Source organism: Streptomyces sp. NPDC016851 (assembly GCF_055562795.1).
Genome location: NZ_JBVHEP010000038.1, coordinates 1 through 56642 on the forward strand (window position 1 = coordinate 1; position 56642 = coordinate 56642).

53 protein-coding genes and 1 tRNA gene (1 of these 54 running past the window's edge) are annotated in these 56642 nt (G+C 70.9%); 13 read left to right on the plus strand and 41 right to left on the minus strand.

Annotated features, from left to right (window positions below; genetic code table 11):
• Window positions 1-199: 199 nt before the first annotated feature.
• From nusB to ACZ3I3_RS38860, 17 genes are all read right to left on the minus strand, one after another.
• Complete coding sequence (nusB, locus tag ACZ3I3_RS38780; RefSeq protein WP_399412008.1) at window positions 200-634, minus strand: transcription antitermination factor NusB; 435 nt, start codon at window positions 632-634, stop codon at window positions 200-202.
• A gap of 2 nt (window positions 635-636) precedes the next feature.
• Window positions 637-1203 carry an elongation factor P gene (gene efp / locus ACZ3I3_RS38785; RefSeq protein WP_467372486.1) on the minus strand — a complete coding sequence of 189 codons (567 nt, stop codon included), beginning with the start codon at window positions 1201-1203 and terminating at the stop codon, window positions 637-639.
• 49 nt (window positions 1204-1252) lie between these two features.
• The gene (locus ACZ3I3_RS38790) at window positions 1253-2362 is read right to left on the minus strand and encodes an aminopeptidase P family protein (protein ID WP_467372487.1); all 1110 of its coding nucleotides are present in this window, start codon (window positions 2360-2362) and stop codon (window positions 1253-1255) included.
• Window positions 2363-2652: 290 nt separating this feature from the next.
• On the minus strand, window positions 2653-3516 hold the full coding sequence (locus tag ACZ3I3_RS38795; RefSeq protein ID WP_467372488.1) for a Pro-rich N-terminal domain-containing protein: 864 nt from the start codon (window positions 3514-3516) through the stop codon (window positions 2653-2655).
• A 165-nt stretch (window positions 3517-3681) separates the two neighbouring features.
• Entirely contained in the window at window positions 3682-4773 is a 1092-nt protein-coding gene (aroB, locus tag ACZ3I3_RS38800) for a 3-dehydroquinate synthase (protein ID WP_467372489.1), read from the minus strand.
• Window positions 4770-5282: a shikimate kinase gene (locus tag ACZ3I3_RS38805; protein ID WP_086854794.1), complete on the minus strand. Its 513-nt coding sequence runs from the start codon at window positions 5280-5282 to the stop codon at window positions 4770-4772. The genes aroB and ACZ3I3_RS38805 overlap by 4 nt, the downstream gene beginning before the upstream one ends.
• The gene (gene aroC, locus ACZ3I3_RS38810) at window positions 5279-6463 is read right to left on the minus strand and encodes a chorismate synthase (protein WP_467372490.1); all 1185 of its coding nucleotides are present in this window, start codon (window positions 6461-6463) and stop codon (window positions 5279-5281) included. The genes ACZ3I3_RS38805 and aroC overlap by 4 nt, the downstream gene beginning before the upstream one ends.
• Window positions 6464-6606: 143 nt before the next feature.
• Complete coding sequence (locus tag ACZ3I3_RS38815) at window positions 6607-7002, minus strand: hypothetical protein (RefSeq protein WP_467372491.1); 396 nt, start codon at window positions 7000-7002, stop codon at window positions 6607-6609.
• A gap of 51 nt (window positions 7003-7053) precedes the next feature.
• A complete protein-coding gene (locus ACZ3I3_RS38820; protein WP_467372492.1) occupies window positions 7054-7893 on the minus strand; it encodes a shikimate dehydrogenase in 840 nt (279 codons plus the stop codon).
• The gene (gene mltG / locus ACZ3I3_RS38825; RefSeq protein ID WP_467372493.1) at window positions 7874-9604 is read right to left on the minus strand and encodes an endolytic transglycosylase MltG; all 1731 of its coding nucleotides are present in this window, start codon (window positions 9602-9604) and stop codon (window positions 7874-7876) included. The genes ACZ3I3_RS38820 and mltG overlap by 20 nt, the downstream gene beginning before the upstream one ends.
• A 121-nt stretch (window positions 9605-9725) precedes the next feature.
• Entirely contained in the window at window positions 9726-10190 is a 465-nt protein-coding gene (ruvX, locus tag ACZ3I3_RS38830) for a Holliday junction resolvase RuvX (protein WP_307174079.1), read from the minus strand.
• Window positions 10191-10206: 16 nt separating this feature from the next.
• Complete coding sequence (gene alaS, locus ACZ3I3_RS38835; RefSeq protein ID WP_467372494.1) at window positions 10207-12879, minus strand: alanine--tRNA ligase; 2673 nt, start codon at window positions 12877-12879, stop codon at window positions 10207-10209.
• Window positions 12879-13250 carry a hypothetical protein gene (locus tag ACZ3I3_RS38840; RefSeq protein WP_467372495.1) on the minus strand — a complete coding sequence of 124 codons (372 nt, stop codon included), beginning with the start codon at window positions 13248-13250 and terminating at the stop codon, window positions 12879-12881. Before ACZ3I3_RS38840 ends, alaS begins: the two co-directional genes overlap by 1 nt.
• A 9-nt stretch (window positions 13251-13259) precedes the next feature.
• A complete protein-coding gene (locus tag ACZ3I3_RS38845; protein ID WP_467372496.1) occupies window positions 13260-13700 on the minus strand; it encodes a DUF948 domain-containing protein in 441 nt (146 codons plus the stop codon).
• Window positions 13701-13880: 180 nt separating this feature from the next.
• Window positions 13881-14495 (minus strand): 30S ribosomal protein S4, encoded by a 615-nt coding sequence (gene rpsD / locus ACZ3I3_RS38850; RefSeq protein ID WP_062925769.1) that lies wholly within the window; start codon window positions 14493-14495, stop codon window positions 13881-13883.
• Window positions 14496-14797: 302 nt separating this feature from the next.
• Complete coding sequence (locus ACZ3I3_RS38855; protein ID WP_467372497.1) at window positions 14798-16150, minus strand: replication-associated recombination protein A; 1353 nt, start codon at window positions 16148-16150, stop codon at window positions 14798-14800.
• A 56-nt stretch (window positions 16151-16206) separates the two neighbouring features.
• Window positions 16207-16863, minus strand: a complete 657-nt coding sequence (locus ACZ3I3_RS38860; RefSeq protein WP_467372498.1) for a vitamin K epoxide reductase family protein — start codon at window positions 16861-16863, stop codon at window positions 16207-16209.
• 142 nt (window positions 16864-17005) lie between these two features.
• Here ACZ3I3_RS38860 and ACZ3I3_RS38865 point away from each other — a divergent pair, with 142 nt between their 5' ends.
• The 4 genes from ACZ3I3_RS38865 to ACZ3I3_RS38880 are packed head-to-tail and all read left to right on the plus strand — an operon-like array spanning window position 17006 to window position 20524.
• Window positions 17006-17878, plus strand: a complete 873-nt coding sequence (locus ACZ3I3_RS38865; protein WP_467372499.1) for an ABC transporter ATP-binding protein — start codon at window positions 17006-17008, stop codon at window positions 17876-17878.
• Window positions 17875-18720: an ABC transporter permease gene (locus ACZ3I3_RS38870; protein ID WP_467372500.1), complete on the plus strand. Its 846-nt coding sequence runs from the start codon at window positions 17875-17877 to the stop codon at window positions 18718-18720. Before ACZ3I3_RS38865 ends, ACZ3I3_RS38870 begins: the two co-directional genes overlap by 4 nt.
• Window positions 18717-19904 carry a sensor histidine kinase gene (locus ACZ3I3_RS38875; RefSeq protein ID WP_467372501.1) on the plus strand — a complete coding sequence of 396 codons (1188 nt, stop codon included), beginning with the start codon at window positions 18717-18719 and terminating at the stop codon, window positions 19902-19904. Before ACZ3I3_RS38870 ends, ACZ3I3_RS38875 begins: the two co-directional genes overlap by 4 nt.
• Complete coding sequence (locus ACZ3I3_RS38880; RefSeq protein WP_467372502.1) at window positions 19901-20524, plus strand: response regulator; 624 nt, start codon at window positions 19901-19903, stop codon at window positions 20522-20524. The genes ACZ3I3_RS38875 and ACZ3I3_RS38880 overlap by 4 nt, the downstream gene beginning before the upstream one ends.
• 261 nt (window positions 20525-20785) lie before the next feature.
• Here the strand turns inward: ACZ3I3_RS38880 and hisS are convergent, their stop codons facing one another.
• Window positions 20786-22048: a histidine--tRNA ligase gene (gene hisS / locus ACZ3I3_RS38885; protein WP_467372503.1), complete on the minus strand. Its 1263-nt coding sequence runs from the start codon at window positions 22046-22048 to the stop codon at window positions 20786-20788.
• Between the two features lie 11 nt (window positions 22049-22059).
• Window positions 22060-22767 carry an MBL fold metallo-hydrolase gene (locus ACZ3I3_RS38890; protein WP_467372504.1) on the minus strand — a complete coding sequence of 236 codons (708 nt, stop codon included), beginning with the start codon at window positions 22765-22767 and terminating at the stop codon, window positions 22060-22062.
• A 167-nt stretch (window positions 22768-22934) separates the two neighbouring features.
• Here ACZ3I3_RS38890 and ACZ3I3_RS38895 point away from each other — a divergent pair, with 167 nt between their 5' ends.
• Window positions 22935-23780, plus strand: coding sequence for a peptidylprolyl isomerase (locus ACZ3I3_RS38895; protein WP_467372505.1), 846 nt, complete (start codon window positions 22935-22937; stop codon window positions 23778-23780).
• A gap of 135 nt (window positions 23781-23915) precedes the next feature.
• A complete protein-coding gene (locus ACZ3I3_RS38900; protein ID WP_467372506.1) occupies window positions 23916-25145 on the plus strand; it encodes a DUF349 domain-containing protein in 1230 nt (409 codons plus the stop codon).
• A gap of 60 nt (window positions 25146-25205) precedes the next feature.
• Here the strand turns inward: ACZ3I3_RS38900 and relA are convergent, their stop codons facing one another.
• The 15 genes from relA to pgsA all read right to left on the minus strand — a co-directional run bounded on the left by relA (window position 25206) and on the right by pgsA (window position 40403).
• The gene (gene relA, locus ACZ3I3_RS38905) at window positions 25206-27719 is read right to left on the minus strand and encodes a GTP pyrophosphokinase (protein ID WP_467372507.1); all 2514 of its coding nucleotides are present in this window, start codon (window positions 27717-27719) and stop codon (window positions 25206-25208) included.
• Window positions 27720-27924: 205 nt separating this feature from the next.
• Entirely contained in the window at window positions 27925-28464 is a 540-nt protein-coding gene (locus ACZ3I3_RS38910) for an adenine phosphoribosyltransferase (protein ID WP_467372508.1), read from the minus strand.
• Window positions 28461-29576 (minus strand): protein translocase subunit SecF, encoded by a 1116-nt coding sequence (gene secF, locus ACZ3I3_RS38915; protein ID WP_467372509.1) that lies wholly within the window; start codon window positions 29574-29576, stop codon window positions 28461-28463. Before secF ends, ACZ3I3_RS38910 begins: the two co-directional genes overlap by 4 nt.
• A gap of 1 nt (window position 29577) precedes the next feature.
• Window positions 29578-31335, minus strand: coding sequence for a protein translocase subunit SecD (gene secD, locus ACZ3I3_RS38920; RefSeq protein ID WP_467372510.1), 1758 nt, complete (start codon window positions 31333-31335; stop codon window positions 29578-29580).
• A 132-nt stretch (window positions 31336-31467) separates the two neighbouring features.
• The gene (gene yajC, locus ACZ3I3_RS38925; RefSeq protein WP_467372511.1) at window positions 31468-31965 is read right to left on the minus strand and encodes a preprotein translocase subunit YajC; all 498 of its coding nucleotides are present in this window, start codon (window positions 31963-31965) and stop codon (window positions 31468-31470) included.
• 185 nt (window positions 31966-32150) lie between these two features.
• A complete protein-coding gene (gene ruvB / locus ACZ3I3_RS38930; protein ID WP_467372512.1) occupies window positions 32151-33221 on the minus strand; it encodes a Holliday junction branch migration DNA helicase RuvB in 1071 nt (356 codons plus the stop codon).
• A gap of 28 nt (window positions 33222-33249) precedes the next feature.
• Window positions 33250-33855: a Holliday junction branch migration protein RuvA gene (gene ruvA / locus ACZ3I3_RS38935; protein WP_467372513.1), complete on the minus strand. Its 606-nt coding sequence runs from the start codon at window positions 33853-33855 to the stop codon at window positions 33250-33252.
• Window positions 33852-34382, minus strand: coding sequence for a crossover junction endodeoxyribonuclease RuvC (gene ruvC, locus ACZ3I3_RS38940; protein WP_467372514.1), 531 nt, complete (start codon window positions 34380-34382; stop codon window positions 33852-33854). Before ruvC ends, ruvA begins: the two co-directional genes overlap by 4 nt.
• Before the next feature lie 115 nt (window positions 34383-34497).
• Window positions 34498-35250 carry a YebC/PmpR family DNA-binding transcriptional regulator gene (locus ACZ3I3_RS38945; RefSeq protein ID WP_467372515.1) on the minus strand — a complete coding sequence of 251 codons (753 nt, stop codon included), beginning with the start codon at window positions 35248-35250 and terminating at the stop codon, window positions 34498-34500.
• A 48-nt stretch (window positions 35251-35298) separates the two neighbouring features.
• On the minus strand, window positions 35299-35904 hold the full coding sequence (gene pdxT, locus ACZ3I3_RS38950) for a pyridoxal 5'-phosphate synthase glutaminase subunit PdxT (protein ID WP_436727972.1): 606 nt from the start codon (window positions 35902-35904) through the stop codon (window positions 35299-35301).
• 5 nt (window positions 35905-35909) lie between these two features.
• The gene (gene pdxS / locus ACZ3I3_RS38955) at window positions 35910-36821 is read right to left on the minus strand and encodes a pyridoxal 5'-phosphate synthase lyase subunit PdxS (RefSeq protein WP_356929827.1); all 912 of its coding nucleotides are present in this window, start codon (window positions 36819-36821) and stop codon (window positions 35910-35912) included.
• Between the two features lie 134 nt (window positions 36822-36955).
• A complete protein-coding gene (locus tag ACZ3I3_RS38960) occupies window positions 36956-37498 on the minus strand; it encodes a LemA family protein (RefSeq protein ID WP_306968626.1) in 543 nt (180 codons plus the stop codon).
• Window positions 37499-37573: 75 nt separating this feature from the next.
• Window positions 37574-38737 (minus strand): glycosyltransferase family 4 protein, encoded by a 1164-nt coding sequence (locus ACZ3I3_RS38965; protein ID WP_467372516.1) that lies wholly within the window; start codon window positions 38735-38737, stop codon window positions 37574-37576.
• Entirely contained in the window at window positions 38734-39642 is a 909-nt protein-coding gene (locus ACZ3I3_RS38970) for a phosphatidylinositol mannoside acyltransferase (protein ID WP_467372517.1), read from the minus strand. Before ACZ3I3_RS38970 ends, ACZ3I3_RS38965 begins: the two co-directional genes overlap by 4 nt.
• The gene (pgsA, locus tag ACZ3I3_RS38975) at window positions 39639-40403 is read right to left on the minus strand and encodes a phosphatidylinositol phosphate synthase (RefSeq protein ID WP_467372533.1); all 765 of its coding nucleotides are present in this window, start codon (window positions 40401-40403) and stop codon (window positions 39639-39641) included. Before pgsA ends, ACZ3I3_RS38970 begins: the two co-directional genes overlap by 4 nt.
• 215 nt (window positions 40404-40618) lie before the next feature.
• Here pgsA and ACZ3I3_RS38980 point away from each other — a divergent pair, with 215 nt between their 5' ends.
• Window positions 40619-42817, plus strand: a complete 2199-nt coding sequence (locus tag ACZ3I3_RS38980; protein ID WP_467372518.1) for an elongation factor G-like protein EF-G2 — start codon at window positions 40619-40621, stop codon at window positions 42815-42817.
• A gap of 172 nt (window positions 42818-42989) precedes the next feature.
• Window positions 42990-44657 carry a hypothetical protein gene (locus tag ACZ3I3_RS38985; protein ID WP_467372519.1) on the plus strand — a complete coding sequence of 556 codons (1668 nt, stop codon included), beginning with the start codon at window positions 42990-42992 and terminating at the stop codon, window positions 44655-44657.
• On the opposite strand, the gene ACZ3I3_RS38990 is transcribed toward ACZ3I3_RS38985, so the two are convergent.
• Window positions 44654-45595 carry a helix-turn-helix transcriptional regulator gene (locus ACZ3I3_RS38990; protein ID WP_467372520.1) on the minus strand — a complete coding sequence of 314 codons (942 nt, stop codon included), beginning with the start codon at window positions 45593-45595 and terminating at the stop codon, window positions 44654-44656. The two genes, ACZ3I3_RS38985 and ACZ3I3_RS38990, sit on opposite strands and share 4 nt — an antisense overlap.
• Before the next feature lie 245 nt (window positions 45596-45840).
• Here ACZ3I3_RS38990 and ACZ3I3_RS38995 point away from each other — a divergent pair, with 245 nt between their 5' ends.
• The 3 genes from ACZ3I3_RS38995 to ACZ3I3_RS39005 are packed head-to-tail and all read left to right on the plus strand — an operon-like array spanning window position 45841 to window position 48207.
• Window positions 45841-46686 carry an SDR family oxidoreductase gene (locus ACZ3I3_RS38995; protein ID WP_467372521.1) on the plus strand — a complete coding sequence of 282 codons (846 nt, stop codon included), beginning with the start codon at window positions 45841-45843 and terminating at the stop codon, window positions 46684-46686.
• 10 nt (window positions 46687-46696) lie between these two features.
• On the plus strand, window positions 46697-47179 hold the full coding sequence (locus ACZ3I3_RS39000) for a nitroreductase family deazaflavin-dependent oxidoreductase (protein ID WP_467372522.1): 483 nt from the start codon (window positions 46697-46699) through the stop codon (window positions 47177-47179).
• A gap of 47 nt (window positions 47180-47226) precedes the next feature.
• Window positions 47227-48207 carry an aldo/keto reductase gene (locus ACZ3I3_RS39005; RefSeq protein WP_467372523.1) on the plus strand — a complete coding sequence of 327 codons (981 nt, stop codon included), beginning with the start codon at window positions 47227-47229 and terminating at the stop codon, window positions 48205-48207.
• 150 nt (window positions 48208-48357) lie between these two features.
• On the opposite strand, the gene ACZ3I3_RS39010 is transcribed toward ACZ3I3_RS39005, so the two are convergent.
• The 4 genes from ACZ3I3_RS39010 to ACZ3I3_RS39025 all read right to left on the minus strand — a co-directional run bounded on the left by ACZ3I3_RS39010 (window position 48358) and on the right by ACZ3I3_RS39025 (window position 52873).
• Entirely contained in the window at window positions 48358-48915 is a 558-nt protein-coding gene (locus ACZ3I3_RS39010; RefSeq protein WP_086841012.1) for an HIT family protein, read from the minus strand.
• Between the two features lie 89 nt (window positions 48916-49004).
• Window positions 49005-50981 (minus strand): threonine--tRNA ligase, encoded by a 1977-nt coding sequence (gene thrS, locus ACZ3I3_RS39015; protein WP_467372524.1) that lies wholly within the window; start codon window positions 50979-50981, stop codon window positions 49005-49007.
• Window positions 50982-51074: 93 nt separating this feature from the next.
• Window positions 51075-52310 carry a hypothetical protein gene (locus ACZ3I3_RS39020; RefSeq protein ID WP_467372525.1) on the minus strand — a complete coding sequence of 412 codons (1236 nt, stop codon included), beginning with the start codon at window positions 52308-52310 and terminating at the stop codon, window positions 51075-51077.
• Window positions 52307-52873: a DUF4365 domain-containing protein gene (locus ACZ3I3_RS39025; protein ID WP_086561752.1), complete on the minus strand. Its 567-nt coding sequence runs from the start codon at window positions 52871-52873 to the stop codon at window positions 52307-52309. Before ACZ3I3_RS39025 ends, ACZ3I3_RS39020 begins: the two co-directional genes overlap by 4 nt.
• A gap of 169 nt (window positions 52874-53042) precedes the next feature.
• Here ACZ3I3_RS39025 and ACZ3I3_RS39030 point away from each other — a divergent pair, with 169 nt between their 5' ends.
• Window positions 53043-53771 carry an exonuclease domain-containing protein gene (locus ACZ3I3_RS39030; RefSeq protein ID WP_467372534.1) on the plus strand — a complete coding sequence of 243 codons (729 nt, stop codon included), beginning with the start codon at window positions 53043-53045 and terminating at the stop codon, window positions 53769-53771.
• 70 nt (window positions 53772-53841) lie between these two features.
• Here the strand turns inward: ACZ3I3_RS39030 and ACZ3I3_RS39035 are convergent.
• Together ACZ3I3_RS39035 and ACZ3I3_RS39040 are read right to left on the minus strand one after the other, a co-directional pair.
• Window positions 53842-53913: transfer RNA gene (locus ACZ3I3_RS39035), tRNA-Val, on the minus strand.
• A gap of 39 nt (window positions 53914-53952) precedes the next feature.
• Window positions 53953-54399, minus strand: coding sequence for an SRPBCC family protein (locus ACZ3I3_RS39040; protein ID WP_467372526.1), 447 nt, complete (start codon window positions 54397-54399; stop codon window positions 53953-53955).
• Window positions 54400-54497: 98 nt separating this feature from the next.
• On the opposite strand from ACZ3I3_RS39040, the gene ACZ3I3_RS39045 reads away from it, so the two are divergent.
• A protein-coding gene (locus ACZ3I3_RS39045; protein ID WP_467372527.1) for an SCO7613 C-terminal domain-containing membrane protein crosses the window boundary here: on the plus strand, window positions 54498-56642 show its 5' portion. Its footprint extends 258 nt past the window's final position; 2145 of the gene's 2403 nt are visible here — the first part of the coding sequence; it begins with the start codon at window positions 54498-54500; the stop codon falls past the right edge of the window.

The window sequence follows — 56642 nt, forward strand, 5'->3', positions numbered from 1 at the left end:
GGCCCCCCAGCCGGGGGTCCGCGGTTTTGGGGGGGGGCGGTTGTCTCAAAATCCCGGGGCGGGGGGGGCGCCCAAACCTTTTTTTTTCCCCCCCCCCCCGGCGCCGTTGTGAGGGCCTGGCAGCCCTCTATGGCAGGGGAACGCCGGAGGGCCCGCGGCAGTCACGCTGCTGCGGGCCCTCCGGCGTTCTGTCTGGCTTTCAGACCTCGTCGCGGCGGAGCGAGGGCTTGAGCTCCTTCAGCCGTCCGAGCAGGCCGTTCACGAACGAGGGCGACTCGTCCGTGGAGAACTCCTTCGCCAGCTGCACCATCTCGTCGAGGACGACGGCGTCCGGGGTCGCGTCGACCCAGATCAGCTCGTAGGCGCCGAGCCGCAGGATGTTGCGGTCGACGACCGGCATCCGGTCGAGCGTCCAGCCGACCGAGTACTGGGCGAGCAGCTCGTCGATGCGCTTCGCGTGCTGCGCGTAGCCCTCGACCAGCTCCATCGTGTACTCGCTCACCGGCGGCTGCCGGGTGTCGGCCCGGGAGTGCCGGACCCAGTCGGCGAGGACCGTGAGGACCTCGGCGCCGCGCTGGTCGCCCTCGAAGAGGATCTGGAAGGCGCGCTTGCGGGCCGTGTTGCGGGCAGCCACGGTTAGCTGTTCACCCGGCCGAGGTAGTCGCTCGTGCGGGTGTCGACCTTGATCTTCTCACCGGTGGTGATGAAGAGCGGGACCTGGATCTGGTGGCCGGTCTCCAGCGTGGCGGGCTTGGTGCCGCCCGTGGAGCGGTCGCCCTGGATGCCCGGCTCGGTCTCCTGGACGACCAGCTCGACGGCGGCCGGCAGCTCGACGAAGAGCACCTCGCCCTCGTGCTGCGCCACGGTGGCCGTGAAGCCCTCGATCAGGAAGTTGGCGGCGTCGCCGACGGCCTTGCGGTCGACCATGAGCTGGTCGTAGGTCTCCATGTCCATGAAGACGAAGTACTCGCCGTCCATGTAGGAGAACTGCATGTCGCGCTTGTCGACGGTGGCCGTTTCGACCTTGACGCCGGCGTTGAAGGTCTTGTCGACGACCTTGCCGGAGAGCACGTTCTTGAGCTTGGTGCGCACGAAGGCCGGGCCCTTGCCGGGCTTGACGTGCTGGAACTCGACGACGGACCAGAGCTGGCCGCCTTCGAGCTTGAGCACCATGCCGTTCTTGAGGTCGTTCGTGGAAGCCACGGTTGCGGAATCTCCTGGACTGACGTACGACCCCGGGGCACGCACCTGCCTACAGGGCGAGCAGCTCCTTGGTCGTGATGGTGAGTAGCTCGGGTCCGCCATCCGCCTCTGGGCGGACGACGAGCGTGTCATCGATCCGGACGCCGCCCCGGCCCGGGAGGTGGACCCCGGGTTCGACGGTGACCGGCACGCAAGCGTCCAGTTTACCCATGGCCGCGGGACTCAATTGAGGGTCCTCGTCGATTTCGAGCCCGACCCCGTGTCCGGTGAGCGCCGTGAGGCCCTCCGTGTACCCCGCGGAGTCCAGGACCTGGCGGGCGGCACGGTCGACGTCCCGGCAGGCGGCGCCGGGTACCAGGCTCTCACGTCCGGCACGCTGCGCTGCGAAGACCAGGTCGTACAGCTCGATCTGCCAGTCCGCGGGGGCGGTGCCGATGACGAAGGTACGGCCGATCTCGCAGCGGTAGCCGCGGTACGTCGCCCCGAGGCAGACGGAGAGGAAGTCGCCCTCCTCGACGCGCCGGTCGGTGGGCCGGTGCCCGGGCCGTCCGGCGTTCGGCCCCGTGCCGACGGAGGTGGAGAAGGCCGGGCCGTCGGCCCCGTGATCCACGAGGCGTCGTTCGAGCTCCAGGGCGAGATGGCGCTCGGTCCGCCCGACGAGGATGGACTCCAGGAGTTCACCGAGGGCCTGGTCGGCGATCTCGGCGCCGATGCGGAGGCAGGAGATCTCCTCCTCGTCCTTGACGACCCTGAGCTGCTCCACGGCACCGCCGAGGTTGGCCAGGCGCAGCCGGGGGGCGACCGAGCCGAGGGCGCGGTGCCGGGCCACGGTGAGGTGGTGCTCCTCCACGGCGAGGGAGTCGGCGCCCTGGCGCGCGGCGAGGCCGGCGGCCGCGACGGCAGGGTCGCCTCCCCCGGCGCCGGGCAGGGCCTGTACGCGCAGGGCCTCGTCGGGGCGCTCCTGCGTGGGGCGGTCGGCCGTCGGGCCGGCACACACCAGGAGGTCCTCGGTCTTGCCCAGCAGGAGAACGGCGCCGTGCGGGGCGGCGCCCGCGAGATAGCGCACATTGGCGGGGCGGGAGACCAGCGCCGCCGCGCTGCCGCCCGCGTTGCAGTATTCCCTCAGACGCGTCCGGCGGGCCGCGTACACCTCTGACATGACCCGAGCGTAAGAGCTCCGCCGGGTTGGCGCCGGTTGAGGGCGTCTGAGTGGGCGGTGCCTGATGTGTCCGGGTGGGCGGGGTGCCGTTCGGGAGAGGGAGCATCACACGAGGGCTGTGCGCCGTCTGCGGGTGCGTGGGGGCTTGTCGCGCCCACGCGGCGGAGCCGCACATCGATACGGCCCCGCGCCCCTAGGGCATGTCCGCAAAGTCCCGTCGTCCGCCCGGAGGGCGTGCCGGGCGTCGCGGGGCAGGCGGGACTTTGCGGACACGCCCTAGAGGACGGGGACTACCACTGGGGCGGGCTGGCGATGGAGCGGGACAGGACGTCGTTCAGGACCTGGGCCGTCTGCGGGACGTCGAGCTGTGAGTTGTCGATGATCGGCAGTCCCGAGCCGTACCAGCCGGCCATGCGGCCGTGGATGCGGGCGACCTCCTCGTCGGTGAGGCGGCGGTTGCCGGAGCGCTCGGCGTTGCGCTCCAGGACGATCTCCAGTCCGGGAAGGAGGACGACCGGCAGCAGGCCCGGCCCGACGTGCCGCTTCCAGCCGCCGAGGCCGACGACGGGCCGGTCGGGGAAGACGGCGTCGTCGAGGATGCAGGAGATGCCGTTGGCCAGGAAGTTCCGCGCGGCGAAACCGCACGTGCGGCGGGCGAGGCGGTACTGCGCCTCGGAGTTGTCGTTCCACCCGGACTGGGGGTCGGCGAAGCCCGAGCGGACCCATTCGCGTACGTCGTCGAGGCTGATGTGCGCCGTGGGGACCCGGCGATGGTCCGCCCAGTACTTGGCGACACTCGTCTTCCCGGCACCGGCGGGCCCGATGAGCAGCACGGCGAGCGTCGTACCGGCCGGGTCGGGGACCGCCGTGGCGGGCGGCGCGCTGGGCATGGCGACCGGGCCGCCGGGCGGCAGCGGCACATGCCCGGTGGTGTCCGGCGGCGGAGGAACGGATGCCTGCGGCGGGGGCGCGCCCGGCCCGGGCGGGGGCACGGGATAGCCGGGCGCCGGGGGCGGCGGGGGCACGGGCACGGGGCCCTGGTGCGCGCCCGGGTGCTGCGGGCCCGGGTGGTGTGCGGCCGGCGACCAGCCGACGGCCGGTCCGTGCCCCGGCTGATGGGGCGGCGGCAGCGGAGAACCCACTGCGTGCTGCATCCGGTGCCACTCCGTCTCGTACAGGCGATGGGCGCTGAACAGCGGGGGCGGAACCCGCTGCTACCGAACGGTACCGCCCCCGGCCGGTGTTGTGTGAACGGCCGGGGGCGGTCCGAAGTGCCCGGTCCCGTAAGGCTGTTTCGGGCGGAAGGCGCGCCTGGGTACTTACTGTCCGACTTCGCCGTACGCGGCGAGCAGCACGGCCGGGTCGGGTCCTTCCAGAACGGTGGGCTTGGCCAGACCGTCGAGGACGATGAAGCGCAGCAGGTCGCCGCGGGACTTCTTGTCGACCTTCATGGTCTCCAGCAGCTTGGGCCACTGGTCGTGCCGGTAGTGCAGCGGCAGCCCGACGGCTTCCAGGACGGTGCGGTGGCGGTCGGCCGTGGCGTCGTCCAGCCGCCCGGCGAGGCGGCCCAGTTCGGCGGCGAAGTGCATGCCCACGGAGACCGCGGCGCCGTGCCGCCACTTGTAGCGCTCGTTCTTCTCGATGGCGTGGCCGAGCGTGTGGCCGTAGTTGAGGATCTCGCGCAGGCCCGACTCCTTCAGGTCGGACGACACCACGTCGGCCTTGACCCGGATGGAGCGCTCGATGAGCTCGGCGGTGTGCGGACCGGCCGGGGTGCGGGCCGCCTCGGGGTCGGACTCGATCAGGTCGAGGATCACCGGGTCGGCGATGAAGCCGGCCTTGATGACCTCCGCGAGTCCGGAGACGTAGTCGTTGACCGGGAGGGAGTCCAGCGCGGCGAGGTCGCAGAGCACACCGGCAGGCGGGTGGAAGGCACCGACCAGGTTCTTGCCCTCGGCGGTGTTGATGCCGGTCTTGCCGCCGACGGCCGCGTCGACCATGGCGAGCACGGTGGTAGGGATCGCGATCCAGCGCACCCCGCGCAGCCAGGTGGCGGCCACGAACCCGGCCAGGTCCGTCGTCGCGCCGCCGCCGACGCCCACGATGACGTCCGTCCGGGTGAACCCGGACTGCCCCAGCGCCCTCCAGCAGTAGGCGGCGACCTCGGCGGTCTTGGCCTCCTCGGCGTTGGGCACCTGGATGGCGACCGCCTCGTAGCCCTGCCCGGCCAGGTCGGCGCGCAGGGCGTCACCGGTCTCGGCCAGTGCCTCGGGGTGGACGATCGCGACCCGCTTGGCCCTGCCGCCGATCAACCCGGGCAGTTCGCCGAGGAGTTGCCGGCCCACCAGGACCTCGTAGGGCTCGGTGCCCGCCGTGCCGCCGACCTGGATCCGCGTCACTGCCTCAGTCATGCTTCCTTCAACTCCAGTGCGTCCAGGGCGGCTCGGGTGACCTCTTCGGGAGTGCGGCCGTCGGTGGCGACCACGGCCGTGGCGACCTCCTCGTAGAGGTGCCGGCGGGCCTCCATCAGCTCGCGCCACTGCTTGCGCGGGTTGATGGCGAGCAGCGGCCGGGCCGCGTTGAGGCCGGTGCGCTTGACCGCCTCTTCGACGTCCATCGACAGGTACACCACGCGCTGCCCGGCGAGCAGCGCGCGGGTGTCCGGGTCGAGGACGGCGCCGCCGCCCAGTGCCAGCACACCGTCGTGCCCGGCCAGTGCCTCGCGCACGGCCTGCTTCTCGATCGCGCGGAAGGCGGACTCGCCCTCCTCGACGAAGATCTCGGCGATGGTCCGGCCCTGCGCGGCGACGATGTCGTCGTCGGTGTCCCGGTAGCCGGTCCCGAGGCGCTCGGCCAGCAGCTGCCCGACGGTGGACTTGCCCACGCCCATCGGGCCGACCAGCACGATCAGCGGGCTCATCGGATGGCCAGGTTGTCGAGGTAGGACCGCACGTTGCGGCGGGTCTCGGCCACGTTGTCGCCGCCGAACTTCTCCGCGACCGCGTCCGCGAGGACGAGGGCGACCATCGCCTCGGCGACGATGCCGGCGGCCGGCACCGCGCACACGTCGGAACGCTGGTGGTGGGCGGCCGTGGCCTCGCCGGTGACGACGTCCACCGTCTTCAGCGCCCGCGGCACGGTCGCGATCGGCTTCATCGCCGCCCGGACGCGCAGCAGCTCACCGGTGGACAGCCCGCCCTCGGTGCCGCCGGAGCGGCCGGTGGTCCGCTTGATGCCCTCGTCGGTCGCGACGATCTCGTCGTGCGCCTTGGAGCCGGGGACGCGGGCCAGGTCGAAGCCGTCGCCGACCTCGACTCCCTTGATCGCCTGGATGCCCATCAGGGCGGCGGCCAGGCGGGCGTCCAGCCGGCGGTCCCAGTGCACGTGCGAACCGAGGCCGACCGGCACCTCGTACGCCAGCACCTCGACCACGCCGCCGAGGGTGTCGCCGTCCTTGTGGGCCTGGTCGATCTCGGCGACCATCGCCTTCGACGCGTCGGCGTCCAGGCAGCGCACCGGGTCGGCGTCCAGCTTCTCCACGTCCGCGGGCGTGGGGTACACGCCGTACGGCGCCTTCGCGGCCGCCAGCTCCACGACGTGGGAGACGATCTCGATGCCGGCCGTCTCCTTCAGGTACGACCGGGCCACCGCGCCCAGCGCCACTCGGGCCGCCGTCTCCCGCGCGGAGGCGCGCTCCAGGATCGGCCGGGCCTCGTCGAAGCCGTACTTCTGCATCCCCGCGAGGTCGGCGTGGCCGGGGCGCGGACGGGTCAGCGGGGCGTTGCGGGCGAGGCCGTCGAGGATCTCCGCGTCGACCGGGTCGGCCGCCATGACCTGTTCCCACTTCGGCCACTCGGTGTTGCCCACCATGATCGCGACCGGGGAGCCGAGGCTGAGGCCGTGCCGGACGCCGCCGAGGAAGGTGATCTCGTCCTGCTCGAACTTCATCCGGGCACCGCGCCCATAACCCAGGCGCCGCCTCGCGAGATGGTCCGCCACCATGTCCGTGGTGATCGGCACGCCGGCGGGAAGGCCCTCCAGCGTCGCGACGAGTGCGGGACCGTGGGATTCCCCCGCGGTCAGCCAGCGCAACCTGCTCAACGGTGCTCCTCAGTATTCGCGGCGTGCTTACTGCCCAGCGTACGCACCTCATCGCGTACGGCGACGGCCCGACCGGGTGCGCGGCCCCGGTCCGCCACCCACGATCCTGCCACGTCCGGAGCGTGGACCCGGCCGCCGGTCCATCAGGCGGACGAGGCCGGGCCGCCGGTCTGCCGCTCCGGCGCGTACGCGCCCAGGAAGTCCGCGCCGCTCGGCTGCTGCGCGGTCTGCGTCTGCTGCAGTGCGTAAGTGCCCAGATGGTCGGCTCCGCTGCCTTGCTGCTGCGCCTGCTGCGGTGCGTACTCCCCCAGGTAGTCCGCTCCGCGTCCCTGCCCGTACTGGGCCGCCGCGTGGACGGGCCCGCCGCTCCGCACGGCCCGCCGGTGGGCGATCTTGCGCTTGATCTTGACCGCCCAGGACGCGAGGACCGCGAGCACGATCAGGGCGAGCACCGTGATCTGCACCCAGTCGGGCAGGAATCCCAGCAGGGACTCGAATATCTGGGACTTCACGGACGCCTGAGGCATGCCGGTGGACATGGCTGGTTCTCCCCTCCCCTGTTCCGCCCCCTGCGGAACCGAGAGCGGATCTTATCGGGCCGCCAGTGCGCGCTCGCCCGCTTTTCGCATGGCGTCCAGCGGGGCCGGGGCCCGCCCCGTCATCTGCTCGACCTGCAGCACGGCTTGGTGGACCAGCAGATCGAGGCCGCTGACGACCGCGCCGCCGTACGCCGACCAGCGGGCGGCGAGGGCGGTCGGCCAGGGGTCGTAGAGCACGTCGAACAGGGCCGTCGGGCGCTCCGGGACGGATCGGGCGAGGGCGTCGGTGGCACCCGCCGGCGTGGTGCTGATCACCAGCGGGGCGTGCAGGGCCTGCTCGGCGTCCGCCCAGTCGGCGATGCGCACCGAGACCTCCAGCCGCTCGGCCCACTGCCGCATCTCGGCGGCCCGGGCCTCGCTGCGCACGTACACGGCGATCTCGCCCGGACAGACCCGGGACAGTGCGGCGAGCGCGGACGAGGCGGTGGCACCGGCGCCGAGGATGGCGACGGAGTCGACCTGCTCGATGCCGCGTTCGAGCAGCGCGGCGACGATGCCGGGGATATCGGTGTTGTCGCCCGCACGTCGCCCGTCCTCGGTGAACACGACGGTGTTCACCGCCTCCACCGAGGCAGCGGTCTCGGTGACCTCGTCCAGCAGCGGGATGACGGCCCGCTTCAGCGGCATGGTCAGCGACAGCCCGGCCCACTCGGGGCCGAGCTTCTCGATGAAGTCGGGCAGCTCCGCTTCGTCGACCTCGAAACGGTCGTAGGACCAGCCGCTCAGCCCCAGTTCCGCATACGCCGCGCGGTGCAGCACCGGGGAGAGGGAGTGGGCGATAGGACTGCCGAGCACCGCGGCTCGGCGGGCTTCAGTTGCCCCTGGTGGCATTGAACTTGTCCTTGAGCTTCTCGAACTCGGTCCGATTCTTGGCGAACTCGGTCTTGCTGACGCCATCGGTCGCCACGAAGTAGATCCAGCCGTCCTTCGTCGGGTTCAGTGCCGCCCGCAGCGCCACGTCCCCCGGATTGTCGATCGGACCGGGCGGCAGACCCTTGTTGGTGTACGTGTTGTACGGGTCCTTGTTGCTGTTGATCTCGGACTCGCTGATGTGGATGTTGCTCTCGTTCTTCAAGTAGTTGAAGCTCGAGTCGAACTGCAGCAGCTGGTTGGTCTCCGTGTTGGTGGGCTTGAGGCGGTTGTAGACCACCTCGGCCATCTTCCGGAAGTCGTCGTGCGTCTTGCCTTCGGCCTGGACGAGACTCGCGACGGTGATCAGTTGCCACGGATTCTCGAGTCCCAGGCTCTCGGCCTTCTTCTCGACACCGAGCTTCTCGTACGTCCTGGTGGCCCGCCCCACCATTTGCTTCAGTACGGCCTCAGGCTTCTGCCCCTTGCTGACGCCGTAGCTGGAGGGATACAGGAACCCTTCCAGCGGGTCCTTGACGTTCGGGTGGTTCATCGCCCAGGCAGGCAGACCGAGTTTCTTGTAGTCCTTCTCGGCGACCTCGGCGGTGGTGCCCTCCTTGACGCCCAGCCGCTTGTCGATGAGGCGGTAGACGTCGGCGTTGCGCCTGCCCTCGGCGACGATCAGGTTGTCGCGGCTCTTGGGGCTGAGCATCAGTTCGACCGCACTGTCGGCCGACATTTGCTTCTGCAGCGTGTACACGCCGTCCTGGATGGTCTTGCCCTGCGGATTGCTCTCCTGGGCAGCGACGAACGCGTCGACGCTCTTGACGACCCCTGCGTCCTTCAGCACCTGGCCGATCTTGTAGCCGAGCGCTCCCTCGGGGATCTCGACGGACACCTCCTGCCCGTTGCCGTCACCCGCGTAGTCCGGGGCGTCGCCGAAACGATCCTGGAAGAACTGGTAGCCGAAGTAGCTGACACCTGCCAGTCCGCCGCCGAGGACCAGGACGACCACCAGGCAGGCCATTCCACTGCGGCGCTTCTTGGGCTTGCCGCCGCGTCCCCGCTGGTCGTCGCGCCGACGGCGGTCGCCCGGCTCGTCGGCGTCGTCATCGTCGTCACCGCCCGCGAAGAAGGCGTGCTCACCCTGGTCGGGGCCGGGGTCCCAGTCGGTCTCCGGCTCCGGCTCGGCCCGCCGCCGCCCGGGCGGCTCCGGTGGTGGATACGCGTCGGGGGTGCCGTAGTAGTCGGACTGGCCCTGGCCGTATGCACCGGTTTGCTGACCGTACGGGTCGGCGGGATCGCCGGGATAGGAGACCTGCTGGTGCGGGCCGGTGGCCCAGCCGCCGTTGTCGTACTGCTGCTGGTGGTACCCCTGGTCCTGGTATCCCTGGTCCTGGTGGTGCCCCTCGTTCCCCTGCCCCGGGTACTGCTGGTGGCCGTGCGCCTGTGCCGCGTACTGCTGCTGGTCGTACTGGTACTGCTGCTGCGCCTGACCGTATCCGGCCTGCTCACCGGTGCCCCAGTCGCCGTACTGCGGCTGCTGCGGCTGCTCTGGATAGTGCTGTGGCTGGCCGCCGTAGGGAGGCTGCTGACCCTGGTGGGCCTGCTCTCCTCCCCATCCGCCGTCCCCGTACAACGGGTCCTCCGGATGCCACGGTTCGGAGCCTGGGCCCCGGCCATACTCAGTCATCGATCCCCTAGAGCCGCGAGGCGGCGGTCACGCGGCTTCCGGCTCGGCTCCCGTCCCGCCTCTTGCTGTGCGGTGGCTGTTCGAATGCCGCCGCATCGCGCGGAACGTTACCGTATCGCGATCAGATGACCACTTCGACGCCTTCCCCGGGTGCTTTACCTGACACCCGTTCGGATTCAAGCGCCTGTTGCAGGATGATCACCGCCGCCGCCTGATCGATGACGGAACGTCCCTTCTTGGACTTCACGCCCGAAGCGCGCAGCCCCTGACTGGCCGTCACCGTCGTCATGCGTTCGTCCACGAGTCTCACCGGAACCGGGGAGATCATGCGCGCCAGTTCCTGGGCAAATCCCCGGACCTTGACCGCGGCCGGGCCCTCACCGCCCTTGAGGGAGCGCGGGAGACCGACCACGACCTCGATGGGCTCGTACTCCTCGACGAGTTGCTTCAACCGCCGGTGAGCTGCGGGGATGTCACGACCCGGGACCGTCTCCACCGGGGTGGCGAGGATCCCGTCGGGGTCGCACGAGGCGACCCCGATACGGGCGTCCCCGACGTCGATCGCGAGTCGACGTCCTCTGCGCATCTTCCCGACCCGTTTCTTACTTGGCCGTCTCGGCGACCAGACGCTCCACGGCGTCCACGGCGTCGCCGATCGCGGCCGGGTTCTGGCCGCCGCCCTGGGCGACGTCGGGCTTGCCGCCACCGCCGCCGCCGAGGGTCTTGGCGGCCGTACGGACCAGGTCGCCGGCCTTCAGGCCGCGCTCGCGGGCGGCCTCGTTGGTGGCGATGACCGTCAGCGGCTTGCCGTTCGCCACCGTGAACAGGGCGACCACGGCGGCACGTCCGCCCTGGATACGTCCGCGCACGTCCAGCACCAGCTTGCGCAGGTCGTCGGCGGTCGTGCCGTCCGGGACCTGGCCGGTCACGACAGCAACGCCACGGACGTCCTTGGCGGACTCCACGAGACCGGCGGCGGCCTGGAGGACCTTCTCGGCGCGGAACTTCTCGATCTCCTTCTCGGCGTCCTTCAGCTTGCCGAGCATGGCGGAGACCTTCTCCGGGAGCTCCTCCGGGCGGCCCTTGATCAGCTCCTGGAGCTGGGCGACGACCGTGTGCTCCCGGGCGAGGAAGTTGTAGGCGTCGACACCGACCAGGGCCTCGATGCGGCGGACACCGGAGCCGATGGACGACTCGCCGAGCAGCTTCACCAGGCCCAGCTGGGCGGTGTTGTGCACGTGCGTGCCGCCGCACAGCTCCTTGGAGAAGTCGCCGATGGTCACGACGCGCACGCGCTCGCCGTACTTCTCGCCGAACTCGGCGATGGCGCCCTGCTTCTTGGCCTCGTCGATGCCCATGACGTCGGCGCGGACGTCCAGGTCGCGGGCGAGCACCTCGTTGATCTTCTGCTCGACGTCGGTCATCACGGCCGTCGGAACGGCGGACGGGGAGCCGAAGTCGAAGCGGAAGCGGCCGGGCTGGTTCTCGGAACCGGCCTGGGCGGCCGTCGGGCCGAGGGCGTCGCGCAGGGCCTGGTGGGTCAGGTGCGTGGCCGAGTGGGCACGGGCGATGGCCTTGCGGCGGCGGTCGTCGATGGAGGCATGGGCCTTGGCGCCGACGGTGACCTCGCCGACCTGGACGACGCCCTTGTGCACGTAGACACCGGGGACCGGCTTCTGGCAGTCGCGGACCTCGATGACGGCGCCGGTGTCGACCTTGATCTTGCCGGTGTCGCCGATCTGGCCGCCGCCCTCGGCGTAGAAGGGGGTGCGGTCGAGGACGATCTCGACCTCGTCGCCCTCGGTGGCGGCCGGGGAGGAGGCGCCGTCGACAAGGATGCCGACGATCGTGGACTCGCTCTCGGTGTCGGTGTAGCCGATGAAGTCGGTGGCACCAGCCTGGTCGGCGATCTCGCGGTAGGCGCCGGCGCCGGCGTGGCCGGTCTTCTTGGACTGGGCGTCGGCCTTGGCGCGTTCCCGCTGTTCCTTCATCAGGCGGCGGAAGCCGTCCTCGTCCACGGAGAGGCCCTGTTCGGCGGCCATTTCCAGGGTGAGGTCGATCGGGAAGCCCCAGGTGTCGTGGAGCAGGAAGGCCTTGTCGCCGGGCAGGACGGAGGAGCCGGCGGCCTTGGTGTCGCTGACGGCGGTGTCGAGGATGTTGGTGCCGGCCTTCAGCGTCTTGAGGAAGGCGTTCTCCTCGGCGAGGGCGACCTTCTCGATCCGCTCGCGGTCGGTGATGAGCTCGGGGTACTGCTGCCCCATCATGCCGATGACGACGTCGATCAGGTCCTTGACGACCGGGCCGGTGGCGCCGAGCAGGCGCATGTTGCGGATGGCGCGGCGCATGATGCGGCGCAGCACGTAACCGCGGCCCTCGTTGCCCGGGGTGACGCCGTCGCCGATGAGCATGGTGGCGGTGCGCATGTGGTCGGTGACCACGCGCAGGGACACGTCCGAGGAGTGGGCGTCGCCGTAGCGGACGCCGGTCAGCTCGGTGGCCTTGTCGATGACGGCCATCGAGGTGTCGATCTCGTACATGTTCTGCACGCCCTGCAGAATCATGGCGAGACGTTCGAGGCCGAGGCCGGTGTCGATGTTCTTGCTGGGCAGGTCGCCGAGGATCTCGAAGTTGTCCTTGCCGGTGCCCTCGCCCCGCTCGTACTGCATGAAGACGAGGTTCCAGATCTCCACGTACCGCTCGTCGTTGACGGCGGGGCCGCCCTCGGCGCCGAACTCGGGGCCGCGGTCGTAGTTGATCTCGGAGCAGGGGCCGCACGGGCCGGGGACGCCCATGGACCAGTAGTTGTCCTTCATGCCGAGGCGCTGGATGCGCTCCTTCGGCACGCCGACGACCTCGTGCCAGATGCGCTCGGCCTCGTCGTCGTCCTTGTAGACGGTGATCCACAGGCGCTCGGGGTCGAGACCGTAACCGCCCTTGTCCTGGGGGCTGGTGAGCAGCTCCCAGGCGAGCTTGATGGCGCCTTCCTTGAAGTAGTCGCCGAAGGAGAAGTTGCCGCACATCTGGAAGAACGTGCCGTGGCGCGTGGTCTTGCCGACCTCTTCGATGTCGGGCGTGCGCACGCACTTCTGCACGCTCGTGGCGCGGGCGAAGGGCGGCTTGACCTCACCCAGGAAGTAGGGCTTGAAGGGCACCATGCCGGCCGGGACGAGGAGCAGAGTCGGGTCGTCCGCGATGAGCGACGCCGAAGGGACGACGGTGTGACCGCGCTCCTCGAAGAAGCTCAACCAGCGGCGGCGAATCTCAGCCGACTCCATCAGTGGTCCTCATTCCGGTTGTACGAATTCTTCTTGTACGTGGACGACGTGCTGTCGATGACGTACGTCTTCGGCTCTGTGCGGTTCTCGATGGCGGCGTACCGCCGGGGCGCGGGGAGTTCGGGGTCGACGGGGGCGTTGAGCCCGAGCGCGTCGCCCAGTTCGGCCTCCCGCTGGGCCATGTTGTCGCGGACGTCGAGCGCGAAGTCGACCGCGCGGTCCTTGAGCCGGTGGCCGGCCTCGAGCGCCTTGTTGCCCGCGGCTTTGGCGAGGCTCTCGGGCGTCAGCTGCTTCAGCTTCCGGTTGACCTTGGTGGTGGCCCACACTCCGGCGGCGACGCCGGTGGTGAACCAGAACGTACGGCGGAACATCGCTGGCTCTCAGTCCCTCTTCCCTCGGGCGTTGCGCCGAGAGACCGTGCGGCCCACGATCACGGTACGCCTCGACGCCTTGCCGGGCACGTCCTCCTTGCGGCCGCCGAGGGCCCGGCGCACGCCGTAGCCGAAGGCGGCGACCTTGACCAGGGGGCCGCCGAAGGTGGAGGCGACGGTGGTCGACAGCGCGGAGGCGTTCGACGTGACTTCCTGGACGTCGGAGGCGATCGTGTCGACCCGGTCGATCTGGGTCTGCGCGGAGCGCACCGCCGCGGAGGCGTCGGCCAGCAGCGGGACGGCCTGATCGGTCACTTCCGCCACGAGCTTGGTGGTCGCCCTGAGCGTCTGGGCCAGCCTCGCCAGCGCGACGGCGAGGAAGGAGACCAGGATCGCCCAGAAGACGGCCACCAGGATTCCGGCCACCTCTCCACCGGACACTGTGTGCACCCGCTCCCTGAAAAACGTGCCTGAACATCGAAAAAGTCGTGCGACGAGCCTATCGCGCCGGGGATGCGGCTCCGTACCGGATTACCGCCGGGCGACGGCGGATTCGCGAAAGCCCGCCGCCTCGCCCGCCCGGAAGGGGCGGGGAGACGACGGGCTGGGGTACCGCGTGCCTGCCGTGGATCAGCGGGCGTAGTACTCGACGACGAGCTGCTCGTCGCAGATCACCGGGATCTCCTTGCGGTTCGGCTCGCGGTCCAGGCGGAACGCCAGGGACTTGAGGTTCACCTGGAGGTAGCGCGGGATCTCACCGTCGGGGGCGAAGCCACCCTCACGAGCGATCGTGAAGAGGGTCTTCTCCTTGGAGCGCTCGCGGACCTGCACGACGTCGTCCGGACGGACACGGAAGGAGGGCTTGTCGACCTTCTTGCCGTTGACCGCGATGTGGCCGTGGACGACCATCTGGCGGGCCTGGTAGATCGTGCGGGCGATGCCCGAACGCAGGACCAGGGCGTCGAGACGGCGCTCGAGCTCGATGATCAGGGCCTCACCGGTCTTGCCCTGGACCTTGGAGGCACGCTCGTAGGCGCGGACGAGCTGGCGCTCGGACACGTCGTACTGCGCGCGCAGGCGCTGCTTCTCGAGCAGACGGACCTTGTAGTCCGAGTTCTGCTTGCGGCCACGGCCGTGCTCACCGGGCGGGTACGGGCGGGCCTCGAAGTACTTGACGGCCTTCGGGGTGAGCGCGATGCCGAGGGCACGCGACTTCTTGACCTTGGGGCGGGACTGGTTCGCCACTGTTTCTCGTTTCCTAGTGTCGGCTTGTCAGGGTTGTGGGAGGTCGCATCCGCAGCCGGGGAAACCCGCCTCGGTCCTGGTGGACCTCGGTGGGCAGCCGCTCCCCTGGTCTGGGCACATACGTGCAGCACGCGAGTGGCCCACCGACCGGTCCCGTCCGCAGGACGAGGGGTGGTGGGCTGCCCGCGACACCTTCGACGGTGCGCGACGCTCCTGGAGCCGATCCCGGGGGACCGGGCTCCGGCCGACTGTCCCGTTCTGACTGCACGGGACGCGGCACTCCGACCGAGTTTACAGGGTGCTCAGGACCGCTTTCGACCGAGGTTCTTCCGGGTCCACTCGACCGCGTCCGCGTAGCGGGCCTCCGCGCCGTGCCGGGTCGGTTCGTAGTACTCGCGGTCCTTGAGTGCGTCCGGGGCGTACTGCTGGGCGGCGATGCCCTCGGGCAGGTCGTGCGGATAGACGTAGCCCTGGCCGTGGCCGAGCTTGGTGGCGCCCTTGTAGTGGCTGTCGCGCAGGTGCGCGGGCACGGGGCCGGCGAGTCCCTTGCGTACGTCCTCCAGGGCGGCGCCGATCGCGGTGGTCGCGGCGTTGGACTTGGGAGCCAGGGCGAGGGCGATGGTGGCGTGGCTGAGGGTGAGGGCGGCCTCCGGGAAGCCGATCATGGCGACGGCCTGGGCGGCGGCGACCGCCGTCTGCAGAGCGGTCGGGTCCGCCAGGCCGATGTCCTCGCTGGCGGAGATCATCAGGCGCCGGGCGATGAAGCGGGGGTCCTCGCCGGCCTCGATCATCCGGGCCAGGTAGTGCAGGGCGGCGTCGACGTCGGAGCCGCGGATGGACTTGATCAGGGCGCTGGCCACGTCGTAGTGCTGGTCGCCGTCGCGGTCGTACTTCACGGCCGCCCGGTCGACCGTCTCCTCCAGCGTCGTCAGGCCGATCTCCGCCTCGCCCTTGTCGAGGGCGGCTCCGGCGGCGGCCTCCAGGGCGGTCAGGGCCCGGCGGGCGTCGCCGCCGGCGATGCGCAGGAGGTGACTCTCGGTCTCCTCGGGGAGGGTGACGGCGCCCTTGAGGCCGCGCTCGTCGGTCAGAGCCCGCTGGACGAGGCCCTTGATGTCGTCGTCCGTGAGCGGCTCGAGGGTGAGCAGCAGGGAGCGGGACAGCAGGGGCGAGATCACCGAGAAGTACGGGTTCTCCGTCGTCGCCGCGATCAGTGTCACCCAGCGGTTCTCGACGGCCGGGAGGAGGGAGTCCTGCTGGGCCTTGCTGAAGCGGTGGATCTCGTCGAGGAAGAGGACGGTCTCCTTGCCGTATCCGCCGGAGGCGCGGCGGGCGCCGTCGATGACCGAGCGGACCTCCTTGACACCCGCGGTGATCGCCGACAGCTCGACGAAGCGGGCGTCGGTGGCCTTGGAGACGACGTACGCCAGGGTGGTCTTGCCGGTGCCGGGCGGGCCCCAGAGGATCACCGAGGAAGGACCGGCCGGGCCGGAGGCCTCGCCGACCAGTCTGCGCAGGGGCGAGCCCGGCTTCAGCAGATGCCGCTGGCCCACGACCTCGTCGAGGGTGCGCGGGCGCATCCGCACCGCCAGGGGGCTGCTGGACGGCTCCTTCTCCTGGCGTTCTTCTGCTGCGGCGGTGAACAGGTCGGGCTCCACGTCAGAAACCCTAAATCACGGCACTGACAATCCCTCCGGGCCCTGGTGTTCCCAGCTCAGCTCATCCAGAAGTCCCACCAGCGGGTCAGGATCAGCATGCCGATGATGCCGATGTGCAGCACGGGCATGACCCAGGTGAACTCGCCGAAGAAGCCCTTGAGCCAGGTGGGGGCGGGCAGGAAGCCCTTGCGGATGTTGAACGACGTCACGTACCAGAACATGAGGATCGTCGCGACCCAGGCCAGGCAGCACCACAGGCACAGCGCGTTGATCCGGTACAGGGACTGGAACATCAGCCAGGCGCAGAAGCCGACGCCGAACAGGCAGCCGGCGTTGAAGGTGAGCCAGTACCAGCGCGAGAAGCGGGCACCGGCGAGCAGGCTCACGCCGACGCCGATGACGATGCCGTAGGTCACGAGGCCGAGCATCGGGTTCGGGAAACCGAAGACGGCGGCCTGCTTGCTCTCCATGACGCTGCCGCAGGAGACGACGGGGTTGAAGCTGCACCCGGGGGTGAACGTCTTGCCCTCGACCTTGGCTTCGAGGATCTTGAACTTGTCGATCGTGATGATCCACGCGGCGAGCAGTCCGGCCGCGCCGGTGATCACCAGCAGCAGGGCGAGGGCCCGGCTGCCGCCCTCGGCGCGGGGCGCGAGCTCGGCGCGCTCCGCCTCGGGGTCCGTGGAGACGTCCTTGACTGTCGTCTTGCTCATCACGCCGATTCCGTCACTTGAGACCTGGACAACTTCGGGCAGGGCCATTCTGCCGCACAGGTAGGTCCGTCCACCGTTCAGTGGACATAAGGATGTCCGCCTGGTCGTCCCTGAGGGTGCCGTTCCGGCCGACGCTCGTCGCATGACAGCACACGGGTACGACCTCGCCGTCGAGGTGGGAGGGCTGCGCAAGCGGTACGGGGACGTGACCGCCGTCGACGGGATCGACCTGGGCATCCGCCCGGGCGAGGTGTTCGGCCTGCTCGGACCCAACGGCGCCGGCAAGAGCACCACCGTGGAGATCCTCCAGGGCAACCGGGACCGGGACGCGGGCGAGGTGTCCGTGCTCGGGTCGGACCCGGCGACCGGCACGCGCGCGTGGCGTTCACGTGTCGGAATCGTCTGGCAGGACGAATCGGCGCCCGCGGAGTTGACGGTCCGGGAGACGGTGCGGCACTTCGCCGGCTACTACCCCCGGCCGCGCGACCCGGAGGAGGTCATCGGCCTGGTCGGTCTGGAGGCGAAGGCGGACAGCCGGATCAAGGCGCTGTCGGGGGGCCAGCGCCGGCGTCTGGACGTGGCGCTCGGCGTGATCGGCGGCCCGGACCTGCTGCTGCTGGACGAGCCGACGACCGGCTTCGATCCGGCGGCCCGGCGGCAGTTCTGGTCGCTGATCCGCGCCCTGGCCGACGAGGGCACGACCATCCTGCTGACCACCCACTACCTGGAGGAGGCGGAGGCGCTCGCGCACCGGCTGGCCGTCGTCGCGCAGGGCCGGATCGTCGCCGAGGGCGAACCCGGGGCGCTGCGGGAGCGGTACGGAACCGAAGCCCTCGTCGAGTGGACCGAGCCGGACGGCACCCTGCGCAGGGAGCGCACTGGCACGCCGACCAGGACGATCGCCGGGCTCATGCACCGCTTCGACGGTGAGATCCCGGGGCTGGCGGTCAGCCGCCCCACGCTGGAGGACGTCTACCTCCGGCTGACCGGACAGCGGCAGGAGGACGCGCGATGACCACGACCGCCGTACGGGATCGCGGTGCGGTCGGCGCCGGGGGGCTGCCGGGCGTCTGGGGGCTGGGGCTGCGGCGGGGCGGCCTGGAGATCAGGCAGTTCTTCCGGCAGCGCGACCAGGTGGTGTTCACGTTCGCCTTCCCGGTCGTCTTCCTGTTCCTGTTCGCGTCGATCTTCCGGGACGACGTGGCGGGCGCGGGTATCACCGCCTCGCAGTTGTACGTCCCGGCGATGATGGCCGCCGGCATCATGTCGACGAGTTTCCAGGCGCTCGGCATCTCGATCGCCGTGGAACGGGAGGAGAAGGTGCTGCGCCGGCTGCGCGGCACGCCGATGCCGCCGACGGCGTACTTCCTCGGCAAGATCTGGCTGGTTCTGTTCACCGGTCTGCTGGAGACGGTGATCCTGCTCCTCGTCGGCACGACCGTGTACGACGTGGACCTGCCGTCCGACGCGGGCCGTTGGCTCGACCTGGCGTGGATCTTCGTGCTCGGGATCACGGCCTGCGCCCTGCTCGGCATCGCGATCAGCTCGGTGCCGAGGTCCGCGAACAGCGCGAGTTCCGTGGTCGTGCTGCCCTTCCTGGTGCTCCAGTTCATCTCCGGGGTGTACATCGCCATCGGCACCATCCCGGACTGGATGCTGACCATCGGTGCGCTGTTCCCGCTGAAGTGGATGTGCCAGGGGCTGCGCGGGGTGTTCCTGCCGGAGTCGGCGCAGGTGCTGGAACAGGCGGGGAGCTGGGAGATGGGACGCGTGGCCCTGGTGCTCGCCGCGTGGTGCGCCGGAGGATTGGTGCTGTGCCTGCTGACGTTCCGCTGGAAGGACCGGCGCGAGGGATGAGCGATGCCGCGAGCGCCTACCACTGGGAGCGCTCGTTCCGGCTCTGGGACACGTACTTCGCGCTCATCTGGGTGGCGACCTTGGTGTCCGTGCTCGCCGCCGATCACCCCGGCCGGCCGGTCCGCGCGGTCGCGGCGGTGCTGCTCGTCCCGCTGGTCCCGCTGTACGTGGTGGTCGGGCGCCGGCTGATCCAGGGCGACCCGCCCGACCAGCGGCGGACGATCGGCTATCTGACGGCGGCGCTGGCGCTGGTCCTGCCGTCGGCGGTCCTCGTGGGCGAGACGCGGCTGCTGGCCTTCGCCCTGATCCCGCAGTGCTTCATGACGCTGCGGTTGCGGTCGGCGCTGGTGGCCGTGGCCGTGGTGAACCTCGTGCCCGTGGCCGGCTGGGCGCTTCTGTGGCGGCCCGGCCCCCGGGACGTGGCCTTCAACGCCTTGTTCTCCCTGGTCAGTTTCGTGTTCTCGGTCGCCGTCGGCATCTGGATCATCCGGATCATCGAGCAGAGCCAGGAGCGGGCCGAGCTGATCGCGGAGCTGGACGCGAGCCGGCACGAGATCGGGCGGCTGTCCGAGGCCCACGGGGCGCTGGCCGAGCGGGAGCGGCTGGCCCGGGAGATCCACGACACGCTGGCTCAGGGGTTCACCAGTCTGGTGATGCTGATCCAGGCGGTCGAGGCGGAACTGGACCACGACCTGCCCGAGGCGCGGCGTCATCTGCGGCTGATGGACGAGACGGCCCGGCAGAACCTCGCCGAGGCCCGGGCGTTGGTCGCCGGGGGTGCGCCCGCCGACCTGGACGGTGCCTCCCTGCCGGACGCGCTGGGCCGGCTCGTCGCGCGCCATGACGCGGAGCTGGAGGTGACGGGCCCGGTCCGCATGCTGCCCGCGGGTCCGGAGGTGGTCGCCCTGCGGGCCTGCCAGGAGGCGCTGGCCAATGCCCGTAAGCATGCGGGGAGTTCGGTGGCGGTCGGGGTGTCGCTGGCGTACGCCGACGACATGCTGACCGTGTCCGTGCGGGACGACGGGCCCGGCTTCGACCCGGGCGCCGTCCGCGGTGGGTACGGTCTGGCGGGGCTGCGGGCCCGGGCCGTGGAAGTGGGCGGAACCGCGGAGGTGCGCAGCGCCCCGGGCGACGGCACGGTCGTGACCGTGCGCCTGCCGTTGGTGAGGAGGGAGACGCCGTGATCCGGATCGTCCTGGCCGACGACCATCCCGTCGTACGGGAGGGGCTGCGGGCGATGCTCAGTGCGGAGTCCGATCTGGAGGTCGTCGCGGACGCGTCCAGCGGGCCGCAGGCGGAGGCGCTGGCGGCTCAGTTGCGGCCCGACATCGTGCTGATGGATCTGCGGATGCCAGGCGGCGGGGGTGTGGACTCCATCGTGCGGATGACGCGGGCCGGGCTGCCGTGCCGGGTGGTCGTGCTGACGACGTACGAGACGGACCGCGACATTCTGCGGGCGGTGGAGGCCGGGGCGGCGGGTTATCTGCTGAAGGACTTGCCGCGTGCGGAACTCGCGGAGGCCGTGCGGGCGGCGGCGCGTGGCGAGACGGTTCTGGCCCCGTCCGTCGCGGCGCGGCTGGTGGACCAGTTGCGGACGAAGCCGGAGCGGCCGCGGTTGTCGGAGCGTGAGACGGCCGTGCTGCGGCTGGTCGCCGAGGGCTGCACGAACGCGGAGATCGGGCGGCGGTTGTTCATCGGGGAGTCGACGGTGAAGACGTATCTGCTGCGGGTCTTCGGCAAGTTGGGGGTGGACGACCGGACGGCGGCCGTGACGAGTGCGCTGCGGTACGGGTTGCTGGACTGAGGTTCTCGCCCCCGCCGCCCCTACCCGTCCCATCCCCAGGGGCTCCGCCCCTTCGACCCCGCCAGGGGGCTGCGCCCCCTGGACCCCCATCGGCCTGAACGGCCTCGTCCTCAAACGCCGGACGGGCTGAGAGGGCGAGACCGCCCGGGGGTGGGATGGCGGAGGGACCGCCACGGCAGGAGCGCGGCGCCGCCCAGTCGTGCCCGTCCTCGAACGCCGGACTGGCTGAGGGGGCGGCGCCGTCCAGGACGGAGGCGCGGCTCAGCCGAGACGTGCTTCCAGTTCCGCCACGATCTCGTTCACGCCGACCGCCGTCTGCTCGCCCGACTCCATGTCCTTGAGCTGGACGACGCCCTCGGCGAGGTCGCGTTCGCCGGCGACGATCGTGTAGCGGGCGCCGCTGCGGTTGGCGTTCTTCATCGCGCCCTTGAGGCCCTTGCCGCCGTAGGAGAAGTCGGCCGCGATGCCGTTCTTGCGCAGTTCCGTGACCTTGGCGAACAGGACCCGGCGGGCCTCCTCGCCGAGCGGGACGGCGAACACGCTGGTGGTGGCGGGGAGTTCGAGCTCGACGCCCTCCGCCTCCAGGGCGAGGACCGTGCGGTCGACGCCGAGGGCCCAGCCGACGGACGGCAGCGCGGGGCCGCCGATCATCTCGGACAGGCCATCGTAGCGTCCGCCGCCGCCGACGGCGGACTGGGAGCCGAGGCCGTCGTGGACGAACTCGAACGTCGTGCGGGTGTAGTAGTCCAGGCCGCGGACCAGCTTCGGGTCGTCCTCGAAGGCGACGCCGGCCGCCGTGATCAGCTCGCGGACCTCCTCGTGGTACGCCTTGCAGGCGTCGCAGAGGTAGTCACGCAGCAGCGGGGCGTCCCCCAGCTGCTTCTGGACCGACTCACGCTTGTCGTCCAGGACGCGCAGCGGGTTGATCTCCGCCCGGCGCAGGGTGTCCTCGTCCAGGTCCAGGCCGCGCAGGAAGTCCTGGAGTGCCGTCCGGTACACCGGGCGGCACTCCTTGTCGCCGAGGCTGTTGAGCAGGATCCGGAAGTTGCTCAGGCCCAGCGAGCGGTACGCCTGGTCGGCCAGGATGATCAGCTCGGCGTCCAGCGCCGGGTCCTCGGCACCGATCGCCTCGGCACCGACCTGGGAGAAGTGGCGGTAGCGGCCCTTCTGGGGGCGCTCGTAGCGGTAGTACGAGCCGGAGTACCAGAGCTTGACCGGGAGGTTGCCCGCCTTGTGCAGGTTGGCCTCCAGCGCGGCACGCAGGACGGAGGCCGTGCCTTCGGGACGCAGGGCCAGCCTGTCGCCGCCCTTCGTCTCGAAGGCGTACATCTCCTTCGTCACGATGTCCGTCGACTCCCCGACGCCGCGCGCGAAGAGTTCGACGCTCTCGAAGCCCGGTGTCTCGATGTAGCCGTAGCCGGAGTTGCGCAGCGGTGCGGCGATCGCCTCACGGACCGCCAGGAACGTCGCGGAGTCCGGCGGGATCAGGTCGTACGTGCCCTTGGGGGCCTTGAAGGTGCTCACGGAAGGTCTCGTCACATTCCTCGTCGGGGAGCCTCGGCAGCTCCCTGGCCGGCCGCCACCTGCCGCAGATACGGGTTGGTGGCGCGCTCCTGGCCGATGGTGGTCTGGGGGCCATGGCCGGACAGCACCACGGTCGAGTCGTCGAGCGGCAGGCACACGCGGGCCAGCGAGTCGAGCATCTCGGCCATGTCACCGCCGGGCAGGTCGGTGCGTCCGATGGAGCCGGCGAACAGCAGGTCGCCCGAGAACAGGATCGGCGGGATGTCCGCCGCCTCGGGCATGCCGAAGGTCACCGACCCCTTGGTATGGCCGGGCGCGTGCGCGACGGACAGCTCCAGGCCCGCCAGCTCCAGCTTCGCCCCGTCGGCCAGTTCCTTGACGTCGTCGGGCTCTCCCACGGTCAGCTCGCCCAGGAGCGGCATGCCGATGGAACGGCCTATCCCCTTCTCGGGGTCGCTCATCATGTACCGGTCGTCGGGGTGGATCCAGGCCGGCACGTCGTGCGCGCCGCACACGGGGACGACCGATGCCACGTGGTCGATGTGGCCGTGCGTGAGGACGACGGCGACGGGCTTGAGCCGATGCTTTCTGAGCGTTTCCGCGACGCCGTCGGCGGCCTGATGGCCGGGGTCGATGATCACGCACTCCTCACCGGCGGCGGGGGCGACGAGGTAGCAGTTCGTCCCCCAGGCCCCGGCGGGGAACCCGGCAATGAGCACGATCGTCCTTCGTTGTGTCGATACGGGCGGCTGCGGCTGCTGTCAGAGCCTACCGGCGCTGCCGATTCCTCAGCGAACCCATATACGGTACGGGGCACACGCAGACGGTCGGCGCACAGGCCCCACGCGTACCGGTCGACGTTTCAGACGCATGAGGAGAGAACCCGGTGTCCAGCCAGGAACAGCGGCGGCGTCAGCTCGCCCGTGAGAAGTACTTGCGGCAGCAGCAGCGACGCACTGAGGCGCGACGCAAGGCCCGTATCCGCAACTCCGTGATCGCCTCGGTCCTCGGCGTGGTCGTGGTGCTCTCCGTCTCGGTCTACCTGACCAAGCCGTTCGAGGACGACGGCAAGAAGGAGAACGCGGGCGCGGAGGTCACCCCGAGCGCCTCGCCCAGCAAGGCCCCGGACCCGTGTGAGAAGCCCGCGCCGGGCAAGGTCAAGTCGCAGACCTGGAAGAAGGAACCGGCGATGACGATCGACGAGTCGGCGAAGTACACGATGAAGCTGGACACGACCTGCGGCGAGATAGACATCGCGCTGAAGGCGTCGGCGGCACCGCACACCGTGAACTCGTTCAACTTCCTTCTCGGCAAGGGCTACTTGGACCACACCAAGTGCCACCGCCTGGTCCCCCAAAACATCTACGTCCTGCAGTGCGGCGACCCGCAGGGCACCGGCATGGGCGGCCCCGGCTACACGATCCCGGACGAGAATCTGAAGGACAAGAGCCTCAAGGGCGGGGTGTACCCGGCGGGCACGGTCGCGATGGCGAACCAGTACAACGCCCAGACGAAGCAGGGCCGCAACAGCGGTGGCAGCCAGTTCTTCCTCGTCTACAAGGACAGTCAGCTGCCGCCCGACTACACACCGTTCGGGACGGTGTCCGAGGCGGGCATGAAGGTCCTGAAGAAAATCGCCGACGCCGGAGCCCAGGCTCCCGACCCTCAGACGGGCAATACGGCGCCCAACGCGACGGTCGTGATCAACAAGGCCACGGTCACCGAATCCTGACCCTCAACTGCGTAATTTCGGTCGCGCGGGATGCGGACACGCCCCCCGCCGGTCGCCTATGTTGGCCGTGACGAAACTGTGGACGATGCCCGGGGGTGCTGAGGCCCCTCGCAGGCATCATGTGGAGGAGGCGCTGTGAGCAGCGACCCGTGGGGCCGCGTCGACGAGACGGGGACCGTGTACGTGCGTACGGCCGACGGCGAGCAGGTCGTCGGTTCCTGGCAGGCAGGCTCCCCTGAGGAGGCGCTGGCCTATTTCGAGCGCAAGTACGAGGGCCTGGTTGTCGAGATCGGCCTCCTCGAGAAGCGAGTGAAGACCACCGACCTGTCGGCGAAGGACGCCCAGGCGGCCATCGACCACATCAGGGAGCAGGTCGACGCGCACCACGCGGTGGGCGACCTGGACGCCCTGCGGGTCCGGCTGGACAAGCTCACCGAGCTGGTGGAGGCGCGCCGCGAGGAGCGCAAGGCGCAGCGGGCGAAGCAGTCCGACGAGGCGCGCAAGGCCAAGGAGGCGCTGGTCGTCGAGGCGGAGGAGCTGTCTCAGTCCGACCAGTGGCGGGCGGCCGGTGAGCGGCTGCGGGCCCTGGTGGACACCTGGAAGGGCCTGCCGCGGCTGGACCGCAAGTCCGACGACGAGCTGTGGCACCGGTTCTCGCACGCGCGGTCGGCGTTCTCCAAGCGGCGCAAGCAGCACTTCGCGCAGCTGGACGCCCAGCGCGAGGAGGCGAGGCGGACCAAGGAGCGGCTGGTCGCCGAGGCCGAGGCGCTGTCGAACTCGACGGACTGGGGTGCGACGGCCGCGCGCTACCGCGAGCTGATGGCCGAGTGGAAGGCCGCCGGCCGGGCCCAGCGCGAGCACGAGGACGATCTGTGGAACCGCTTCCGCGGCGCCCAGGACGTCTTCTTCGCCGCGCGCAGCTCGGTGTTCGCCGAGCGGGACGCCGAGCAGGCGGAGAACCTGAAGCTCAAGGAGGAGCTGGCAGGGGAGGCCGAGAAGCTCCTGCCGATCACGGATCTGAAGGCGTCCCGGGCCGCGTTCCGCACGATCAACGAGCGCTGGGAGGCCATCGGTCATGTGCCGCGCGACGCCCGGCCCAAGGTCGAGGGCCGGATGCACGCCGTCGAGCGGGCGCTCCAGGAGGCCGAGGAGACCGAGTGGCGCCGGACGAACCCGGAGGCACGCGCACGTGCCGAGGGCCTGACCGGTCAGCTCCAGGCCGCCGTGGACAAGCTGAGGGGCCAGATCGAGCAGGCCCGGGCGCAGGGCAACAACGCCAAGGCCGACAAGCTCGAGCGTGAGCTCGAGGGCCGCCAGGCGCTGCTGGACCAGGCGCTGAAGGGCCTGCAGGAGTTCGGCGGCTGATCCAGCCGACAGCGAAGGGGGCCCCGTACGCGCCGTACGGGGCCCCCTTTCGCGTGGCTGTTACGCCCTGCTGCGCGCCGACGTCACCCGGTACACGTCGTAGACGCCCTCCACGCCCCGGACCGCCTTCAGTACATGGCCGAGATGCTTCGGGTCGCCCATCTCGAAGGTGAAGCGGGAGGTGGCGACGCGGTCGCGGGAGGTCTGCACGGCCGCCGAGAGGATGTTGACGTGCTGGTCGGACAGGACGCGGGTGACGTCCGAGAGGAGCCGGGAGCGGTCCAGGGCCTCGACCTGGATGGCGACCAGGAAGACCGAGGACTGGGTGGGCGCCCACTCGACCTCGAGGATCCGCTCGGGCTCACGGGACAGCGAGTCGACGTTGACGCAGTCGGTGCGGTGAACCGATACGCCGCTGCCGCGCGTCACGAAGCCCATGATGGGGTCGCCGGGGACGGGCGTACAGCAGCGGGCCAGCTTGACCCACACGTCCTCGACGCCCTTGACGACGACGCCCGGGTCGGCGCTGGAGCGGCGCTTGCGGCTGCGGCCGCGGGCCGGCGGGATCGACTCGTCGATCTCCTCGGTGGCGGCCTCCTCGCCGCCGAGCGCCTGGACGAGTTTCTGCACGATGTTCTGCGCGGAGACATGGCCCTCGCCGATCGCCGCGTACAGCGCGGAGATGTCCGCGTAGCGCATCTCGTGCGCGAGGGTCACCAGGGAGTCGCCGGTCAGGATGCGCTGGATCGGCAGGTTCTGCTTGCGCATGGCGCGGACGATGGAGTCCTTGCCCTGCTCGATCGCCTCGTCGCGGCGTTCCTTGGAGAACCAGGCGCGGATCTTGTTGCGGGCGCGCGGTGACTTGACGAAGCCGAGCCAGTCGCGGGAGGGGCCGGCGCCGGGTGCCTTGGAGGTGAAGACCTCGACCAGGTCGCCGTTGTCGAGGGTGGATTCCAGCGGGACCAGGCGGCCGTTGACGCGGGCGCCTATGGTGCGGTGGCCGACCTCGGTGTGGACGGCGTAGGCGAAGTCCACCGGGGTGGCACCCGCGGGGAGCGCTATGACGTCGCCCTTGGGGGTGAAGACGAAGACCTCGTTGCGGGAGAGGTCGAAGCGCAGCGACTCCAGGAACTCGCCGGGGTCCTCGGTCTCCTTCTGCCAGTCGAGGAGCTGCCGCAGCCACGCCATGTCGTTGATGGCGTCCTTGTCCTTGCCGGACGACTTCGGCGCGTCCGTGCGCACCTTGGAGGCGCCGGCGACGGCTTCCTGCTTGTACTTCCAGTGCGCGGCGATGCCGTACTCGGCGCGGCGGTGCATGTCGAACGTGCGGATCTGCAGCTCGACCGGCTTGCCGCCGGGGCCGATGACCGTCGTGTGCAGCGACTGGTACATGTTGAACTTGGGCATCGCGATGTAGTCCTTGAACCGGCCGGGGACCGGGTTCCATCGCGCGTGCACCGTGCCGAGGGCCGCGTAGCAGTCGCGGACGGTGTCCACGAGGACGCGGATGCCCACCAGGTCGTAGATCTCCGCGAAGTCCCGGCCGCGGACGATCATCTTCTGGTAGACGCTGTAGTAGTGCTTCGGGCGGCCGGTGACGGTCGCCTTGATGCGGGCCGCCCGAAGGTCCTGCTGGACCTCGTCGGTGACGATGGCGAGGTACTCGTCGCGCTTCGGGGCGCGCTCGGCGACCAGGCGGACGATCTCGTCGTACATCTTGGGGTAGAGGATCGCGAAGGCGAGGTCCTCCAGCTCCCACTTGATGGTGTTCATGCCCAGGCGGTGGGCGAGCGGCGCGTAGATCTCCAGGGTCTCGCGCGCCTTCTTCTCCTGCTTCTCGCGCTTGAGGTAGCGCATGGTGCGCATGTTGTGCAGGCGGTCGGCGAGCTTGATGACCAGGACGCGGGGGTCCTTGGCCATGGCGACGACCATCTTGCGCACGGTCTCCGCCTGCGCGGCCTCGCCGAACTTGACCTTGTCGAGCTTGGTGACGCCGTCGACGAGCAGGGTGACGACGTCGCCGAAGTCTCGGCGCAGGTCGTCCAGGCCGTACTCGGTGTCCTCGACCGTGTCGTGCAGCAGGCCCGCCATCAGGGTCGCCGGGTCCATGCCCAGCTCGGCGAGGATGGTCGTCACCGCGAGGGGGTGCGTGATGTACGGGTCGCCGCTCTTGCGCTTCTGGCCGCGGTGCCAGCGCTCGGCGACCTGGTAGGCGCGCTCGATCTGGCGGAGCGTCGACGTCTCGATCTTCGGGTCGTTGCTGCGCACTATCCGCAGCAACGGCTCCAGCACCGGGTTGTACGGGTTCGCGCGCTGTACGCCGAGGCGGGCCAGGCGGGCGCGGACGCGGTTGGAGGAGCCGGTACGGGCGGGCTGGCCGCCGGCCTGGCGCACGGGCGGGGCGGGCTTGGGACGCGCCTGTTCGGCGGGCTTGTCGACCGGCGCCGACTGGGCGTGCTCGACCGGCCCGCGGGTGTCGTTCTTCGCGTGGGGCGCGTTCGGCGCGGGCTTGGCCGCGGCTGCCGAGGCGGACTCGGGCTTGGCGGCGGTCAGGTGCTGGGCCTCGTCTGGCAAGAGGGCTCCTCGTGCGCGATCCGGGTCCCCCGGTCAGGCTCCGGAAACCCCATGGTAGCCATCCTGGGCCCCAGGATCGCCTTCAGGCCAATGTGAGGACCGTCTACCCGAGAAACGCGAGAGGCGGGCGCCGGATTTCTCCGGGCCCGCCTCCGCGGTGTCGAGCCGGTGGCATGACGGTGTCCACCGGGCTGCCGGGGGCCTTCTAGACCGTGAGCAAGGCCTCCAGCGGTGCGCCGTTCAGAGCCGGTTCCAGGCGGCCGCGGCCGCTGAGGAAGGCGAGCTCCATGAGGACGGCGAGGCCCGCGACCTCGGCGCCGGCCCGGCGGATGAGCTGGACCGAGGCCTCGGCGGTGCCGCCGGTGGCGAGGACGTCGTCGACGATCAGGACGCGGTCGTCGGCGGTCAGGTCCTCGGCGTGCACCTCGATCTCCGCCGAGCCGTACTCCAGCTCGTAGGCCTGGCCGAGGGTGGCTCCGGGGAGCTTGCCCGCCTTGCGTACGGGGATGAAGCCGAGGCCGGCGCGGACGGCGACGGGGGCGCCGAGGATGAAGCCCCGGGCCTCCAGGCCGACGACCTTGGTGGCACCGGTGCGCTCGGCGATCTCGGCGAGGGCGTCGGTGAGCGCGGTGAACGCCGCCGGGTCCGCCAGGAGCGGGGTGATGTCCTTGAACATCACGCCCGGCTCCGGGTAGTCCGCCACGTCCCTGATGCGGCTGAGCAGCAGCTCCCTGATGTCGGTCATCGGCGCTTCCCCGACGGACGGCCACGGCCGCGGGTGCGGGACGCGGGCTGGTTGCGGGGTCCGACGACCGCGGGTGCGGCGTCCTCGGGCTCGCCGTCGTACGACTCGTCGCCCTCGTGGGACTCGGTCTCGCCCTGGGTGCCGGACTGGGCCCGCTTGGCGAGGACGCGCTTCCTGAGGGCCTTCATCTGCGGCTCGCGCTCCTTGAGGTCGGCGACGAGCGGCGTGGCGATGAAGATCGAGGAGTACGCACCGGCGGCCAGACCGACGAACAGCGACAGCGAGATGTCGTTCAGCATGCCGGCGCCGAGGACACCGCCACCGATGAACAGCAGGCCCGCCACCGGCAGCAGCGCGACCACCGTGGTGTTGACGGAGCGGACCAGGGTGCTGTTGATCGAGCGGTTGGCGATGTCGCTGTACGTCCAGCGGGTCTGTTTGGTGATGTCCTTCGTCTGCTCCTTGAGGCTGTCGAAGACCACGACCGTGTCGTAGAGCGAGTAGCCGAGGATGGTCAGCAGACCGATCACCGTGCCCGGTGTGACCTCGAAGCCGACGAGGGCGTAGATGCCGACCGTGATGGTGATGTCGTGGATCAGTGCGACGAACGCGGCGAGCGCCATACGCCACTCGAAGGCGATCGCCAGGTAGATCACCACGAGGACCAGGAAGATGCCGAGGCCCTGCCAGGCCTTGTTCGCGATCTGCTCGCCCCAGCTGGGGCCGACCAGTTCGGCGTTGATCTGCTCCGAGTCGATCTTGAGGTCGTCGGCGAGGCTGTTCTTGATCTTGTTCGCCGCGTCGGTGTCGATGCCGGCGACCTGGATGCGCAGGCTGCCGTCACCCAGCTTCTGGACGATCGCGTCGTGGCCGGAGGCCTCTTCGGCGTACTCCTCCGCCTGGGACACCGAAGCGCTGGTGTTCTTCGGCGTGTTGAAGACGGCGCCGCCCTCGAACTCGATGCCCATGTTCAGGCCGCGGACCGCCAGGCCGACGATGGCCGTGATGGTGATCAGGATGGACAGGCCGTACCAGATCTTGCGGTTCTTGACGAAGTCGTAGCCGACCTCGCCACGGTGCAGCCGGGCGCCGAGGTTGCCGAGTTTCGACATCTCAGGCCTCCTTGGGGTCGACGGGGGCGGCGGGACGGCGGGTGCGGCGCAGCGGTGGCTGCGCCCCCAGGCTCTTCGGGTCGAGGCCGGACCACTTGTGGCCGTTCGCGAAGAACGGGCGGCGGGCCATCAGCGTCAGCAGCGGCTTCGTGAAGAGGAACACGACGACCACGTCGAGCAGGGTGGTCAGGCCGAGCGTGAACGCGAAGCCCTGGACCTTGCCGACGGTGACGATGAAGAGCACCGCGGCGGCGAGGAACGACACGAAGTCGGAGACCAGGATGGTGCGCCGGGCACGCGGCCAGGCCCGCTCGACGGCGGGGCGCAGTGAGCGGCCCTCCCGGATCTCGTCGCGGACGCGTTCGAAGTACACGATGAACGAGTCCGCGGTGATGCCGATCGCGACGATGGCACCGCACACGGCCGGCAGGTTCAGGGCGAAGCCGATGGCCGGGCCGAGCAGGGCCATGAGCGTGTAGGTGAGCGCGGCGGACACCAGCAGCGAGAGGATCGCGATGAACGACAGGCCGCGGTAGTAGGCCAGCAGATAGATGACGACCAGCGCGAGACCGATCGCGCCTGCGATCAGGCCGGCGTTCAGCTGGTCACCGCCCAGCGCGGCGGTCACCGTCGTCATGCTGTCCACCTTGAAGGTCAACGGCAGCGCACCGTACGACAGCATGTTGGCGAGTTCCTGGGCGGACTGCTGGGTGAAGTTGCCGGAGATCTCGGCGTTGCCGCCGGTCAGGGCCTGCCTCACGAACGGGTCGGATACCACGTCGCCGTCGAGGACGATCGCGAACTGGTTCTGCGGCGGCTGGTTCTGCGCCAGCTTGCCGGTGATGTCCGCGAACTTCTTGGCGCCGCCGTCCGTGAAGTCCATCGTGACCGTCCAGCCCGCCCCGGTCTGGGTGTTCAGGACGGCCTGGGCCTTGTCGACGTCGGTGCCGTCGACCTCGGCGGGGCCGAGGATGTACTTCTGCCACTGACCCTGCGAGTTCTTGCCGCAGGCCAGGGTGAGCTGGGAGGCCTTGACGCCGTCGCCCACGGTGGAGCGGGTCTTCTCGTTGGTGCAGTCGAGCTTGGCGTACTGCTCCTGGAGCTTGCTCGCGTCGGCGGCAGCACCGTCGGACGGGGAGGGGCTGGCCTTCGCCTTGTCCGAGGCGCCCGCGGACGGCGTCGCGTCGGCCTTCAGAGCGTCCGTGACCGCGCGGCCCTGCGTGGTGGGCGAGGCGGACGGGGAGGCGGAGCCCTTGTCGGTGGCCTCGGGCTTGTCGGTGGCCTTGCCGGACGGCTTGTCCGAGGGACTTCCCGTGGGGCTCGGCGAGGGGCTCGTCGCGCCGGCGCCGCCGGAGACCTCGGTGGCGACGACCGGGCGGAAGTAGAGCTTGGCGGTGGTGCCGACCTGCTTGCGAGCCTGCTCGGAGTTCGTGCCCTTGGGGATGTTGACGATGATGTTGTCCCGGCCCTGCGTCTGGACCTCGGACTCCTGGACGCCCAGACCGTTGACACGTCGCTCCATGATGGAGACGGCGGTGTCCATGTTGGTCTTGTTGATCGCCGCTTCGTTGCCGGCCTCGGGGACCGCGCGGAGCGTGATGCTGGTGCCGCCGGCCAGGTCGATGCCGAGACGCGGGGTGGTGTGCCCCGAGGCGAACATCCCACCGGTGAGCGCCGCGATGGCGATCAGGATCAGGGCCAGCGAGCGCCCCGGCTTGCTCTGGGCGCTCGCGCTCCGGCCCTTTTTAGGTGTGGCCACCTTCTCGTACTCCCTCTCGGGCCGCCTCGCTCCGGATCGGCGGACGGGCGGCCATCACATGGTGTCGGGACTCCGTGCGAGCCGGTCGTGTCCCGGGATGCGCGGGCCGGGCCCGTGCACCCCGGGACGCGACTACTTCGCCTCGGAGCCGCCGTCGGACTTCTTCGGCTCTTCGTCCGTCTTCGCCTCGCCGGCCGGGGCGTCGTCGGCCGGCTCCTCGGCCGCGTCCTTCTTGCCGAGGTCGACGGCCTTGTCGTCAGCGGAGGCGTCGGCGGCGGAGTCACCGGTCTCGGTGAGGGAGGAGGCGTCGTCCGGGACGAGGTCGGCGTCGGACTTCAGGTCGTGCTCGACGCCGTGGACGATGCGGTTGTACTCGTCGTCGGTGAGGACGGCGCCGATGGAGTTCTTGGCGAAGAGGAGCTCGACGCCCGGGCCGGCGTCGACGAGGACGGTGTCCTCGTTGACCTCCTTGACCGTGGCGTACATGCCCCCGATGGTGCGGACACCGCTGCCGGGCTGCATTTGGTTCCGCATCTCCACGGCCTGCTGCTGCTTCTTCTTGGCCGACCGGGTCATCAGGAACATGGCCCCGATGAGCACGATGAACGGGAGGAGGGTCAGGAGACTCACGGGTCGGTACTTCCTTCACACGACCGCGCTGTGAGCGGCCAGATGGTTGGGGGTGTGTACGCCGCCGACAAAGGCGGCATCGGCGGAGTCTAAGCGAGTCCGCGCGCATGGAACAACGCTCAGCATGGCACCGGGGTTCCTGCTCCGGCCACTGGCCTCGCCGTACCGGAGCCGTGACTGCGCCGTCACGCCCCGAACAGGTTCTGTTGTCCGTTTCCGGCGGTCTGGGAGCGGGGTGGTGTCAGGCCGAGATGCGCCCATGCGGCGGGGGTGGCGACCCGGCCGCGCGGGGTGCGGGCCAGCAGGCCCTCCCGTACCAGGAAGGGCTCGGCGACTTCCTCCACGGTCTCACGCTCCTCCCCCACCGCGACCGCCAGCGTGGACAGGCCGACGGGGCCGCCGCCGAACAGCTTGAGCAGGGCTTCCAGTACACCGCGGTCGAGGCGGTCGAGGCCGCGGGCGTCCACCTCGTACACGGCGAGGGCGGCCGCCGCGATGTCCCTGGTGATCAGGCCGTCGGCCTTGACCTGCGCGTAGTCCCGGACGCGGCGCAGCAGGCGGTTGGCGATGCGGGGCGTGCCGCGGGAGCGTCCGGCGATCTCGGCGGCGCCGTCCGGCTCGATCTCGACTTCGAGGAGATCCGCGGAGCGGTGGATGACCCGCTCCAGTTCGGCCGGTTCGTAGAACTCCATGTGGGCGGTGAAGCCGAAGCGGTCGCGCAGCGGGGGCGGCAGCAGGCCCGCGCGGGTGGTGGCGCCGACCAGGGTGAAGGGGGGCAGCTCCAGCGGGATGGCGGTGGCGCCCGGGCCCTTGCCGACGATGACGTCGACGCGGAAGTCCTCCATCGCCATGTACAGCATCTCCTCGGCGGGCCGGGACATGCGGTGGATCTCGTCGAGGAAGAGGACCTCGCCCTCCTGGAGGGAGGAGAGGATCGCGGCAAGGTCTCCGGCGTGCTGGATGGCGGGGCCCGACGTGATGCGGATGGGGGCGCCCATCTCGGCCGCGATGATCATCGACAGGGTGGTCTTGCCGAGGCCGGGGGCGCCGGAGAGCAGCACGTGGTCGGCGGTGGCGCCCCGCGCGCGTGCGGCGCGCAGCACCAGGTCGAGCTGTTCGCGGACCTTCTCCTGCCCGATGAACTCGCCCAGGTCCTTGGGGCGCAGGGCGGCCTCGACGGCCTGGTCCTCACGGTCGGCAGACGCACCGACGAGCCGCTCGGCGGCATCGGCGTCGGTCGTGTCGTCCCAGTTCATGGAGTGTGCCTCGGAATCTCGGTGCGGATCATCGGGCGCGGTTCAGGGTCTGCAGGGCCGCCTTCAGCAGCTGTCCCACCTGGGGCGTGCCCTCGGCGGCCTCGGCCTGCGGCGCGACGGCGGTCACGGCCTCGTCGGCCTCCCGGGTCGCGTAGCCGAGTCCGATCAGGGCGGCGTGCAGCTGGTCGCGCCAGCCCGCGCTGACGGCCGTACCGACGGCGGGGGCGCCGACCGGCTCGCCGAGGCGGTCCTTCAGCTCCAACAGCAGCTTCTGGGCGCCCTTCTTGCCGATGCCGGGGACGGCCGTGAGCGCCTTCTCGTCGCCGGTGGCGACGGCCCGGCGCAGGGCGTCCGGGGTGTGCACGGCGAGCATGGCCTGGGCGAGCCGGGGGCCGACACCGCTGGCCGTCTGGAGCAGCTCGAAGGTCTGCCGCTCGTCGTCGTCCGCGAAGCCGTACAGGGTGAGTGAGTCCTCCCGTACGACGAGGGACGTGTGCAGTTTGGCGGGCTGGCCCATGCGCAGCGTGGACAGCGTGTTCGGCGTGCACTGGACGGCCATGCCGACGCCGCCGACCTCGACGACCGCGGCGTCGGGGGCGAGCGCGGCGACCGTGCCGCTGACGAAGGCGATCATGCCGTACGGCCTTTCGATGTGTGCAGGGCGACGGCCTGCTGGAGTCGGTTCTGCGCGGGGGCGCGCCAGATGTGGCAGATGGCGAGGGCGAGGGCGTCGGCCGCGTCGGCGGGCTTGGGCGGTGCGCTCAGCCGGAGCAGGCGGGTCACCATGGCGCCCACCTGGGCCTTGTCGGCCCGGCCGCTGCCGGTGACGGCGGCCTTGACCTCGCTCGGCGTGTGCAGCGCCACGGGGATGCCGCGACGGGATGCGCACAGCAGGGCGACGGCGCTGGCCTGGGCCGTGCCCATCACCGTACGGACGTTGTGCTGGCTGAAGACGCGCTCGACGGCGACGAGCTCCGGCCGGTGCTCGTCCAGCCACTGTTCGATGCCCTGCTCGATGGCGACGAGGCGGTGGCCGAGGTCCGCGTCCGAGGGCGTGCGGACGACGCCGACGCCGATCATGGTGAGCGGCCGCCCGGCGACGCCCTCGACCACGCCGACACCGCACCGGGTCAGGCCCGGGTCCACCCCCAGAACGCGCACGCGCCCTCCCTCTCGATCGCCTGTTCCTGCAGGCTATCGGGTGCCACCGACAACGCGACGGGCCGACGGGGTGTGTCCCGTCGGCCCGTTGGGTCCCGCGGAGTCCGCGACGGCGTTACGCGCCGACCTTCTCCATGACTTCGTCGCTGACGTCGAAGTTGGCGAAGACGTTCTGCACGTCGTCGCTGTCCTCCAGCGCGTCGATCAGCTTGAAGATCTTCTTGGCGCCCTCCTCGTCCAGCTCGACCTGCATGGTCGGGACGAAGTTGGCGTCGGCGGAGTCGTAGTCGATGCCGGCGTCCTGGAGGGCGGTGCGGACCGCGACCAGGTCGGTGGCCTCGCTGAGGACCTCGAAGGTCTCGCCGAGGTCGTTGACCTCTTCGGCGCCCGCGTCCAGCACGGCGGTCAGGACGTCGTCCTCGGTCAGCTCGCCCTTGGGGACGATCACGACGCCCTTGCGGTTGAACAGGTACGACACCGAGCCCGGGTCGGCCATGGAGCCGCCGTTGCGGGTCATGGCCACACGGACCTCGGAGGCGGCACGGTTGCGGTTGTCGGTGAGGCACTCGATGAGCACGGCGACACCGTTCGGGCCGTAGCCCTCGTACATGATCGTCTCGTAGTCGGCGCCGCCGGCCTCCAGGCCCGCGCCGCGCTTGACCGCGGAGTCGATGTTCTTGTTGGGGACCGACGACTTCTTCGCCTTCTGGATGGCGTCGTAGAGCGTCGGGTTGCCTTCGGGGTCGGCGCCGCCCATCCGGGCCGCCACCTCGATGTTCTTGATCAGCTTCGCGAAGAGCTTGCCGCGCTTGGCATCGATGACGGCCTTCTTGTGCTTCGTCGTGGCCCATTTAGAGTGGCCGGACATCTGCCTGTCTCCTTCGCGTAACCCATCTCAGCAACGAACGCAGGAATCCTACAAGGACTCGGCCGTCCGGTTCGCGCGCACCATGTCGACGAACAGGGCGTGCACACGGTGGTCGCCGGTCAGTTCCGGGTGGAACGACGTGGCCAGAGCGTTGCCCTGCCGGACCGCGACGATGTGGCCGTCGTGCTCGGCGAGGACCTCGGCCCGGGCGCCGACGGACTCGACCCAGGGGGCGCGGATGAAGACGCCCTCCACCGGGTCGCCCTCGACGCCCTTGACGTCGACGGCCGCCTCGAAGGACTCGTTCTGCCGGCCGAAGGCGTTGCGGCGCACGATCATGTCGATGCCGCCGACGGTCTCCTGGCCCGAGCGCGGGTCGAGGATCTTGTCGGCGAGCATGATCATGCCGGCGCAGGTGCCGTAGACGGGCATGCCGTCCCGCACGCGTGCGCGGAGCGGCTCCATCAGGCCGAACAGCACCGCCAGCTTGGAAATGGTGGTGGACTCGCCGCCGGGGATGACGAGGCCGTCCGCCTCGGCGAGTTCTTCGGGGCGCCGCACCGGCCTGGCCACGGCATCGGCCGCGGCCAGGGCGACGAGGTGCTCCCGTACGTCGCCCTGGAGGGCCAGGACGCCTATGACAGGAGTGCTCATGGGGGTTACCAGCCGCGGTTGGCGTAGCGCTCGGTCTCGGGGAGGGTGTCGCAGTTGATGCCGACCATGGCCTCGCCGAGGTTGCGGGACGCGTCGGCGATGATCTTCGGGTCGTCGTAGAAGGTGGTGGCCTTCACGATGGCGGCGGCGCGCTTGGCCGGGTCGCCGGACTTGAAGATGCCGGAGCCGACGAAGACGCCCTCGGCGCCGAGCTGGCGCATCAGGGCCGCGTCGGCCGGGGTGGCGACACCGCCGGCGGAGAACAGCACGACGGGGAGCTTGCCGAGTTCGGCGACCTCGCGCACGAGCTCGTACGGGGCGCGCAGCTCCTTGGCGGCGGCGTACAGCTCGTTGTTGTCGAAGCCGCGCAGCTTGGCGATCTCGTTCTTGATCTGGCGCAGGTGGCGGACGGCCTCGACGACGTTGCCGGTGCCGGCCTCGCCCTTGGAGCGGATCATCGCGGCGCCCTCGGCGATGCGGCGCAGGGCCTCGCCCAGGTTGGTGGCACCACAGACGAACGGCGTGGTGAAGGCCCACTTGTCGGAGTGGTTGACCTCGTCGGCCGGGGTGAGGACCTCGGACTCGTCGATGTAGTCGACGCCGAGGGACTGCAGGACCTGGGCCTCGACGAAGTGGCCGATGCGGGACTTGGCCATCACCGGGATCGAGACGGCCTCGATGATGCCCTCGATCATGTCCGGGTCGGACATGCGGGCCACGCCGCCGTCCTTGCGGATGTCGGCCGGGACCCGCTCCAGGGCCATGACGGCGACGGCGCCCGCGTCCTCGGCGATCTTCGCCTGCTCCGGCGTGACGACGTCCATGATGACGCCGCCCTTGAGCTGCTCGGCCATACCGCGCTTCACACGGGCGGTGCCGGTCTCGGGGGCCTGGGAGTTGGGAGACGTGGTGGACACGGAAGACCTCGCTACGGAAGGGGGATTCTGCAGCACCGAGGAAACGCGAGGGGACCAGGCCACAGCAAGGGCCAATGGGAACGCTGTGGATCCTTTTCCGGCGGACCGGCCCGGGAACGGGGCGTGGACGGGGCTCAGGCGGCCCGGTCCGCCAGGGCCGCCGGAGGCTCGTCGTCCATTTCGAAGGCCAGGGGGAACGGGGCGTGGCCCGCCAGCCGGAACCAGCGCACCTTGCGGTGCCGGCGCAGGGCACGGGCGGCCCGCACGGCGTCGTTGTGGAAGCGGCGGGCCATCGGGACGCGCCGCACCGCCTGCGCGAGCTCCTCGGCGGCCTCCTCGCCGCCGGGCGCCTCCCGCACCGCCTCCACCTGCTGCACCTCCCCGAAAACGGCCCGCAACGCCTGGCTCAGCTCGCTCTCGGCGACCTCGCGCTGCTCCTCCTCCGCCTGCCGGGCGGCGTGCGCGGCCTCGTAGAGCACGATCGAGGCGGCCGGGTCGAGCACCCCGGAGGTGGCCAGTTCCTGGGCGACGGAGGCGCGGCGCAGCAGCTGTGCGTCGAGTGCGGCGCGGGCCGCGTCGATGCGCGCGTGCAGCCGGTCCAGCCGCCCGGCCGTCCAGCTCAGGTACAGGCCGATCACCACGAGGGCGACGAGGATCCAGATGAGGGTTGCGGTCACGGCCCAGAGGCTACCGGTGCCGGCCCAGGCGGCCGGGTGCCCGGTCAAGTGACTGCTCACACGGCCGGGTGCCCGTCAGTCCCGGGCCAGGCCGAGCCTCCCCCACAGCCCGCTGGTCCGCTCGTCCTCGGCCACCGCCGCCGCGCCCGCCGTCACCGTCTCGTAGACGGACAGGATGTCCGCGCCGACGGTGGACCAGTCGAAGCGGCGCACGTGGGCGCTGCCCCGCTCGCGCAGTTCCGCGCGCCGGTCCGGGTCGTCCAGCAGGCGTACGGCCGCGCCGGCCAGGGCGTCGGCGTCCTCGTTGGGGAACAGCTCCCCGGCCTCTCCCCGGTCCAGGACCTGGGCGAAGGCGTCCAGGTCGGAGGCGAGGACGGGGGCCCCGGCGGACATGGCCTCGACCAGGATGATCCCGAAGCTCTCGCCGCCGGTGTTGGGCGCGACGTACAGGTCGACGCTGCGCAGGAAGCGGGCCTTGTCCTCGTCGCTGACCATGCCGAGGAACTCGACACGGGAGCGCAGCTCGGCCGGCAGCGATTCCACCGCCTCCTCCTCGTCACCGCGCCCGGCGACCAGCAGCCGGGTCCGCGGACGGGCGGCGAGGATCTTCGGCAGGGCCTTCATCAGCACCGGCAGGCCCTTGCGGGGCTCGTCGATGCGCCCTATGAAGCCGATCGTGTCCCCCTGCCACTCGGCCTTGGGCTCGGCCTCGGCGAAGAAGTCGACGTCGACGCCGTTCGGGATCACCACCGCGTCACCGCCGAGGTGCTCCACCAGCGTGCGGCGGGCGTACTCGCTCACCGCGATCCGCGCGCTGATCTTCTCCAGGGCGGCCTGGAGGATCGCGTACGCGGCGATCATCGCGCGGGAGCGCGGGTTGGACGTGTGGAATGTGGCGACGATCGGTCCCTGGGCGGCCCAGCAGGTCAGCAGGCCGAGCGAGGGAGAGGTCGGCTCGTGGATGTGGATGACGTCGAACGCGCCCTCGTGCAGCCAGCGGCGCACCCGGGCGGCGCTCAGGAAGCCGAAGTTCAACCGGGCCACCGAGCCGTTGTACGGCACCGGCACCGCACGGCCGGCCGAGACGACGTACGGCGGCAGGGGGGTGTCGTCGTCGGCCGGGGCGAGGACGGACACCTCGTGGCCGAGGCGGAGGAAGTACTCGGCCAGGTCCCGGATGTGGAACTGGACGCCGCCCGGTACGTCCCAGGAGTACGGGCAGACGATGCCGATCCTCACGATGGCCCCTTCGAAGGGTCGAGGTCCGCCAGCCACAGGCGCTGCAGCATGTGCCAGTCCTCCGGGTGGTCGGCGATCCCGGAGGCGAAGGCGTCGGCCAGCGCCTGTGTCATGACGGACGTCTTCTCGGCGCGCGTGCCCGACTCGGGCACTTCGACGGGCGGGTGGACACGGCCGCGCATCTGGGGCGAGTCGTCGTACCAGAGGGTGACGGGGAGCAGCAGGGCTCCCGTCTGCTGGGCGAGCAGGGCCGGGCCGGCCGGCATCCGGGCCGTGTCGCCGAAGAAGCCGACCTCGACACCGGAGGCGGACAGGTCGCGGTCGGCGACCAGGCAGACCAGGCCGCCGTCGCGCAGCCGCCGGGCCAGGGTGCCGAAGGCCGTGCCGCCGCTGTGCGGCAGGACCTCCATGCCGAGGCCCTCGCGGTAGGCGACGAACCGGTCGTACAGCGTCTCCGGCTTCAGGCGCTCGGCGACGGTCGTGAACGGGATGCCGAGCTTCGTGGTGACCCAGGCGCCGGCGAGGTCCCAGTTGGCCAGGTGGGGCAGGGCGAGTATGACGCCCTTGCCGGCGGCCAGGCCCTCGGTCAGGTAGTGCAGGTCCTTGGCGACGAAGCCGCCCTCGATGCGCTCCTTGCTCCAGGCGGGGAGGCGGAACGACTCCATCCAGTAGCGCAGGTACGACCGCATGCCCGCGCGCGAGAGCTCGGCGAGGTGCTCGGGGCTCGCGCCGGGCACCACGCGCGCGTAGTTGCTCTCCAGCCGCTGCACGCCCTTGCCGCGCTGTTTCCAGGCTAGATCGGCGATGGTGTTCCCGAGCCGTACGGCGACCGGCTCGGGGAGCTTCTTGACGGTGCTCCAGCCGAGGCCGTACAGGGCGTCCGTCAGCCGGTCCTGTGCGCTCACGTGGATGCCTCGCTCCCGTGAGAGGCGTTCTCCTGCTCGCCCTCATTGTCGTCCCGCTCGGGGGCGGCGGTCGCCGCCTCGGCCTCCGCGGATTCGCGGCGGACCGTGACGACCCGCTGGATCAGCGTGACGAGGCTGCCCACGGCGACGATCCACAGGGCGACCGGCAGCAGGTACTGGATGCCCGGGACACCGAACGCGTGCAGACCCGCGAGACCGGCCGCGACCAGGGAGATCACCAGTCGCTCGGCCCGTTCGACCAGCCCGTTGACCGCGACCGGCAGGCCGATCGACTCGCCGCGGGCCTTGGTGTACGACACCACCTGGCCGCTCGCCAGGCAGAAGATCGAGACGGCGCACAGGACGAGGTCGTCTCCCCCGCCAGCGTACCAGAGGATGAAGCCGCCGAAGATCGCCCCGTCGGCGACCCGGTCCAGCGTGGAGTCCAGGAAGGCGCCCCAGCGGCTGGAGCGGCCGAGCTGGCGGGCCATGTTGCCGTCGACCAGGTCGGAGAAGACGAACAGCGTGATCACGACCGTGCCCCAGAAGAACTCGCCCATGGGGTAGAAGACCAGCGCGCCCGCGACCACACCGGCGGTGCCGATGAGCGTGACGGTGTCGGGGCTGACGCCCCTCCGGATCAGAAACGCGGCGAACGGTGTGAGAACACGCGTGAAGAATGCACGCGCGTACTTGTTCAGCATGGCCTTCCCGAGGGTCGGTGTCGCCGTCTGGCCCCTGCTGGCCACCGGCTGGCCCATCGTAGCCACGCGTGCGTGCGGGCGACGGGCGGGACCCGAGGCCCGTGTCACGGCGCACCGGTGCGCGGGGCGGGGCGCGATCACGTCCTTCGTATGGACGCACCGTGACGGGAGTGGGAAGGTCGAATAACCGCGGGCGTCGCCGGAGCCGCACCGCACGCGGATCCCGCGTGTCCGCGCCCACAGTGACCTCACCGTGCACGGGAGGCAGGATCATGGGCGACAAGGCACAGACACACCCTGGGGCCGCCGGCAGGGCACAGGCGGCCGACCACCCCCAGTCCGTACGGAATGTGGTGCTGGTCGGCCACTCCGGATCGGGCAAGACCACGTTGGTGGAGGCCCTCGCGCTCACGGCGGGGGCAGTGAACCGGGCGGGCCGCGTGGAGGACGGCGGCACCGTCTCCGACTACGACGAGATCGAGCACCGGCAACAGCGCTCGGTGCAGCTCTCCCTGGTACCCGTCGAGTGGGACGGCATCAAGGTCAATGTCCTCGACACCCCCGGATACGCCGACTTCGTCGGTGAACTCAGGGCCGGTCTGCGAGCGGCGGACGCGGCCCTCTTCGTCGTCTCGGCCTCGGACGGCGTGGACGGCTCGACCCGCATGGTGTGGGAGGAGTGCGCGGCCGTGGGCATGCCCCGGGCCATCGTCGTCACGCACCTGGAGGCGGCGCGCGCCGACTTCGAGGAGATGACCCGGATCTGCGCGGAGGCCTTCGGCGCGGACGACCCCGACGCGGTCCTGCCGCTCTACCTGCCGCTGCACGGGCCGCAGGCGCCGGACGGGCACGCTCCCGTGACCGGCCTGATCGGGCTGCTGTCGCAGAAGCTGTTCGACTACTCGACCGGCGAGCGCAAGGAGTCCGAGCCGGGCGAGGACCAGCTGCCGCTGATCGAGGAGGCCCGCAACCGGCTGATCGAGGGGATCATCTCGGAGAGCGAGGACGAGACCCTCATGGACCGCTACCTCGGCGGGGAACCGGTCGACGTCAAGACCCTGATCGAGGACCTGGAGCGGGCCGTCGCACGCGGGGTCTTCTTCCCCGTCCTGGCCGCCGCCCCCGCGACCGAGGGCTCCCGGCAGGGGCTCGGCACGGTCGAGCTGCTGGAGCTGATCACCCGTGGCTTCCCCACGCCCCTGGAGCACGAGACGCTGCGGGTGACGACGGTCGACGGCAAGCCGCGCGAGCTCAAGCCGTGCGACCCGGACGCGCCGCTGGTCGCGGAGGTCGTGAAGACCTCCTCGGACCCGTACGTCGGCCGGCTGTCGCTGATCCGGGTCTTCTCCGGCACCCTGCGGGCCGACCAGACGGTCCACGTCTCCGGGCACGGCCTGGCCGACCGCGGGCACGAGGACCACGACGTCGACGAGCGGATCGGCGCCCTGTCCACCCCGTTCGGCAAGCAGCAGCGCCCGGTGTCGCACGTGATCGCCGGTGACCTGGCGTGCGTGGCCAAGCTCAGCCGTGCCGAGACCGGCGACACCCTGTCCGCCAAGGACGACCCGCTGCTCATGGAGCCGTGGCAGATGCCCGACCCGCTGCTGCCGCTGGCCATCCAGGCGCACAGCAAACCGGACGAGGACAAGCTCTCCCAGGGCCTGGCCCGGCTGGTGGCCGAGGACCCGACGATGCGGCTCGAACAGAACCAGGACACCCACCAGGTGGTCCTGTGGTGCCTGGGCGAGGCGCACGCGGACGTCGCCCTGGAGCGGCTGCGCAGCCGCTACGGCGTCCAGGTCGACGTCGTACCGCACAGGGTGTCCCTGCGCGAGACGTTCGCGACCAAGGCCGCCGGGCGTGGCCGGCACGTCAAACAGTCCGGCGGGCACGGGCAGTTCGCCATCTGCGAGATCGAGGTGGAGCCGCTGCCGGGCGGCTCGGGCATCGAGTTCGTGGACAAGGTCGTCGGCGGCGCGGTGCCCCGGCAGTTCATCCCGTCGGTGGAGAAGGGCGTACGCGCCCAGGCCGCCAAGGGAGTCGCCGCCGGATATCCGCTCATCGACGTACGCGTGACCCTCCTGGACGGCAAGGCGCACTCGGTGGACTCCTCCGACGCCGCGTTCCAGACGGCCGGGGCGCTCGCGCTGCGGGAGGCGGCGTCCGACGCGAAGATCCATTTGCTGGAGCCGGTGGCAGAGGTGTCGGTCCTGGTCGGCGACGACTTCGTGGGCGCCGTGATGAGCGACCTGTCGGGGCGGCGCGGCAGGGTGCTCGGCACCGAGCAGACACCCGGCGGGCGCACCGTGATCCGGGCCGAGGTGCCCGAGATCGAGATCGGCCGGTACGCGATCGACCTGCGGTCGATGACGCACGGCACGGCCCGCTTCAGCCGCCGGTACGCACGGCACGAGCCGATGCCGCAGCAGGTGGCGGACCGGATCCGTGAAGAGGAGCGCAAGGCCTCCTAGTTGGGGCCCGAGAGGGCCAAGTGGCCCTCGTGAGGGCTCCCTCCGCACAGGCGGGCGGTTCCAGGGACCGTCCGCCTACGGATGCCGGTGCCTGCGGATACGCTGATGACCTGATCAACAGGTGTGCGGAGCGCGGAACTCGGGAAGGCCGCTTGATGCGGAAGCGGCAGCGATGGGGGCGGCAGTGACGGACGGATTCGACTTCAGCCCAGGGGCCCAGGTGCCCCTGGCGGGTGCGAGCGGCCAGACCGCGGCGACCTACGGCCTGGCCGCGGCGGCGTACCGGGACGACGAGGTCACCAAGATCCTGAACGCCGACAACGAGTGGCACCAGTCGAAGGTGACCCCTCCGCGCTCCTGGGCGAAGATCTTCCGCCCCAACTTCGGCGAGGCCTTCTCCCGCGCCGTCATCGACCGCATGCTGGGCGCCGGGCGCAAGCCGGTCATCCAGTCCTTCGGCATCGAGCCCCAGGTCGTCGTGGAGCACTGTCTGGCGGCCCACCGCATCCGCCGCGACCGCGACAACTGGCTGTCGGCGGTCACGGTGATCTGCGGGGTGCTCTTCCTGCCCGGCTTCCTCGTGTGGCTGCTGGTGTTCACGCTGCGCACCACGATGGCCAAGCGCGAGGACAAGCGGGCCGGCGCCCTCGCCACGACCCTGCTGGTCGCGGTGGGCGCGCTCGCCGTGCTGTTCCTGATCCGCATGCCGTTCGAAGGCTTCTGGGCGCTGTACGGGCGCGCGGCCGTCGTCATGCCGGTCGTCGGCTGGTTCTGGGCCAAGCAGATCTGTGAGCGGACGGCCCGGGACCTGCGGGAGCGCTGGTCGAGCCTGCTGTCGGGCGGCGGTGTGGGCGCCAAGATCCCCGAGGCGGTGCCGGGCAACCCCGGTGACGCGGCCGAGCAGGTCCGCAAGGAGCTGGCCCGTCTGGCCGCCGAGCAGCGGTCCAACTCGGTCTTCTACGCCGGGCCCAAGGGCATACTCGGCATGGGCACGCGGTGGGGCAGCTGGCAGCTGGCCGAGGAGCTGGTGTCCGCCGAGCCGGGCAAGGACTTCCACCCCTTCCGCAGCTGGGACGTCATCGTGGCGATCCAGGGCGGCCTGGGCATGCTGGAGCGCACGTCCATCAACACCGGCGGCTTCACCAAGCCGTCCATCACGCACTGGATCGTCACGCCGATCGGCGAGAAGGCGACGGAGGTGTCCCGGCCGAGCGGCGCGGACGTCGACGCGTACACGGTCCGGACGCACGCCATACAGGACATCTGCAACAAGCAGCAGTTCGGCAGCGGCGACCGGCACTACCTCGGCGTGCAGTGGACCCTCTGGGACGGTCACCTGGTCATCACGATGCTGATCACGGTGACGGTGCTGCACGAAACGCTGCGCATCGAGGTCACCGGGCATGCGCTGGGGCCGGTCAACTCCCTGTTCAACGAGAAGCCGGCGGCCAAGGAGAAGACGGTCCAGAAGGCCCTCCGCTTCTGGGAGACCCGCACCGTGAAGATGCCCCTGATCGACGCCGACGAGGTGGTGCGGCTGGCCTCGCGCGCCCCGCTGACCTGGTATCCGCCGCTGCTGAAATGGCTGGGCGGCAGCCTGACGCTTCCGGAGCCGTTCGGTCTGCGGCACTCGTGGGCGGACCAGCCGTGGCGGCACCGGTTCATGGCGGACGACGCGCTGCGGGCTGCGACGCCTGTGCTGCGGGTGGTGCACGCGGCGGCGCTGAAGGTGCTGCGGGAGAACGGGGTGGACGTGGAGAAGTTCGGCTCCAGGTCGGCGGCGCTCAGTGGGGCGGTGCAGGAGGCTTCGCCGAAGAAGGCGGATGTGTACGACGCCTAGGTGTCCTGCTCGGAGTCGTTGGCCGGGGCGGACCGCTCGACGTCCTCGTCGGCCGCGGCCCAACTGGCCAGCAGGTTCAGGCCGTCCTGTGAGGGCGAGGTGGGCTCGGCGGTGTAGGTGAGGAGGAACTGGCCGGAGCCGTCCCCGAGCGGGAAGGTCTCGAAGGGCAGGTCGAGGTCGCCGACGACCGGGTGGTGGAGGAGCTTCACTCCGGTGGTGTGGATGCGGACGTTGTGCGCGGCCCAGCGGTGGCGGAACTCCTCGCTGCGGGTGGACAGTTCGCCTATCAGGTCCATCAACCGACGGTCGTAGGGCTCGCGGCCGGCCTCGGCGCGCAGCATGGCGACGGTGTCACCCGCGACCTTGTCCCATTCCCGGAAGAACTCGGTGGCGCGCGGGTCGAGGAAGACGAACCGGGCGTTGTTGGGCGGCCGCGCCGGGTCGGCGTAGACGGGAGAGAACAGGGCGCGCCCGAGGTGGTTGTCGGCCAGGATGTCCCCGCGTCCGCTGAGGACGAACGCGGGTGTGCCGGTCATCGAGTCGAGGACTCGCTGCACCGCTGGCCGCACGCGCTGCTGGACGGGGCGGCGGCGTGGCGGGCGGGTCGTGCCGGCGCCGCGCAGGAGGCGAAGCAGGTGGATTCGTTCGGCCTCGTCGAGCTGAAGCGCTTGTGCGATGCCTTCGATCACGCTCTCCGAGACGCCGGTGGCGTTGCCGCGCTCCAGCCGGGTGTAGTACTCGCTGGAGATGCCCGCGAGAAGGGCGACCTCCTCGCGGCGCAGCCCTGTGACGCGTCGACGCTCGCCCCCGTAGGTGGGCAGTCCCACCTGCTCGGGAGTCACCTTGGCCCGTCGCGTACCGAGGAATTCCCGGATCTCCGCGCGAAAATCGTCACGGATGTCACGGTTGGTGCCGTACGGGTCGTTTCTGCCTGCCATGCGCTCCACTCTACGAGCGCCCGCGCCCGGCAGGGGGTCCCTCTCAGTGACCCCCTCCTCAGGGACTCCCACGCTCCCGTGACAGCCGGTTTCGTTGGTGGTGCACCGCCCCCGGTGGTGTGAACGGCCGGAGAGAGCGGCGCTTGTGCCCCCCGTCTCCAGCCTTCTCCGCGGCGCCGTCGGCGCCGCACCCGTCACTCCCGCACACACCGGGTGCCGGACCACGGCACCCGAAAGGAACCCTCATGAGCAAGGTCATTCTCGTCACCGGTGCCGGACGCGGTCTGGGCACGGACATCGCCCGCGAGGCCCTCACCGCCGGCCACCAGGTCGTCGCGACCGGCCGCCGCCCCGACGAGGTCGAGAAGACCCTGGGCGGGCCGCAGGACAACCTGCTGGTCGCCAAGCTCGACGTCACCAGTCCCGAGGACGCCGAGTCCGCGGCGCAGGCCGCCGTCGACCGCTTCGGCCGCATCGACGTCCTGGTCAACAACGCCGGGAACCTCTTCACCGGCTACTTCGAGGAGATCTCGCCCGCGCAGATGCGCCGGCAGTTCGAGACCAACCTCTTTGGCCCGATGAACGTGACCCGCGCGGTCCTGCCGATCATGCGCCGACAGCGCGCCGGCCACGTCATCACCATCACCTCGACCGCAGGCCTGGTCGGCATGGAGTTCACCTCCGCCTACGCCGCCTCCAAGTTCGCGGAAGAGGGCTGGATGGAGTCCCTGCGCCACGACGTCGAGCCGTACAACATCCACACCACCACCGTGGAGCCCGGCTACTTCCGGACCGAACTCCTCGTGGACGGCTCCACCACCTGGCCCGAGCTCTCCATCGACGACTACGCCCTGCGGACCGCCCCGAGGATCGAGGGCATGAAGAGCATGAACGGCCGGCAGCCCGGCGACCCCGCCAAGCTCGCCCGTGCCCTGCTCACCATCGCCCGGCAGGACAAGCCCCCGCACCGCTTCGTCGCCGGAGCGGACGCCATCGACGCCGTCGAGGCCAAGGCGAAGGAACTCCTCGCCCAGGCCGAGGCCTCCCGCGAGCTGGGCGGCAGCCTCGCCTACGACGACACCCACGCCTGAGAGGGACGACATGCCGCTCAAAGGCGAGTACGAGCCGAGCAAGGCACAGTTCGTGCGTGACCAGGTGGAGCTGTACGAGAGTTCCGGCGGCACCGAAGGAACGACGCTGAGCGTCCTCGTCGCACGCGAGGAAGACGAGAGGGTACGGGACCTGCCCGTCGTCATCCTGACCACCCTGGGCGCGAAGACCGGCAAGATCCGCAAGACCCCGGTCATGCGGGTGGAGCACGACGGCTCGTATGCCGTGGTCGCCTCCATGGCGGGAGCCCCCAGCCACCCCGTCTGGTACCACAACGCGGTGGCCGACCCTCGAGTCGAGCTTCAGGACGGCCCGGTACGCCAGGACATGCTGGCCCGCGAGGTGACCGGGGACGAGAAGGCCCTCTGGTGGGCCCGAGCCGTCGAGGCGTTCCCGGACTACGCCGAGTACCAGAGGAAGACGGACCGCGAGATCCCGGTCCTCGTTCTGGAGCCCGCCGCTCACGACCACTGACACGGCCGGCACCAAGGCCTGACGGCCGTCACGACAAGGAGTACCTCATGAAGCACGTATCACTGGGCGGGCTCGATGTCTCGCGCATCGGTCTGGGAGCCATGACCATGGCAGGCGTCTACACCACGGGCGGAGGACTCGATGACGCCGAGTCCATCCGCACCGTCCACCGGGCCCTGGACCTCGGGGTCACCCACATCGACACCGCCGAGATCTACGGCCCCTTCCACAGCGAGGAACTCGTCGGCAGGGCCATCAAGGGCCGGCGCGACCAGGTCGTCGTGGCGACGAAGTTCGGTCTCGTCTCCCACGCCGGCGACGGCCCCGGCATCATCGACAGCAGTCCCGCCAACGTGAAGACAGCGGTCGAAGGCTCGCTCAAGCGGCTCGGCACCGACCACATCGACCTGTACTACCAGCACCGCGTCGACCCGAACACGCCCATCGAGGAGACCGTCGGCGCGCTGGCCGATCTGGTCGCCGAGGGCAAGGTCCGCCACATCGGACTGTCGGAGGCCGGGCCCGAGACGATCCGCCGGGCCCACGCCGTGCATCCGGTGGCCGCGCTGCAGACCGAGTACTCGCTGTGGACCCGTGACGTCGAGGCCGAGATCCTCCCGCTGCTGCGCGAGCTCGGTATCGGGTTCGTTCCCTACTCGCCGCTCGGCCACGGCCTGCTGACCGGGCAGATCCGCACCGTCGACGACTTCACCGACGACGACTGGCGCAAGACCAACCCGCGGTTCACCGGCGAGAACTTCCAGCGCAACCTGCACATCGTCGACGAGGTGCGGGCCATCGGAGCCGAGATCGGAGCCACCCCGGCCCAGACCGCGCTGGCATGGCTGCTGACCCGCGGCGACGACATCGCCCCCATCCCCGGAACCCGGCGGGTCTCGCGCGTCGAAGAGAACACCGCCGCCGACGGCGTCGAACTCAGCGCCGCTCAGCTCGACCGCCTGAACAACCTCACGCCGGCCGCGGGCGAGCGCCACGACGAGGCGAACATGGCCACCATCGACCGCTGACCCTCGACCACTGACCGCGGCGCATCGGCAGGAGCGCGCCGCGGTCACCGCGGTCCTGCCGGCCGACGTCTTTCGACGAGGGCCCACCGTGCCCCTCATCGCCCTAGCGGCACGACCGCCCGCAGGCTCAGCGCCCCAGCAGCCGGGAACTCAGACCGGCCAGGCCTCCGCCAGCATCTTCCTCGTGTCCGCCAGCAGCTGCGGCAGTACCCGCGTATGCCCCACCACCGGCATGAAGTTCGTGTCGCCGCCCCACCTCGGCACGATGTGCTGGTGCAGGTGCGCCGCGATGCCCGCGCCGGCGACCGAGCCCTGGTTCATGCCGATGTTGAAGCCGTGGGCGCCGGAGGCCGTGCGCAGGGCCGTCATCGCCTGCTTCGTGAGCTCGCCGAGTTCGGCGGTCTCCCCCGCCGTCAGGTCGGTGTAGTCGGCGACGTGCCGGTAGGGCACGGTCATCAGGTGCCCGCCGTTGTACGGGTACAGATTGAGCACCGCGTAGACCTGCTCGCCGCGCCTGACGACCAGCCCGTCCTCGTCGGACTTGGCCGGGATCGAGCAGAAGGGGCAGCCGTCGCCGGCGCCCGGGCCGCTCGGCTTGTTCTCACCCTGGATGTAGGCCATCCGGTGGGGCGTCCACAGACGCTGGAACGCGTCCTGCGTCCCCACTCCCAGCTGCTGCTCCGGCTCACTCGTCATGCAGTGCAGCATATGGCGTGGAGCTGGGGGTACGGCAAAGGCCCCCGGGATCTCCCGGGGGCCCGTACGCGGTTCGGCCAGGGCGTGGTCGCGCCCTGCGGTCAGACCTGGGCGCGCTCCTCGACGACCTTGAGGATCTTCGCGATGGCCTCGTCGAACGGGATGCCGTTCTCCTGGGAGCCGTCGCGGTAGCGGAAGGACACGGACCCGTGGGACATGTCCTCGTCGCCCGCGATGACCATGAAGGGCACCTTCTGCTTCTGGGCGTTGCGGATCTTCTTCTGCATCCGGTCCGAGGAGGAGTCGACCTCGACGCGCAGGCCCTGCTTCCTGGCCGCCGCCGCGAACTTCTCCAGGTACTCGACGTGCGCGTCGCCGATCGGGATGCCGACCGCCTGGACCGGGGCCAGCCACGCCGGGAAGGCGCCCGCGTAGTGCTCCAGGAGCACCGCGAAGAAGCGCTCGATCGAGCCGAACAGCGCGCGGTGGATCATGACCGGGCGGGTCTTGGAGCCGTCCGCGGCCGTGTACTCCAGGTCGAAGCGCTCGGGCAAGTTGAAGTCGAGCTGGATGGTCGACATCTGCCAGGTGCGGCCGATGGCGTCCTTGGTCTGCACGGAGATCTTCGGGCCGTAGAAGGCGGCGCCGCCCGGGTCGGGCACGAGGGGCAGCCCCTGCTTCTCCGCCACCTGGCGCAGGGTCTCCGTGGCCTCTTCCCAGGCCTCGTCCGAGCCGACGAACTTCTCCGGGTCCTTGGTGGACAGCTCCAGGTAGAAGTCGGTCAGGCCGTAGTCGCGCAGCAGCTCCAGCACGAAGGTGAGCAGCTTGTCGAGCTCCTCCGACATCTGCTCGCGCGTGCAGTAGATGTGCGCGTCGTCCTGGGTGAAGCCGCGGGCCCGGGTCAGGCCGTGCACGACGCCCGACTTCTCGTACCGGTACACCGTCCCGAACTCGAACATGCGCAGGGGCAGTTCACGGTAGGAACGCCCGCGCGCGTCGAAGATCAGGTTGTGCATCGGGCAGTTCATGGGCTTGAGGTAGTAGTCCACGCCCTCGTCGAGCTGCATGGGCGGGTACATGCCGTCGGCGTACCAGTCCAGGTGGCCCGAGGTCTCGAAGAGCTTCCCCTTCGTCGCGTGCGGGGTGTAGACGAACTCGTAGCCCGCCTCCTCGTGCCGCTTGCGCGAGTAGTCCTCCATGACCCGGCGGATGATGCCGCCCTTGGGGTGGAAGACGGCGAGGCCGGAGCCGATCTGCTCCGGGACGGAGAACAGGTCGAGCTCGCTGCCGAGCTTGCGGTGGTCGCGCTTCTCGGCCTCGGCGAGGAACTCCAGGTGCGCCTTCAGCTCGTCCTTGGTCGGCCAGGCGGTGCCGTAGATGCGCTGGAGCATGGGGTTCTTCTCGCTGCCGCGCCAGTAGGCGGCCGCGTTGCGCATCAGCTTGAACGCCGGGATCGCGCGGGTCGACGGCAGGTGGGGACCGCGGCAGAGGTCCTTCCAGCACAGCTCGCCGGTCTTGGCGTCCAGGTTGTCGTAGATCGTCAGCTCGCCGGCGCCGACCTCGACGTCCGCGCCGTCGTCGCTGGAGGCGGAGCCCTTGAGGCCGATCAGCTCCAGCTTGTAGGGCTCACCGGCCAGCTCCTCGCGGGCGGCCTCGTCGGTGACCACGCGGCGGGCGAACTTCTGCCCCCGCTTCTGGATCTCCTGCATCTTCTTCTCGATGGCCTTGAGATCCTCGGGCGTGAACGGCTTCTCGACGTCGAAGTCGTAGTAGAAGCCGTCCTTGACGGGCGGGCCGATGCCGAGCTTGGCCTCGGGGAAGAGCTCCTGCACGGCCTGCGCCATGACGTGCGCGGTGGAGTGGCGCAGGATGTTCAGGCCGTCCTCGGAGGAGATCTCGACGCCCTCGACCTCGTCGCCCTCGGACAGGGCGTACGACAGGTCCCTGAGCTCGCCGCCGACGCGTGCGGCGACGATCGAGCGCTCGCCGGCGAAGAGCTCGGCGGCCGTAGTGCCCGTCGTCACCACGCGTTCTTCCCGCTCGGAATCGCGCTGGATGATCACACGGACGTCTGACACCGGTCTCTCCTGACTGAAGGTGGGGTCGCGGCGCCATACCGGAGCGCGCGCACGAGTATGGATCGTACCGACCCCGGGCCTCCGACCGCGAAATCAGTCCCCGCAGTCCCCTCCGCAGGCCTCCTCGAAGAAGGCCGCCATCCCGGCGTTCTCCTGCAGCGCCTTCATCAGGCGGTCCCGCTCGGCGTCGTCGACCTGCACCGGTACGACGCCGTGGGCGCCGGTCAGGCGCCGGAAGCCGCCCCGGCTCTCCAGCCGGCCCTGGACCCGCACCGGCAGCCCGACCAGGTGGGCGTGCCCGGCGATGCGGTACCCCTCCTCGTCGAGGGTGACGCGGACGTTCGGTACGTCGGCCCCGGCCAGCACCCGCAGCCGTACGGTGCCCTCGCCGCGCGGCCCCGACCTGCGCATCCGTGTCACGGCTCCGGTGATCCGCACCGGTACGGCGGGTTCCTCGCGCAGGTAGCGGGCGCCCGCCTCGCGCAGCACGGGCAGGTCGCCGGGTGAGAACTCGACGGGCTCGGCGGAGGGCGCGCAGCCCTCGGGCACGCCGGCGGCCGGGGCCCACTCGACGGCGATCCGGGCGCCCTCCGTGCCCCGGACCAGGGCGATGAGGGCCTCGGTGAGTTCGTGGCTCACCCCTGCCTCGACCGCGGCGTCGAAGGCGTCCATGCCGCCGGTGGCGCGCTGGTAGTCGATGGCCTCACGGGCGGCGTACAGGGCCTGGTGGAGGCGGACGGTGAGAGGGCGGCCGCCCGCGACGGGCACGAAGGCGGTGAGCCGGCCGTGCGTCGCGGAGCCGACGAGGACGTGGTCCAGCAAGGTCTCGGCGGAGCGCCGGTGCCGGGCGCCGTGGTAGCCGGCCCGGGCGCGGGTGGCGAGCGCCGCCGCGAGCAGCATCCGGCGGGCGGCGGTGCGCAGCCGGTCCTCGACGGTCCAGGGCGCCGCTCCGGCGGGCCCGGCGGGCACGTCGTGCCACCAGCGGATCTCGTCGCTGGGGACGGCGAGGGAGACGAGGACCTCGCGGGCGGAGGGCGAGGCGCTGCGGGACAGGGCGAGCAAGGCCTCGGCGAGCAGGTCGTCGCTGTCGGGGAAGGCGCGGCTCTCGGGTACGAGGAGGCTGGTGCCGTTGCCGCCGGGGCCGGGCGGGGTCCAGCGGCCGTAGCGGCCCGGGGCGCCGCCGCGCCGCCGCCAGCCGTGCCGGCGGAGCAGGGCGCCGAGCACGGCCGGGTCGACGTCCGCGGGCTCGGGCGGAGCGCCGCCGAAGGCGCTGTCGACGGGGTGGGGCCGCACGGGCCTGAGTGGCTCCTCGGTCGGGCGGTGCGTCACGGTTTCCCTCCCGTCCCGACCCGCGTCATGATCTCGCACAGCGCCCGGTCGTCGAAGATGCGTGAAGTCGGTATCCGCACGGTGGTGCGGCGGCGGCCGGTGATCGGCTGGCCGGCGAGGTTGGTCCAGTAGCAGCAGTGCCTGAGGTCGAGCCGGTCGTGGCCGGCGCGCAGCCAGTCGTCCTGGGAGCGCGGCACCAGCATCACCACCAGGATCTTGTGCACCGACACGGGTGTGCGGGCGAGCTTCGCCAGGTGGTCGTTGTCGAGCGTGAAGGCGAAGGTGCGGCCCGGCGGGTCGGGCGGCACCTGGTACGTGGCCTTGAGCTGCACCTTGATGGTCACCTCGTCGTCGACGGTGTGCCCGGGGGCGCTGTGGCTGACGTGCCAGTCGATGCCGTTGTCGGGGAACGGCTGGGAGAGCGAGCAGCCGGCGGCCGCCGCGACGGCGTGCAGATAGCCGACCTGGAGTGTCTCCATGCAGGCGGTGGTGGCGAGAGTGCCGCGTGAGGGGGCCGTGCGCTCGGGCAGCAGCCCGCCCCGTTCGGGCTGCGCTATGGCCATGGCCAACAGCCTTCCAGAACAAGTGAGTCCCCGCTGCGGGCCGCTGAACTGCGCGGACCCTTACTCCTGTTTTCTCCTTCCGGCGTACGGCGCAAACAGGGCGGGTATCACCGGATCGGGCAGCGGACGGTGCGTCAACTGCCGAGGGTGAACGAGGGGTTGTGTGGCTATGACGACGTGCTGGTATGAAGGGCCGCTGGCCGCCTTCGACACGGAGACGACGGGCGTGGACGTCGAGACCGACCGCATCGTGTCGGCCGCCGTCGTCGTCCAGGACGCCCCGGGCATCCGACCGCGGGTCAGCCGCTGGCTGGTGAACCCGGGCGTGCCGGTGCCCGCCGAGGCGACGGCGGTGCACGGGCTGACGGAGGAACACCTTCAGCGCAACGGCCGGTGGCCGGCGCCGGTGATGTTCGAGATAGCTGAGGCGCTCGCCGAGCAGGCGCAGGTCGGCCGCCCGGTCGTGGTGATGAACGCGCCGTTCGATCTGACGTTGTTCGACCGGGAGTTGCGCCGTCATCGCGCCTCGGCCCTGAGCCGCTGGTTCGAGTCGGCGCCGCTGTGCGTGCTCGACCCGAGGGTCCTGGACAAGCACCTGGACCGCTACCGCAAGGGCCGCCGCACCCTGACCGATCTGTGCGCGCACTACGGCGTCGCCCTGGAGGGCGCGCACGACGCGGCGGCCGACGCCGTGGCGGCGCTGGAGGTCACCCGGGCGGTGGGCCGGCGTTTCGCGTCACGGCTGGAGCGCCTGGCCCCCGGTGAGCTGCACACGCTGCAGGCGGTGTGGCACGCGGCGCAGGCCCGGGGGCTCCAGGCGTGGTTCGCGCACAGCGGCGTGGAGGAATCGGTCGACCCGGCCTGGCCGCTGCGTCCGGATCTGCCGGCGGCGGCCTGAGCACCTGGGCAGGACACCTGCGCGGGGCATGAAAAAACCGGTCCGTCTGCGACGGACCGGCTGTTTCCGGTGGGCGATACTGGGTTCGAACCAGTGACCTCTTCGGTGTGAACGAAGCGCTCTCCCACTGAGCTAATCGCCCGGGAACGCACTGAACAATACAGGTCCCGGCACGCTTCCTTCAAACCGCTTGGAGGTGCCTGGCCAGTCCGCGCGCTCCCGTGCGCATCATCAGCCGGTGATTGGCCCGGAAGGCAGGGCGGCACGGCACGGCGAGGCGCCGCAGCAGCGGCTTGCGGACGTCGACGACCTGGTCGTACCGCACGAGAGTCCCCGCCCCGTCCGGGGTGACCGTCCAGCGCGCCCAGCCCTCCATGTCGCCTGACAGGGCGATCTCCAGCACGCCGGACGCGGGGTCGCGTCGCACCTCCCGCGCCGTGAAGGTCATGTCGTACGGCAGGGCGGAGCGGATCCGGACCACCCCCGTGGTGTCGTCGAGCCGGGTCACCTCCCGGACCTGGCGCCACCACCGGGGGTAGTCCTCGGCGCGCTCCAGTGCCTCGTACACGGGAGCGGGCGGTGCGGGCAGGGTCCACAGAGTGCGGAAACGGTAGTGGTTCCAGTCCATGACCGCAGTCTGCCCACGTACGGGGCGGGCTGTCTGAGTACGCGCGTGAGTACCCGCACTCATGCCGTGCCGCGGTGACGCGGACCACACTGCCGGTCATGAACCACCTTCCGCCCCCGGCCGAGGAACTGCGGCTCCTCGACGCCGAACTCCGGCAACTGGACGCCCGCCGGGCCCAGTTGCTGACCCGTCGCGCCTGGCTGGTCGCGACCCTGCACCAGGCACGGCAACAACCGCAGCAGGCCTGGGCCCAGGCGCGGACGCAGCCGCCACCCGTCGCGTGGTCCCGCCCGGAAGCCGCCGCGCCCAGCGTGCAGAACGTGCTGCTGGTGCTCGGCGGTGTGCTGCTCACACTCGCGGCGGCGGTGTTCACCCTGGTCAGCTGGGGTCAGATGGGCATCACCGGGCGGGCGCTGGTGCTCGGCGCGGTCACGCTGGCCGCGCTCGCCGGGCCGGCGCTCCTGCTGAAGCGGGGGCTGCGCTCGACGGCCGAGTCCGTGGCGGGGCTGGGCCTCGCGCTGACCGTCCTGGACGCCTACGCCCTGCACGAGGCCGCTCTCGCCGGGACCGACGGGACGGGGTACGCGGCCGCCGCGACTGCGGTGCTGGCGGGGCTCTGGTCGGCGTACGGTCTGCTGCCGACCACGGCCGCGCTGCGGCTGCCCCTGCCCTGCGCCCTGGCGGCGGCTCAGTTCCCGCTGTTGCTGTGGGCCCTGTCCGCCGGCGCCGACCCGTACGCGATCAGCGCCGCGCTACTGGTGACGGCCGGTCTCGACACGGTGGCGGCGCTGCGGGTGACCTCTGTTTCCGTACGGATCTGCGCGGTCGTCGGTGCGTACGGCACGGGCGGCTGCGGCGTCCTGGTAGCCGGCTGGCTGTCCGTGACGGCCGGCGGCCCGGGCGCTGCCGCCCGGGCCGGGGGGCTGCTCCTGCTCGCGGCGGCGATCGCGCTGGGTGCCGCCTGGCGGGTCTCGGGTTCGGGCGTACGGCACGCCCTCGGTCTCGCGGCGGCCTCGGGGCTGCTCACCGTGGGTGCGCTCGGCGGAGTGGCTCGCTTCGCGGTGCCGGGCCAGTGGGTGGTGCTGGTTCATCTGGCCTTGGGCATCGCCCTGTTGGCGGGGCTTCGGGCCGGGCGGCTGCTGCCGGACGCGGTGCGGCACGGTCTCGCCTGGGCCTCCGCCGTCGTACAGGCGCTGGCTCTGCTGTGGGCGCTGCCCGTCGTCGCGCTGGTGGTGATGGGGCCGACCGGCTGGCTGGGCCGGGTGTGGAGCGGTGCGCCGTCGGACGCCCGTGCGGCGATCGCCGTCGAGGCGCCGTGGCCGTCGGACGCGGTGGCGGCTCCCGTCGTCCTGCTGGCGGTCGCTGCCGTACTCGCCTCGGTGGTCCGTGCGGAGCGGTGGCGCCCGCGTGCCCGGCTCGGTGCGCTGGGTCTGCTGTGGACCGCGGCGCTGCTGCTTCCGGCGATCCTCGCGGTTCCCTACCTCGCGGGGCTGCCGGTCCTGGGAGTCATGACGGCGGCCGCGCTGTACCTGGGACGGACCACGGCGTCCGGTGCGCGGGTCACCGCCCTCGTCCTGGCCCTGGTCACGGCCGTCGATCTCACGCTGGTCTCCCTCGCCTCCCAGACCGCGACACTCGTGGTGCTGTCCCTGCTGACGGCGCTGCTCGCTGCGGCCTCGTGGCGGTCTGACGTCGCCCCCTTCACGACTCCGGCCGCCCTGGTGTACGCCGCCGCCCTCGCCTCGGCGACGGGTGCCGCGGTGGACTGGCCGCCGGCCCGGACCGCCCTGCTGGTCCTGGCCGTTCCGGTGGCCGCCGCCCTGCTCGCGCCGCGTCTGGCCGCGTGGCGGGCGACGGTGCCGGTCGAGGCGGTGGGGGCCGCCGCCGGGCTGCTGGCCGTGGGCCTCGCGGTCGCCGATCCGCCGCTGCTCGCCCTCGTGCTGGCGTTGTGCGGCGTCATCACCGCGGGTACGGCACTGCGTCCGGACCGCCGTCCCGCCGGCTACGCGGCCACCGCCCTGTTCGTGCTGGCCGCCTGGGTACGCCTGGCCGCGTGGGAGGTCGGCGCACCCGAGGCGTACACGCTCCCGGTGACCGTTCCGGCGCTGCTCGTCGGCGCCCTGCGCAGGCGCCGCGACCCGCAGGCGTCCTCCTGGACGGCCTACGGCCCCGGACTCGCCGCCACGCTCCTGCCGAGCCTCGTCGCGGCCTGGGGCGACCCGCAGTGGACGCGGCCGTTGCTG

Bases quoted from the DNA above. Each gene is read 5' to 3' on its own strand.
- ACZ3I3_RS39010 (WP_086841012.1), bottom strand. From the start codon at position 48,915: ATGCTGCACTGCATGACGAGTGAGCCGGAGCAGCAGCTGGGAGTGGGG.
- ACZ3I3_RS38875 (WP_467372501.1), top strand. From the start codon at position 18,717: ATGAGCGATGCCGCGAGCGCCTACCACTGGGAGCGCTCGTTCCGGCTC.
- ACZ3I3_RS38840 (WP_467372495.1), bottom strand. From the start codon at position 13,250: ATGTTCCGCCGTACGTTCTGGTTCACCACCGGCGTCGCCGCCGGAGTG.
- secF (WP_467372509.1), bottom strand. From the start codon at position 29,576: ATGTCGAAACTCGGCAACCTCGGCGCCCGGCTGCACCGTGGCGAGGTC.
- ruvB (WP_467372512.1), bottom strand. From the start codon at position 33,221: ATGAACTGGGACGACACGACCGACGCCGATGCCGCCGAGCGGCTCGTC.
- ACZ3I3_RS39025 (WP_086561752.1), bottom strand. From the start codon at position 52,873: ATGGCCATAGCGCAGCCCGAACGGGGCGGGCTGCTGCCCGAGCGCACG.
- pdxT (WP_436727972.1), bottom strand. From the start codon at position 35,904: ATGAGCACTCCTGTCATAGGCGTCCTGGCCCTCCAGGGCGACGTACGG.
- ruvX (WP_307174079.1), bottom strand. From the start codon at position 10,190: ATGCGCAGAGGACGTCGACTCGCGATCGACGTCGGGGACGCCCGTATC.
- ACZ3I3_RS38795 (WP_467372488.1), bottom strand. From the start codon at position 3,516: ATGCAGCACGCAGTGGGTTCTCCGCTGCCGCCGCCCCATCAGCCGGGG.
- ACZ3I3_RS38805 (WP_086854794.1), bottom strand. From the start codon at position 5,282: ATGAGCCCGCTGATCGTGCTGGTCGGCCCGATGGGCGTGGGCAAGTCC.
- alaS (WP_467372494.1), bottom strand. From the start codon at position 12,879: ATGGAGTCGGCTGAGATTCGCCGCCGCTGGTTGAGCTTCTTCGAGGAG.
- ACZ3I3_RS39040 (WP_467372526.1), bottom strand. From the start codon at position 54,399: ATGGACTGGAACCACTACCGTTTCCGCACTCTGTGGACCCTGCCCGCA.
- pgsA (WP_467372533.1), bottom strand. From the start codon at position 40,403: ATGGGCCAGCCGGTGGCCAGCAGGGGCCAGACGGCGACACCGACCCTC.
- ACZ3I3_RS38870 (WP_467372500.1), top strand. From the start codon at position 17,875: ATGACCACGACCGCCGTACGGGATCGCGGTGCGGTCGGCGCCGGGGGG.
- ACZ3I3_RS39030 (WP_467372534.1), top strand. From the start codon at position 53,043: ATGACGACGTGCTGGTATGAAGGGCCGCTGGCCGCCTTCGACACGGAG.
- ACZ3I3_RS38820 (WP_467372492.1), bottom strand. From the start codon at position 7,893: ATGCCACCAGGGGCAACTGAAGCCCGCCGAGCCGCGGTGCTCGGCAGT.
- ACZ3I3_RS38910 (WP_467372508.1), bottom strand. From the start codon at position 28,464: ATGACCGACATCAGGGAGCTGCTGCTCAGCCGCATCAGGGACGTGGCG.
- ACZ3I3_RS38945 (WP_467372515.1), bottom strand. From the start codon at position 35,250: ATGTCCGGCCACTCTAAATGGGCCACGACGAAGCACAAGAAGGCCGTC.
- ruvA (WP_467372513.1), bottom strand. From the start codon at position 33,855: ATGATCGCCTTCGTCAGCGGCACGGTCGCCGCGCTCGCCCCCGACGCC.
- ACZ3I3_RS38860 (WP_467372498.1), bottom strand. From the start codon at position 16,863: ATGAGCAAGACGACAGTCAAGGACGTCTCCACGGACCCCGAGGCGGAG.
- mltG (WP_467372493.1), bottom strand. From the start codon at position 9,604: ATGACTGAGTATGGCCGGGGCCCAGGCTCCGAACCGTGGCATCCGGAG.
- ACZ3I3_RS38865 (WP_467372499.1), top strand. From the start codon at position 17,006: ATGACAGCACACGGGTACGACCTCGCCGTCGAGGTGGGAGGGCTGCGC.
- aroB (WP_467372489.1), bottom strand. From the start codon at position 4,773: ATGACTGAGGCAGTGACGCGGATCCAGGTCGGCGGCACGGCGGGCACC.
- ACZ3I3_RS38985 (WP_467372519.1), top strand. From the start codon at position 42,990: ATGGGGGCGGCAGTGACGGACGGATTCGACTTCAGCCCAGGGGCCCAG.
- ACZ3I3_RS38815 (WP_467372491.1), bottom strand. From the start codon at position 7,002: ATGTCCACCGGCATGCCTCAGGCGTCCGTGAAGTCCCAGATATTCGAG.
- ACZ3I3_RS38990 (WP_467372520.1), bottom strand. From the start codon at position 45,595: ATGGCAGGCAGAAACGACCCGTACGGCACCAACCGTGACATCCGTGAC.
- ACZ3I3_RS38790 (WP_467372487.1), bottom strand. From the start codon at position 2,362: ATGTCAGAGGTGTACGCGGCCCGCCGGACGCGTCTGAGGGAATACTGC.
- ACZ3I3_RS39000 (WP_467372522.1), top strand. From the start codon at position 46,697: ATGCCGCTCAAAGGCGAGTACGAGCCGAGCAAGGCACAGTTCGTGCGT.
- ACZ3I3_RS38980 (WP_467372518.1), top strand. From the start codon at position 40,619: ATGGGCGACAAGGCACAGACACACCCTGGGGCCGCCGGCAGGGCACAG.
- ACZ3I3_RS39005 (WP_467372523.1), top strand. From the start codon at position 47,227: ATGAAGCACGTATCACTGGGCGGGCTCGATGTCTCGCGCATCGGTCTG.
- ACZ3I3_RS38995 (WP_467372521.1), top strand. From the start codon at position 45,841: ATGAGCAAGGTCATTCTCGTCACCGGTGCCGGACGCGGTCTGGGCACG.